Source organism: Planomonospora alba (assembly GCF_039534085.1).
GTDB classification, from domain to species: Bacteria; Actinomycetota; Actinomycetes; order Streptosporangiales; family Streptosporangiaceae; genus Planomonospora_B; species Planomonospora_B alba.
Genome location: NZ_BAAAUT010000017.1, coordinates 55,185 through 110,126 on the forward strand (window position 1 = coordinate 55,185; position 54,942 = coordinate 110,126).

The following is a 54,942-nucleotide window of genomic DNA, read 5'->3' on the forward strand; positions in this document are numbered from 1 at the left end:
GAGGTGAGCCGCAGGCTCGGCCCCGACCCGGCCGCCTGGTCGTGGGGGGCGCTGCAGCGGCTGACGTTCACCCACCCGGCGGGCGGGCAGGTGGGGCCGGTGCCGCGCGGCGGCTCCTGGCACACCGTGGACGCCTCCAGCTACCTTCCCTTCTCCTACCAGCCGTTCTCCGGGCCGTCGTTCAAGATGGTCCTGGACGTGGGCCGCTGGGACCGCTCCCTGGCCGTCAACGCGCCGGGCCAGTCGGGCGACCCCGCCAGCCCGCACTACCGGGACCTGCTGGCGCTGTGGGAGAAGGGGGAGTACTTCCCGCTGCTGTACAGCCGCGCCGCCGTCGAGCGCCACACCGTGCGGCGGATCCTGCTGCTGCCCGCCGCCGGACGCACCCCCTGACGCCCGCCCCGGCCCGGCCCGGGTTCCCGGGCCGGGCCCTCCGGGGTCCTCCTTCCGGGCCTTCGGCTCCGCGGCGGCCCGGCCGGGCCGCCGCGGCCTCCCGCCCCGGGCGGCGGACGGTTTGTCGGCGCCGCCCGGTACGATCCGGGAGACCCGGGAGACCGAGGAAGGGCGTCCCCGAAACCATGCGGCCTGCGCAGCTGAACCGCCTCACCGTGCAGGAGGCGGCCGACCGCTATGTGGAGCTGGTCCGGGCCAGGACCTCGACCGGTGCCCTGTCACCGGCCACCGCGGAGGTCTACGCCCGCGACACCGCGACCTTCGCCCGGCTGGCCGGCCCGGACCGGGTGCTGGACGACCTGACCGGCGAGGACGTCGACGCGGTCCTGCTGGCCTTCGCCCGCAAGCCCGACGAGCGGCGCACCCGCGCCGGAGCCGGGCCGCCCCCGGCGCCCGGCCGGGCCGTGCAGTCGGCCTCCTCGCAGGCGCGCTTCCGCCGGTCGGTCTCGGCGCTGTTCAAGCACGCGGCGCTGGCCGGCTGGGTGCAGATCAACCCGATGACGGCGGCGACGGTGACCGCCCGCGAGCGCGGCGGCCTGCCCCCGCAGCGGCGGGCGCTCACGCGCGAGCAGGCCCAGGGGCTGATCGGCGCGGCCCGCGAGCTCGGCGGGCACGGCGGCAGCGGCACGGCGGGCGCTCCCGCGGGCCCGCAGGGCGCGGGGGAGCGGCAGAGCCCGCCGGCACCGGCGCGCCGCCGCCGCGACCAGCGCACCGAGCTGCGGGACGCGCTGATCGTGCTGCTGCTGACCGCGGTCGGGCCCCGGGTCTCGGAGCTGGTGCGGGCCAACGTGGAGGACTTCTACACCAACGACGGCGTGCGCTACTGGCGGATCTTCGGCAAGGGCGGCCGGACCCGGGACGTGCCGCTCCCGGTGGACGTGGCGCGGGCGCTGGACGCCTACCTGTCCCGGGAGCGGGCCGCCTCGGCGGAGCCCGCGCTGCTGCTGTCGTGGCGCGGGCGGCGGCTGGCCCGCGGGGACGTGCAGGCGGTGATCGACCGGGTGCAGCAGCGGGTGGCGCCCGAGCGGCGGCGCTCGGTGACCCCGCACGGGCTGCGGCACACCACGGCCACGCACCTGCTGGCCGACGCGGTCGACATGGACGCGGTGCGGCGGGTGCTGGGCCACGGCGACCTGGCGACGCTGGGCCGCTACCGCGACGAGCTGCCCGGCGAGCTGGAGGTGGCGATGCGCACCCACCCGCTGCTGCGCCCCGCGGCGCCGGGTCCCGCGGCGCCGGGCCGCCCGGCCGGCGACCGCCGGGAGGCCGCGGGCGGCGAGACGGCGGAGCGGGGATAGCCCGCTTGCGCCCGGCCGCCGCTCAGGCGGCCCGGTCGGCGGCGCTGACCTCGGCCAGCACGTCCAGGGAGACGCCCAGCGCCCGGGCGAGCGCGGCGACGGTGAAGAACGCCGGGGTGGGCACCCTGCCGGTCTCGATCTTGCGGAGGGTCTCGGGTGACAGGCCCGCGGCCGCGGCCACCTCGGCCATGCTCCGCTCACCGCGCGCCTGGCGCAGGATCGTGCCCAGCCGGTGACCGCGCTCGCGGTCCAGTTCGCTCAGCGGAGGTCTCACCATGTCCGCGATCCTAGCAAACCGTGATAACAATACCGGTATAAGTATTGGTTGAACGGAGGACGCCGCATGGTGGAGCTCAAGACCCCGACGGAACTGGACGCCATGGCCGAAGCGGGCCGGATCGTGGCCGACGCGCTGGCCGCCGTCAGCGAACACGCCCGCGCCGGCGTGAGCCTGCTGGAACTCGACGAGATCGCCCGTACGGTGATCGGCGAATCCGGCGCCACCTCGGCCTTCCTCGGCTACAAACCCGCCTTCGCCCCCACCCCGTTCCCCGCCGTGATCTGCACCTCCGTCAACGACGCCATCGTGCACGGCATCCCCGGCCGCTACCGGCTGCGCGACGGCGACCTGCTCAGCGTCGACTGCGGCGTCCACCTCGACGGCTGGGCCGGCGACGCCGCCGTCAGCCTCACCGTCGGCCGTGCCCGCCCCGCCGACCTGGCGCTCATCGACACCACCCGCGCCGCCCTGGAGGCGGCGATCGCCTTGTGCGTGCCCGGCAACCGGCTCGGCGACCTCGGCCACGCCATCTCCGGCGTCGGCCGCGCCGCCGGCTACGGCATCCTCCAGGACTTCGGCGGCCACGGCATCGGCCGCGCCATGCACGAGGACCCGCACCTGCCCAACCACGGCCGCCCCGGCCGCGGCCTGACCCTGCGGCCCGGCCTGGTGCTGGCCATCGAGCCGATGTTCACCGCCGGAGGAGGCGACGCCTACCGCACCGCCGCCGACGGCTGGACCCTGCACAGCGCCGACGGCAGCCGCGCCGCCCACGTCGAGCACACCGTCGCCGTCACCGACGACGGCCCGCGCGTGCTGACCCGCCGCTGAACCCGCCGGCCATGCCGCCCAGCGCCCCGGCCGCCGCGTACAGCGTCCGCACGGGCACGTGCCCCGCGTCGCCGGGCGCACCCGCCCGGCGCGCGCACCGGCCCGTACTCGGCCGGCTCCGGGGCGTCGGCAGCCGCACACCGGTTCACGATCGTCACCCCATGTCCTCCAGCCGGATCATCAGATGCGTCACCAGCCGCTCCGGCGCGGTCACGGCCGGATCGGTCACACACACCTCGCGGACGGGCCCCCGCGCCGTGTGCCCGTGCTCGGCGCACCAGACCAGCAGCGCGTGGTAGGCCAGCGCGACCTGGTCGTAGGGCCCCACGTGCACCACCCGGGCGAAGACCCCGCCCGCCAGCACGCCCGGCTCCGTGCCCGGCGGCGGATCCGCCCGCCCGCCACCGCCCGCACCGGCGGCGCCCTCCCACGCCGCGGCCACCGTCACCGGCACCGGGGGGTCGAGCTCGACGGGGAACACCCCCACCATGGGGCCCGCCGCAGCGCCGCAGGCCGCCAGCCGCGCCGCGCACGACCCGACCGCCCGGCCGATGTCGTCCATGCAGGCCGCCGCATCCCGCGCCAGCAGCACCCGCCGGGCCGGCTCGCTCACCACCTCCACCCGCGGCGCGGGCAGCCCCTCCCCCAGCACCCGCTCCAGCGTCGCCAGAGTCCGGCGCCGCCGCGCCAGCTCCGCCTCCAGCGCGGTACGGACCCGCTCCAGCTCACCCTCCGGATCCGGCCCAGACAGCACCCGGCCGATCACCGCCAGCGGCACGTCCAGCGAGCGCAGCAACCCGATCGACAGCGCCTGCCGCGCCTGCCCGGGCCGGTAGTACCGGTAGCCGCTTGCGGGGTCCACCCACGCCGGCACCAGCAGCCCCAGCTCGTCGTAGTGCCGCAACTGCTTGACACTGAGCCGGCACAACCGCGCGAACCGCCCGATCGGCAGCAGACCGCCTGCGAATTCCTCGTCCACGCCGCCCAGCATGGCCCCTGTCCCCAGGGGAGAGTCCAGAAAAAGGCGTTTGACCCTCACGTACCGTCAGGATCCACCCTGGAACCCGTAAGGACACCGAGAAGGGGGAGACCCGCCATGGGCTACTCGGTCGGGCAGGTCGCACGCCTCGCCGGAGTGACCGTGCGCACCCTGCACCACTACGACGAGATCGGGCTGCTGCCGCCCGGGCAGCGCACCGCCTCCGGCTACCGCCGCTACACCGACGCGGACCTGGAACGGCTCCAGCACGTGCTGTTCTACCGGGAGCTGGGCTTCCCCCTCGAGGAGATCGCCGTCATCCTCGACGACCCCGCCGCGGACGCGCTGACCCACCTGCGCCGCCAGCACGAGCTGCTCAGCCGGCGCATCGGCCGGCTGCAGGAGATGGCCGCCGCGGTCGAGCACGCCATGGAGGCACACACGATGGGCATCACCCTCACCCCGCAGGAACGCTTCGAGCTCTTCGGCGACTTCCGCCCCGAAGACCACGAGGCCGAGGCCGCCGAACGCTGGGGCGGCACCGACGCCTTCGAGCAGTCGCGCCGCCGCATGGCCGCCATGACCAAGGACGACTGGCGGCGCTTCACCGCCGAGGCCGCCGAAACCGTCCAGGCCTTCGCCGAGGCGCTGGCCTCCGGCCTGCCCGCCGACGGCGAGCACGCCATGGACCTGGCCGAACGGCACCGGCAGCACCTCACCCGCTGGTGCTACGACTGCACCTACGACATCCACCGCGGCCTCGGCGACATGTACGCCGACGACCCGCGCTTCGCCGCCAACTACGAACCGCTCGCCCCCGGACTGGCCCGCTACATCCGCGACGCCATCCACGCCAACGCCGCCCGCGCCGGCGCCTGACCCCGCCCGCCGTACGGCCCGCACCACCCCGCCGGCCGCGCACCCGCCCTCGCAGACGGGAGCGCGGCCGGCGCCCCCTAGGCTTGGGGACCGTCATCACGACCCCGTCCGAGGAGGCCCCGCACCGTGCCCGCCACGCCCGCCGCACCCGCAGCCCTGCGCCTGTTCCGCTACGTCGCCGTCGCCGAGGCGTGCTCGTGGGCGGGCCTGCTGGCCGGCATGTACGTCAAGTACATCGCCGCCGCCGGAGAGATCGGCGTGAAGATCTTCGGCCCGATCCACGGCGCGCTGTTCGTGCTGTACATCGCCGCAGCGCTCGCCGCGGGCCGCGCCGCCCGCTGGAGCCCCGGCACGATCCTGCTCGGCCTGGCGTGCGCGGTGCCGCCCTTCACCTCCCTGTGGTTCGAGCGGCGCATGGCCGCCCGCCGGCGCGGCGCCCCCGCCACCGCCTGAGCACGCGCCCCTGCCCCCCGGATGCCCCGGCACCCCGGTCGTCTACCTCAACGGCGCCTACGCCGACCGGTCACACTGGCGGCACGTCATCGCCGGCCTGGGCGGCGACTACCGGCACATCACCTACGACGAGCCGCCCGCGGCGCATCGAAGCGCTCGGCGGACTACTCCTTCGAGGCGTGCCTGCGCGACCTCGGCGCCGTCCTCGAGGCGAGGGACGTCAACCGCCAGATCCTGGTCGGCTGGTCCTACGGCGGGGTGCTGGGATGGCACTGGGCCGACCGCAATCCGGACCGCGTCGCCGGCCTGGCCACGGTCGACGCCTTCCCGGTCGGCCTCACCGGCGAGGACGGCGCGCAACGGATCCGCACGCTGTTCCGCCGCATGCGGCTGCTCTTCCCCATCGCCGCCAGACTGGGCCTGGCCGCGCGGATGAGCGCCGACCAGCACGCCGAGGTCAACATCGAACTCAACGAGATCGCCGCCGCCAGCGTGCCCGTCCTCGAACGCCTGACCTGCCCGGTGCGGTTCGTCCTGGCCACCGGCGACAGCCTCGGCAGCCGGAAAGGGGAGATGGAACAGGGCCGCGCCGTGCTCGACCCCGTCCTCGCCCGCAACCCCGGCATCGCCGTCAGCGCCAAAGCCGCGAGCAACCACAGCAAGATCCTGCGCGACGACTCCCCCGCCGTCGCCCGCGCCGTACGCGAGCTCGCCGCCTCCCACCACGGCCCCACCGCCGGCTGAGCCGCGACGGACGGCCCCACGACCGGCCCAGACGAGACCGCCACCGCACACGACCCGGCCCGATCCCCTCACAGACCCAGCACCGCCCCGGCCGCCGCCCGGCACCCCTGCGGCCGCGTCAGCAGGTCGGCCGAGTCGGCGAACTGGTCCACCGACCCCACCGGCGGCAGCGCCGCCACCACCGGATCGGTGACGGCCGCCCCCAGCGCGTCGGCGAACCGCTGAGCACCGATCACCTGGAAGGGCCGCTCGAAGAACGCCCGGGTGGAGGTCTCCAGCGGCTCGGTCAGCCCCAGCCGGTTGTGCAGCACCGCCACCCGCTCGTAGGCACGGCCCAGATGCCGCTCCCGCTCCCGCCAGTCGCCCGCCGCCACCGCCCCCGCCAGCGCGTCCCCCAGCTCCGCCGCGCCCGACAGGCGGGCGAAGGCACTGCCCAGCCACTTCGAATACGGCGGGTAGCGGCGGCGCATCAGCAGCGCCAGCCGCATCACCTCCCGCGCCAGCCGCGCCGTCAGCACCGCCGACCCCAGACCGTCACCGACCTCGCCGCACCGCCCCGGAAACGACTCCTCCTGCGCCAGGCGCCTCCACTGCGCGGCCAGCACGTACCGCCACAGATCAGCCGGATACCAGCGCAGCGCCGCACGCACCGGCTCCAGCACGCCCAGCCCGTCGTGGAAGACCTCCCCGCTGGTGACCTCCGCCAGCCGCTGCCACGGCGCCGACAACCAGTCCAGCACCCCGGCCCCCTCCCGCGGATCGAACCCGAGCCGCTCACCCAGCCACGCACCCGGATCGGCGACCACGACACCGTGCCCACCGCCGAACACCGTCGGATACCCGCCGAACACCGTCGGCAGCCCCCGCTCCACCGCCTCCCGCACCCGCCCGACGTCCCCCGCCGCGGCGAACAGCACCACCCGCGGCCCCCAGCCGTGGTCGGTCGAGCGCTCGGTGTCGAACGCCAGCACCTCCGACCCCGCGCCGATCAGCGCGGCACTGTGCGGCACGGCTCCGACCAGGGGCCGCACCACCTCGGTGTAGAAATCACGCGACAACTGCAGACCAGGCACGAAACCAGACATCATTTCGCCCACTCTGCCCCGCGCCGCCCGCGCCCGCACCCGGTTTTCCCCCCGGGGGGGCCACCCCCGCATCACACGGCGCCGCCCGCCCCGGCAGTCACGGCGCCAGTCAGGGTGCCGGCCGCGGCGCCGGCCTCACCCCGCGGGCGGCTCCGCCGCCGCCACCGGCCGCAGCCGCATGCCCAGCCGCTCGTAGACGCGGATCGCCCCGGCGTTGTCGCTGTCGACCATCAACGCCACCCGGCCGTGCCCGGCCGCCAGCTCACCGACGACGAACCGGCACACCGCCTCCCCCAGCCCCCGGCCCCGGAACGCCGGCGCGGTCGCCACCCCCGCGACGAACCCGACCTGCGGCGCCGACCAGGCGTCCGCGGCCACCGCCAGCAGCGCGCCGTCGCCCCCGCGCACCCCGGCCCACCGGCGGATGCCCGCCAGCCCCGGCACCGCCCACGCCGACGGCGACGCCACCGCCAGCAGCTCCGCCACCCGCCCGTCGGCCTCCGCGGGCAGCCACCCCACACCCCCGCACAGATCCGCAGCCCCGGCCCCACGGCGCACCCCACCGCCCGCGCCCACCCGCACCGCCGCAGCAGGCGACCCGCCCCCGGCCCCCGGCCCCTCACCCGGCCCGCCGGTCTCCATCCACTCGAACGCCGCCAGCAACCGCGCCCCCGGCAGCCGCTCCACCAGCTCGGCCACCAGCGCCCGCTCCCCCAGCAACCGGTAGGACGGCCCCAACTCCGGCAGCACCCGCCGCACCAGCTCCGCCACCGCCCCCGCAGGCCCGCGCACCGTCAACCGGTCACGGCGGTTCAACTCCGGGCTGGCCACCGCCACCGCCTCACCCCACGCCCACGCCCGCACCCCGCACCGCATCCCCTGCGCGGCCCACACGACCATGGCGTCGCCGGCGCAGGCGCCCACCACCTCCGCCACCGACCGCAACGCCACCGGCACCCCCACGACCGGCCCGCTACAGGATCGCGCCCGGAACGTAGGCGGCCGCCTCCGGATACCGGGCGGTGACCTCCCCCACCCGCCCCACGACCGCCTCCACCTGCTCGGCCGCCGCCCCCGTGAACGACACCCGGTCGGCCAGCAGCGCCGCAAGCTCCGCCGCACCCAGCGGGAACCGCTCATCGGCCGCCAGCAGCGCCAGCAGCTCGTTGCCGACGCCCCGCTCCCGCATCGCCAGCGCCGACGCCACCGCGTGCTCCTTGATCAGCTCATGCGCCGTCTCCCGGCCCACCCCGGCCCGCACCGCCGCCATCAGCATCTTCGTCGTCGCCAGGAACGGCAGATACCGGTCCAGCTCCGCGGCGATCACCGCCGGGAACGCCCCGAACTCGTCCAGCACCGTCAGCATCGTCTCCACCAGCCCGTCGAAGGCGAAGAACGCATCCGGCAGCGCCACCCGGCGCACCACCGAACACGACACATCCCCCTCGTTCCACTGGTCCCCGGCCAGCTCCCCGGCCATCGACGCGTACCCCCGCAGCACCACCGCCAGACCGTTCACCCGCTCACACGAGCGCGTGTTCATCTTGTGCGGCATCGCCGACGAGCCCACCTGCCCCTCGGCGAACCCCTCGGTGACCAGCTCGTGCCCGGCCATCAACCGGATCGTCTTCGCCAGCGACGACGGCGCCGCCGCCAGCTGCACCAGCGCCGTCACCACCTCGTAGTCCAGCGACCGCGGATACACCTGCCCCACACTGGTCAACCGGCGCGCGAACCCCAGATGCGCCGCCACCCGGTCCTCCAGCTCCACCAGCCGCGCCCGGTCACCGCCCAGCAGGTCCAGCATGTCCTGCGCCGTACCGACCGGACCCTTGATCCCCCGCAGCGGATAACGCGCGAGCAGCTCCTCCAACCGCCCGAACGCCACCAGCAGCTCGTCGGCCGCCGACGCGAACCGCTTGCCCAGCGTCGTCGACTGCGCCGCCACGTTGTGCGACCGGCCCGCCATCACCGTGCCCGAATGCTCCGCGGCCAGCGCCGCCAGCCGCCCCAGCAGCGCCACGCACCGGTCCCGCACCAGCACCAGGCTGTCGCGGATCTGCAACTGCTCGACGTTCTCCGTCAGATCCCGCGACGTCATGCCCTTGTGCACGTGCTCGTGCCCGGCCAGCGCGTTGAACTCCTCGATCCGCGCCTTCACGTCATGCCGCGTGACCCGCTCCCGCTCGGCGATCGACGCCAGATCGACCCGCTCGACCACCTTCTCGTAGTCGGCCACGACCCCCGCCGGAACCTCCACCCCCAACTCCGCCTGCGCGGCCAGCACCGCCAGCCACAGCCGCCGCTCGGCGACCACCTTGTACTCGGGAGACCACAGACGGGCCAGCTCCGCGGACGCATAGCGGGCGGCCAGGACATTGGGGATACGCGGCTTGGCAGTCACGTTGCCTCAGCCTATCGGCGCCCCGCCCGCACCCCGCTCCCGGCCCCCGCACAAGCCCCGGCCACGCGCCACGACCGGAAAAGGCCGGCCGCCGCACCCGGAACACCGGGTACGGCGGGCGGCCCCACCGGCCACCACCAGCGGCTACCGGGACGGCGCCAGATCCTCCGCGTCGTCCACCTTCTTCACCTCGGACTCCGCGCCGCCGGCCTTCGGCCCGCGCCGCAACCGCTCCTTGGTCCGCTCCAGCATCACGTACAGCGTCGGCACCAGCACCAGCGTCAGCAGCGTCGACGACAGCAACCCGCCGATCACCACGATCGCCAGCGGCTGCGAGATGAACCCGCCCGACCCCGTCAGCCCCAGCGCCATCGGGACCAGCGCGAAGATCGTCGCCACCGCGGTCATCAGGATCGGCCGCAACCTCCGCCGGCCGCCCTCGATCACCGCCTCCACGACGCCCATCCCCTGCTCCCGGTACTGGTTGATCAGGTCGATCAGCACGATCGCGTTCGTCACCACGATGCCGATCAGCATCAGCATGCCGATCAGCGCCGGCACACCCAGCGGCGTATCCGTCACCAGCAGCAGCCCCACCGCACCCGTCGCCGCGAACGGCACCGACACCAGCAGGATCAGCGGCTGCGCGAAACTCCGGAACGTCGCCACCATGATCATGAAGACGATCGCGATCGCCGCCAGCATCGCCAGCCCCAGCTGACCGAACGCCTCCTCCTGATCGGCGCTCACCCCGCCGATCTCATACGACGCACCCGCCGGAAGCGTCAGCCCGTCCAGCTCCTCCCGCAGCTCCACCGTCACCGCGCCCAGGTCACTGCCCGAGGCCGTACCCGACACCGTCGCGCTGCGCTCACCGTCGATCCGCGTCACCTGCGTCGGCCCGGCGACCTTCTCCACCGACGCCACCTGCGACAGCTTCACCACCCCCGTCGCCGTCGGCAGCTGCAGATCACGCACCTCCTCGACGTCCTCCGGCGCGTCCCCGGCCCGCAGCACCAGATCCTCCGCCCGGCCGTCCAGCGTCACCTGACCCAGCGGCGCACCGCGGAAACGCTGCGCGACCACCTGCCCGATCGCCGCCTCCGTCAGCCCCCGCGCCGCGGCCTTCTCCCGGTCCACCCGGACCTCGATCCGCTCCGCACTCGCCTCCAGGTTCGACGACACGTCCCGCAGCCCGTCCAGACCGCCCATCGCGCCACGCACCGCCTCCGCGGCCGTCTTCAGCGTCTCCAGGTCCGGCGCCTGCACGACCACATCGATCTGGTCGGTCGACCCGCCCATGCCGCCCCCGGCGCCGACGGTGATCTCACCCGCATCCAGCCCCGCCAGCCGCTCACGCAGCGTCTCCTCCAACGCCGGCGTGTCGGTGCCCTCGGCCACCGTCACCGAGTACGAGGCGCGGTCCCCGCCCCCGCCCCCGCCCATCGCGCCCATGAACCCGCCACCCGAGCCCACGTTCACCTGGTAGGACTCCACACCCCGGCTCTTGAGCTCGGCCAGCACCGCCTCGACCTTCTTCGCCGCCGCGTCCGTGGTCGCCAGATCCGTACCGACCGGCATCCGCTGGCTGATGGAGATCGTGTCCTGCCCCGTGGAGTCCAGGAAGTTCGTCTCCAGCCGCCCGGCCAGGCCCATCGTCACCGCGAACACCACGACACCGACCAGCACCGTCACCAGCCGCCGCTGCGTCGCGAACCGCAGCACCGGCAGATAGGCCCGCTGCAGCGGACTGCGCAGCTCCTTGGCCTCGGCCTCCTCCCGCACCGCGCGCGCCTCCTGCGGGCTCAGCACCGGAGCCTTCAGGAACCAGTACGCCAGCACCGGGATCACCGTCAGCGACACCAGCAGCGACGCCAGCAGCGCCACCGTCACCGTGATCGCGAACGGCGCGAACAACTGCCCCACCATGCCGCCGACCACCGCGATCGGCGCGAACACCGCCACCGTCGTCAACGTCGAGGCCGTCACCGCGCCGCTCACCTCGCGCACGCCCGCCAGCACCGCGTCACGCTTGGCCTCGCCGTACCCCAGGTGCCGCTTGATGTTCTCCAGCACCACGATCGAGTCGTCCACCACACGACCCACCGCGATGGTGAGCGCGCCCAGCGTCAGCATGTTCAGCGAGTAGTCACCCAGCCACAGCGCCAGCAGCGCGATCACCACCGACAACGGGATCGACACCGCCGTCACCAGCGTCGAGCGCACCGACAGCAGGAACACCAGGATCACCAGGACCGCGAAGACCAGACCCAGCAGGCCCTCGGTCGTCAGATCCTTGATCGAATCCTCCACGTACGGCGCCTGGTCGAACACCACCGTCACATCCGCCGTGTCACCGAGCGCCCGCACGATCTCCGGCCGCAGCTCCTCCACCGCGTGCGAGATCGCCACCGCGTTGCCGTCCGGCACCATCGTCACCGACACGCCCAGGCTCGGCTCACCGTTGGTGCGCGTCAGCGACGTCGCCGCCGACGGCGTGAGCTCGATCTCGGCCACATCGCCCAGCCGCACCGGCTCGGGCGCCGCCGCGGGCCGCGCCTGCTGCGGCGCCGCCCCGGACGCCTGCCGCGCCTGCGGCGCGGCCGCAGGGGCCGCAGGAGTCAGATACAGATCCTCCAGCTCGCCGATCGAACCGATCCGGTCACCGACCTGCACCGTCAGCGACATGCCGTCCTCGGTCAGGCTGCCCGCCGGGATCGGCTGCCCGTTGGCCCGCAGCGCGTCGGCGATCGCCGTCGGCTGCAGACCGAGCACGGCGAGCTTGCCGAGATCCGGAGTGATCACCACGCTCTCGTCGCGGACACCGGTCACCGCCACGTCCCGCACGCCCTCGACGGCCCGGATCTCCGGAGCCACCACCCGCTCGAGCTTGTCGGCCATCGCCCGCTCGTCACCGCCGGCCTCCACCGCCAGCACCAGCACCGGGATGTCGTCGGTCCCGCCGGCCATCACCTGGGGATCGACCCCCTCGGGCAGCTGGGGCTCGACCCGGTTCACCGCCTGCTGCAGCCTGCCGACCGCGTCCTCGATGTCGGTGCCGTACTCGAAGGCCACCTGCACCTGCGACAGACCCTCCCGGGACGTCGAGGTCACCTCGGTGACCCCCGCGATGCCCTGGAAGCCGTTCTCGATCGGCTCGGTCACCTGCTCCTCGACGATCTCGGGAGAGGCACCGGGATAGGCCGCCACCACGAACGCCCCCGGGAACGAGAGCGACGGCAGCAACTGCTGCTTCAGCGACGGGATCGCGAAGGCGCCGAACGCGCTCAGCACGACCGCGATCATTATGACGAGGCTGCGGTTGGCGAGGCTCAACCTGGCCAAGGCTGTCATAGCAGCGGGCTCCTAGGGGATGTCAGGCAAAGTTGCGCACAGACTAACACTTCGCATGAAGCGAATATTTAACTCTGCCCGAAGATCCTGATAACCTTCTCAGGAAACGAGAGGTGAGCGTGGACGACGAACGCGAGCGGCTGATCGACCGGATCGGCGGCATACAGCGCGACCTGAGCCGGATCTTCGCCCGCAAACACCAGACCTCCCCCCTGTTCGACTCCAACCTCACCATGCGCCAGCTCAAGGTCGTCATGTTCCTGTCCGCCCACGGTCCCGCCTCCGGACAGGACATCGCCCACCACCTCGGCGTCGGCCTCGGCACCGTCACCGGACTCGTCGACCGCCTCATCGGCCACGGACTCGCCACCCGCCGGGAAGACCCCCACGACCGCCGCGTCCGCCGCGTCGCCCTCACCCCCGCCGGCCACACCCTCCTCGAACGCATCTCCAACGCCGGCCTCGACGACTTCCGCCGCCTCCTCGACCGCCTCGACACCCAGACGCTCCACGACCTGTGCTCCGTCATGAACAAGATCCAGGCCGTCGCCGAACAACTCGAAGATCACCCCAACAGAAACGTAGGATGATAGGTTTTCAGGCTATGCCCGGATACCTCGAATCCCTCTTCTCCCTCACCGGCCGCACCGCCCTCATCACCGGCGGAAGCTCCGGCATCGGCCACGCCATCGCCGAAGCCCTCGGCCGCGCAGGCGCCAACGTCATCATCGTCGCCCGCCGCCCCGACCAGCTCGCCACCGCCACCGACGCCCTGCGCGCCCACGGCGTCAACGCCACCGCCATCACCGCCGACCTCGGCGACACCGGCGACATCACCCGCATCTGCCAGCAGGCCGCCACCCACCACGGCGACATCGACATCCTCGTCAACAACGCCGCCAACAACATCCGCCGCCCCATGGCCGACCTCACCACCGACGACTACGAACAGACCATGGCCGTCAACATCACCGCCCCCTACCTCCTCGGACAGCACTACGGCCCCCGGATGGCCGCCCGCGGCTGGGGCCGCATCATCAACATCGGCTCCCAGCAGTCCATCCGCGCCTTCGGCGACAGCGGCGCCTACGGCGTCTCCAAAGCCGCCATCACCGGCCTGACCAGATCCCAGGCCGAAGCCTGGTCCCCCCACGGCGTCACCAGCAACACCATCATCCCCGGCTTCGTCCTGACCCCCCTCACCCGCGCCGCCCAGGACATCCCCGGCCGCGTCGAAGCCCTCGCCGCCCGCACCCTCATCGGCCGCAACGGCCTGCCCGCCGACCTCGCCGGCCTCGCCCTCCTGCTCGCCGGAGACGCCGGCGCCTACATCACCGGCCAGACCATCTGCGCCGACGGAGGCTTCTCCGTCCACTGACCCCACCCGGAACCGACCCACCAGCAGACCGCCCGCACCAGACCCCACCGGCCCGTCCACCCCCACCCACCCGCACCGACCCACGGGGACCCCATGAGCACCGCACCCCTGCAGGCCGTCCGCGCCCGCCGCGCCGTCTCCTTCTTCTTCATCCTCCTCGGCACCGTCTCCGGCGCCTGGGCCGCCCGCATCCCCGCCGTCAAAACCGACCTCGGACTCAGCGACGGCCAGCTCAGCTACGGCCTGCTCGCCATCGCCGTCGGCCTCGTCGTCGGCATGCGCTTCGCCGGACGCCTCACCGACCACTTCGGCAGCGCCCGCGTCATCGTCCCCGCAGGCGTCGCCACCGCCCTCACCGTCATCCCCCCCGGCTACGCCCCCACCCTCCCCACCCTCATCGCCGCCCTCTTCCTCTACGGCGTCGTCAACGCCTCACTCGACGTCTCCATGAACGCCCACGGCGTCGAGGTCGAACGCGCCTACGGCCGCCCCATCATGTCGTCGTTCCACGGCATGTTCAGCATCGGCGGACTCATCGGCGCGGCCCTCGGCGGCCTCGGCGCCCTCCTCGGCCTCGGCGCGGGCCCCACCCTCGCCGCCACCGGCATCCCCCTCGCCCTCATCTCCGTCTACGCCGGCCGCCACCTGCTGCCCGCCACCCGCACCCGCGACACCCGCGACCAGGCCGCCCCCACCCGCGCCTCCTGGACCGGCTGGATCGTCCTCATGGGCGTCGTCGCCTTCGCCGGGCTCGTCGGCGAGGGCGCGGCCGTCGACTGGACCTCCGTCTACCTCTACGAGGACCTGCACGCCTCCGAGACCGTCGCCGCCCTCGGCTTCGCCGTCTTCTCCGTCGCCATGACCGTCGGCCGCTTCGCCGGCGACCATCTGGCCCTCAAGTACGGACCCGTCCTCCTCGTCCGCGTCTCCGGCGTCGTCGCCGCCCTCGGCCTGGGCACCGCCCTGGTCATCGGCAGCGTGCCCGTCGCCATCGCCGGCTTCGCCCTCTTCGGCCTCGGCCTGGCCACCATCGTCCCGCAGGTCTTCTCCGCCGCCGGCAACCACGACCCCGCCCGCGCCGGGCAGGCCATCGCCCAGGTGGCCACCGTCGGCTACACCGGGCTGGTCGCCGGACCCGCCATCATCGGCAGCGTCTCCGAACTCACCGACCTGCCCACCGCACTGGCCATCCCCGCCGTGCTCGCCGCGTTCATGGCCGCCTCGGCCGGCGCCCTCCGCCCCCGCACCCCCTCCGGCCGCGCAGCGGGCCGTACGGGGGCGGAGGGCACGGGGACGGACACCGCCCCGGCGGCACGACCGGACTCCTGACAGACCGGACCGGCGCGGGGCGGCGCCTGGGACCCGTCGCCGTTTTTCTCGGTTACTCGATCTTATGTGCCGACTCTGCGCCTTTACAATGTAGATTCATTACTCATTTCCGGTGCACCTCACGCAGCCCCCGGCCCTCATGCCACATCTGCACGACCAGGTGCTCGCCGTCGGCGTGCACGAACGTGCGGACCACCTCGGAGACGTCGATCCGGAACAGGTGGCCCTCCTGCTCCGGGAGGCCGAACCCCTCCAGCACCTGCGGATCGGTCACCTCCACCGCCCGGCCCGCCAGCTTGGCGTCCCCCGGCCACGCCGCCGGGTCGGCGTCGTCGGGGTCCACCGACGCACTGTGCAGCGCCACCCGCGGATCCCTCCGCAGGTCCATCGCCTTCACCGCGCCCGGCATGGACCCCAGCCACAGTTGCCCGTCCTTGAACTGCGCCTCCGTGCCGCTGATCCGGGGCGAGCCGTCCTTCCGGAGCGTGGCCATCGTCTTGTGCCGGTGCGCGTCCATCAGGGCGCGCACCCGGTCGGCGAACTCCGGCACTTCCTTCTCGATCTCCTGCCACGAAGCCATACCGGCCATCGTGCACCGGGCCACCGACAATCCCGCGGGCCGGAGGCGGAGCGGGGCCACCCCTCCCCCGCGGGCCGCCCGCGGTCTATCCCGCCGGGGGGCCGTCACCCGCCGCGACGAACCGCAGGACGCGCTCGGCGACGAGATCGGGAAGGTCCATCGGCAACGCGTGCCCCGCCCCGGGCACGATCTCGACCTGCGCGCCCGGCAGGACGCCCGCCAGGCGCTCGGCGACCCGCCGGGACCGGTGCAGGGCGCTGCGTCCGGCGAGCAGGAACAAGGAGCGGGTCCGCACGGCGCGCAGGTCGTCATCGCTGAACACCAGGGCGTCGGGCAGGCGGCGGCGGTACCGGGCGGCCGCCGGGATCAGGCGCATGATCTCCGGTTCCAGGATCGTGCCGTTGGCGACCAACCGGGCCAGGCGGGGCCGCATCGCGCGGGGCGCGAGACCCGCAAGGCCTCCCGCGACCGCCCAGGCGTAGAAGCGCGGCCCGGGCAGCGCGAAACCGGCGGGGTCGAGGAGGACGAGGGTGGCGATCCGGCCCGGCCGGTAGATCTCGTGGTTCACCGCCAGCCAGCCGCCGTACGAGCAGCCGACGACATGCGCGCAGGCCACCTCGAGCGCCGCCAGCACCTCGTCGAGCCACAGCGCGCCGTCACGGCCGTCGCGCACCGGGGCCCGCTGGACGCTGGCCCCGGCCTCCCCGATCGTGTCCACGGCGATCAACGGGTGCGACTCGCCGAGAGGGCGGATGTACCGGTGCCACATCAGGGCGTTGCCGCCCGCTCCCGGCAGCAGCACGACGGGGCTCCCCCGCGCACGCCCCGCGCGGTAGACGCGCGTGCGGCCGAACGTGGTCGGCACGTCCACCGCCGCCGGCGGTCCCGGCCACAGCCGCTCGAAGGCGGAGGTGTAGACGTCGAAGAACCTCGCCCTCGCCGCATCGTTCGTAAACTCACCAATTTTCATGATACGTTCGTATCATGAAAGGAGGTGGATGGCCATGCCGCTACGCGTCGACCACGAGGAGCGCCGCAAGCGGATCGCCGAGGCGGTGCTGCGGATCGCCGAGACCCAGGGGCTCCGAGGCGCGACCATGCGAGGCGTCGCGGCCGAGGCCGGGGTCTCACTGCGCCTGGTGCAGTACTACTTCCAGACCAAGGAGGCGCTGCTCGCCGATGCGCTGCAGCGCCTGACCGCGCAGCTCGACGGCCGGATAAGGCAGGCCGTCGCCGCGGCCGGACCCCCGGTGACGGCACGCACCGTGGTGACGGCCGTCCTGACGAACATCCTGCCCGTCGACGCCGAGAGCCGCCGGATCGCCCGCGCGTACGCGGCCTTCTACTCCCTCGTGCTCAGCGAACCGCAGTTCGTCGAGCAGTACGGCACCCCGCAGCCCGATGCGCTCGAAGCCTTCCTGGCCGGGAAGATCCGCGCCGCCCAGCGGGCCGGCGAGATCTCCGCGGACGTGGATCCGGCGACGAGGGCCGCCGGGCTGCTGGCGATGACCAACGGGCTCGTCTCGAGCGTGCTGGGAAGGCAGCGCACGGCCGAAGCGGCACTGGCGATCCTCGACAGCCATCTCGACGAGCTGTGGACCTGACGCCCCCGGCGCGGTCCCCGGCCCCACGGCCGCCGCCAGGACCGCCAGCCCGCCCAGCTCGTCCGCGTGGACCACCCGCGGCCCCGGATCCTGCGGCGTCCCCTCCGCCGCCAGCCGCAGCGCCGTACGGGCGAGCGCCCAGGAGCGGGGCAGATCCAGCACCTCCACCGCCGGGCCCACCCCCGCCCGCACCCCTTCGGGAACCGCCCGGGCGGCGGGCTCGACGCGGGCCGCACCGCCCTCCAGCGCCACGGCCCGCACCGGGACGCCGACGGGCAGGCCCAGCCCGCGGGCTGCCAGGGACCGGGCCGCCGCGGGCGCGCCGGCGTCCAGCAGCAGCTCCACGAGGGCCGGGTCCTCCCCGGGCGGGCGGAGCCGGGCGCGCCCCCGGGTGCGGTCCAGCACGCCGTGCGCCGCCGCCGCGGCCCGCTCCAGCACCATCGCCCTGACCGGCCCCGCCGGCGGCGGACGCTCCAGCCACAGCACGGCCTCCCCTCCGGGCAGGGCGGTACGGAGCCAGGCCGGATCGGGCGCCGCTCCGGCGTCCGCGCGGCGGCCGTCGGGGAGCACCCGCACGTGGACACCGCGCCCGGGATCGGCCAGCCCCGCCGGGCAGCCCGCCAGGACGGCGGCGCCGCGGACGATCGCCTCCAGCCCGGCCCGCGCCTCCACCAGCCGGTCGAAGTAGGCGATGACGCGCACCGCGGCGCCGGCGTCCGGGTCGAGCGCCGACAACCGCCCCAGGAGGTCCTCCATCCCGTCTCCCCCGCCCGCTCACCCGTCCAGGAGGCGGCGCAGCCAGCGCAGGCGCGCGGCACGGGCGTCCTGGGAGATGGCCGCCTGCGGGGCCACGAGGTCGAAGCCGTGGAACCCGCCCGGCCACACGTGCAGCTCTGCGCTGCCCCCGGCCTGCCAGATCCGGCCGGCGTAGGCCACGGCCTCGTCGCGGAAGGTCTCGGCCGAGCCGACGTCGACGAACGCGGGCGGCAGCCCGGACAGGTCCTCGGCACGGGCCGGGGCCGCGTAGGGGGACACGTCCGGGCCGCCGCGGGCGTCGCCGAGCAGGGCGCTCCAGCCGGTCTCGTTCGCCGTGCGGTCCCAGACGCCGAGCCCGGCCATCTGGTGCGACGACGGGGTGTCGTTGCGGTCGTCGAGCATCGGGCACATCAGCAGCTGCCCCGCCAGGGCCGGACCGCCGCGGTCCCGGGCCAGCAGCGCCAGCGCGGCGGCCAGCCCGCCGCCCGCGCTGGCCCCGCCGACGACGACGCGGCCGGGATCGACGCCCAGCTCGCCGGCGTGGGCCGCGGTCCACACCAGGCCCGCGTAGCAGTCCTCGACGGGAGCGGGGTGCGGGTGCTCGGGCGCCAGGCGGTACTCCACCGACACGACCACGAGCCGCAGCTCCTGCGCCAGGTCGAGCACGCCGTCGATCCCGGCGCGGTTGTCACCCAGGACCATCCCGCCGCCGTGGACGTGGTAGACCGCGCCGAGCGGGGCGGCCGCACCCGCCGGACGGCACACGAGCAGGGAGACGTCGGGCGCCCCGGCCGGTCCGGGCACCGCCCGCTCCTCCACGTGGAAGGCCCCGCCGCGCCGGAGCGCCTCCTCCGTCACGGCCGGGGCGTCCGCCTTCCCCCGGCGCAGCAGCGGGATCATGCCGGGGGTCAGCGACGACGGCACGGACCCGCCCAGTACGGCGAGCGCGGCGGCCAGCTCCGGGTCGAAGGGCGGCGGGGTCGCGGCGGCGGGGGAGGTCGTGCTCATGGGACTCCAGGATCGTGAACGTGGCCTACCGTCAAAGGTCCCCCTCACCCTCGCCGCGAACGCGGCGGCGATCCAGCGCCACGCGGCGGCGACCACCCGCCAGTCGGCGGGTGGCGGGACGCCCCCGGCGGGACCGGGCCGTCAGGAGAGGAAGCCGAGGATCAGCCCGGTGATCTCCCCGGGCCGCTCCATGCTCGGCAGGTGACCGGCCCACGGCAGCTCCACCAGCCGCGCCGCGGGCAGCTCCGCCGCCACGCGCCGGGCCGACTCCCGGAAGTACGGCAGGTCGTGCGCGCCGCTCACCACCAGCGCGGGCGCCTCCACCGCGGCCAGGTCGACCTCGCCGGGCAGCTGCGGCGGCGGAGGCCCGGCGGCCAGCTGCACCTCGAAGGCGTGGCGCTGCATCCGGCGCAGCGCCTCCCGCGTCCGCGCGTCCGCCTCCGGACCGAGCCAGGTGCGGACGTTCAGCTCGACGGCCTCCTCGACCAGCCCCGCCTCCAGCAGCCGGTCCTCCTGCGCGCCGAACTCCTCCAGGTCCGCGGTGGCCGCCAGCCCGCAGCCGGGGTTGAGCAGCACCATCCGCGAGACCAGCGCCGGGTGGGCGCCGGCCAGCTCCAGCGCGACCCTGCCGCCGTAGGAGGAGCCGACCAGGGCCGCCTTCTCCAGGCCGAGCGCGCCGAGCAGCTCGGCGACGTCGCCGGAGTCGGAGTAGGGCCGGTCGGCGGCGTACGGCGTGCGGCCGTGCCCCCGGAAGTCGGGCCGCACCACCCGGAAGCGGGCGCTGAGCGCCTCCGCCTGCGGGTCCCACATCCGCGCGTCCGCGGTGGTGGAGTGCAGCAGCACCACCGGATCCCCGCTGCCCGCCTCGCCGTACACCAGCGTCATCGCGCCTCCACCGCCATCCGCACGCCCAGGGCGATCAGCACCGTACCGGAGATCCGCTCCAGGCGGCGGCGCACCGCCGGCCGGGCGAACACCGCCCCGGCCCGCCCCACCAGCCAGATGAACACCCCGTACCAGACCACGTCCACCAGCACCCAGACCACCGCGAGCAGCGCCAGGGTGAGCGGCACGTCCGCCCCGGAGGGGACGAACTGCGGCAGGAAAGACATCGCGAACACCGCGGCCTTGGGATTGGCCAGGCAGGTGCTGAGTCCCAGCAGGTAGGAGCGGCGCCATCCGCGGGCCGCCGCCCGCCCCGGAGGCTCCTCCCCCGGCGGCTCCTCCCCCGCCGTACGGCCGCGCGCCTGCCGGATCGACTGCACACCCAGCACGACCAGGAAGACCGCGCCCGCCAGCCGCATCACGTCATAGGCCACCTGCGAGGCCAGCACCAGCGCCGACAGGCCGAAGACGGCGGCCAGCCCCCACAGCAGGATGCCGGTCTCGTTGCCGAGCGTGGCCGCCATGCCGGGGCCCCGACCGGCCCGCAGGGTCTGGCGGAGGATCACCGCGGTGCTGACCCCGGGGATCATGGCGAGCAGGAAGCAGGAGCCGACGAAGGCGACCAGGAACATGCCGTCATCCTCCTCGGCGGGACCTCCGGGCGGCAATCGGTTAACCCGGGGCCGAGGCGGCCTCCGGCGGGCCGTACAACCGGGTGAGCGCGGCGGCCGCCTCGGCCATCGCGGCGCGCAGCTCGGGCGGCTCCAGCACCTCGACGCCGGCGCCCAGCCGCAGCAGCAGCCACCGGGCGTGCCGGACCGACTCGACCGGCAGGCGCAGGATCCGCCGGCCGCGCTCGTCGGGCGGCCCGGCGCCGGTGAGCGCGGCGGTGGCGGCGTCCTCCCCCACGGTGTGGCGCAGCAGGCCTTCCATTCCGGGTGCCAGCCGGATCACGGCGTGCGCGGTGTACATGCGCTCGCGGAACTCCGCGGTGTAGCGCGTCCAGAACGCCGCCAGGTCGAAGCCGGCCGGCCGCTCGAACCGGCCCTCCAGGAGCGCGGCCGTCATGATCCGCGCCACCTTGTAGGTGCGCGGCTCCCCCCGCCCGACCTGCTCCCCGGTCTCCTGCCCGGACCGCTCCCCCGCCGGCCCTCCGGCCTGCCGCACCCTCCCCTGCTCCGGCCGCTCCCCGGTCCCCCGCACCGCCGCGGCCACCATGTACCAGGACCCGCCCTTCAGCACCAGGCCGTACGGGTGGACCAGGCGCTCGACCTCCTGCGGCCCCCAGCGGCGGTAGGTCATGCGCAGCGGGCGCTGGTCCCACACCGCCTCGGAGACCCGGCCGAGGAACGGCGCCTCCTCGGCCCCGCCGTACCAGCCGGGGACGTCCAGGTGGAAGCGCTCGCGCATCCGGGTCGCGTGCGAGCGCGGCTCCGGCGGCAGCGCCGCCAGCACCTTCAGCTCCGCCGCCGCGGCCAGCTCGCCCAGCCCCAGCTCCGCCGCCGGGCCGGGCAGCGCGGCCAGGAACAGCGAGGAGGCCTCCTCGGCCGTCAACCCGTTGAGACGGGTGCGGTAGCCGTCCAGGAGGCGGTAGCCGCCGACCGGACCGCGGTCGGCGTAGACCGGCACGCCCGCGGCCGACAGCGCCTCCACGTCCCGGTAGACCGTCCGCACCGACACCTCCAGCTCCCGCGCCAGCTCGGCGGCGGTCACCCGCCCCCGGGTCTGCAGGAGCATGAGCAGGGACAGCAGACGGCTCGCGCGCATGCGTCCATTCTCCCCGGCTTGCCGATCGAACATCACATGTGTTCAAATGAACATATGGAAAGTGAAGACCGTGTCCGGGACATCATCGCCGCCCTGCGGACCAGCGACTCCGTCTCCGTGGCCGAGCTGGCCCTCAGGCACGCGGTCTCCGAGATGACCATCCGCCGCGACCTCGACGAGCTCGCCCGGCAGGGCCTGGTCCGGCGGGTGCGCGGCGGCGCGGTCAGCCTCCTGCTGCGCGGCGAGGAGTCGCCCTTCGCGCTGCGCGAGCACGAGGCCACCGAGGCCAAGCGGCGCATCGCCGCCGAGGTCGCCGCCCTGATCACCGACGGCGAGGCCGTCCTGCTCGACTCCGGCACCACCGCGCTGGAGATCGCCCGCACCCTCCGCGACCGCAGGCTGACGGTCCTGCCGCTCTCCCTGCAGGCCGCCCACGAGCTGAGCACCGCACCGCGGATCCGCCTGGTCCTGCCCGGCGGGGAGGTCCGCCCCGGCGAGCTCAACTTCACCGGCCCCCTCACCGAGAACGCCATCAGGTCCCTGCGCTTCGACACCGCCGTCATCGGCTGCTGCGGCCTGTCCGCCGAGCACGGCCTGACCACTCACGACCTGGCCGAGGTCTCGGTCAAGCAGGCCGCGATCGCCTCCGCCCGGCGCGTCGTCGCCGCCGCCGACTCCGGCAAGTTCACCCGCACCGCGTTCGGCGCCGTCTGCCCCCTGGACCGCCTCGACGTCGTCGTCACCGACAACGCGCTCCCCACCGCGGAGCACGAGGCGCTGACCGCCGCCGGCGTGGCCGTCCGCACCGTCTGACGTCCTCCGGCACCGTCCGCGCCGGATCCCCCTCCCCCTCCCGCGCCCTCCCCGCCCGATCCCGCTCCGGGACCGGGACGCCCGCCCGCGGCGCGCACCCGTACCACCCGGAGACCTCCCGTGACCCTCACCCATGACGACCGGACCGCCCTGCGGCACGGCCGGACCGCCGTCTACCTGCTGTTCCTGCTCTCCGGTACGGCGATCGGCACGTGGACGGCCCGCATCCCCGCGATCAAAGCCGGCCTCGGGCTCAGCGACGGCCTGCTCAGCGTCGCGCTCCTCGGCATCGCGGCCGGGGCCATCACCGGGATGCAGGTGGTCGGCCGCCTGGTCGACCGCTTCGGCAGCACCAAGGTCATGCTGCCCATGGCCTTCGCCCAGAGCGCGGTCCTCGTCCCGCCCGCCCTCGCCCCCGACCTCGTCTCCCTCACCCTGGCCCTGTTCGCCTTCGGCGCCGTCCACGGCACCCTCGACGTCGCGATGAACGCCAACGCCGTCGAGGTCGAGCGCGCCACGGGCCGGTCGATCATGTCGTCCTTCCACGCCGCGTTCAGCATCGGCGGGTTCCTCGGCGCGGCCGCCGGCGGGATCCTGGCCGGCGCGGGCCTGTCCCCCGCCGCGACCTTCCTCGCCGTCGCCGCCGCCATCGCGGCCATGGCGCTGCACGCCTCCCGCCGGGCGCTCACCACCGTCCCCGCCGCACCGGATCCGGCCGCCGCGGGGGGCGCCGCGCCGGCGGGGAGCACGGGAAAGGAGAACACGGGGAGCACGGCGGGCGCGGGCCGCGGCGTGCTCCTGCTGGGCGCGCTCGCGTTCTGCTGCATGGTCGGGGAGGGCGCGGCCGCCGACTGGAGCTCGGTCTACCTCCACGACCTGAGCGGCTCCGACACCCTGGCCGCGGCCGCCTACGCCGGCTTCTCCGTCATGATGACCGCCGGCCGGCTGGCCGGAGACCGGCTCACCGCCCGGTTCGGTCCCGCCGCCCTGGTCCGCGGGTGCGGCCTGCTGGCCGCCGCGGGGCTCGGCACCGCCCTGCTGGTGGGCCTGCCCCTCGCCGGGGTGATCGGCTTCGCCTGCTTCGGGGCGGGCCTGTCCTGCATCGTCCCCCAGGTCTTCTCCGCGGCCGGTCGCCGCGATCCCGCACGCGCCGGCCGGGCCCTCGCCCGGGTCGCCGCCCTCGGCTACGCGGGCTTCCTCACCGGTCCGGCGCTGATCGGTGGGGCGGCCGAGGCGGTGGGCCTGCCCCGTGCTCTGGTGATTCCGGTGCTTCTCGCCGGTTTCGTCGCCCTGGCCGCTTCTGCCCTACAAGATCGCTCCTTTACAAAGTAGATCATAATTTCGCCGGGCCGGCGGGCACGGGCGGTGTCCGCCGGCCCGGCGGGCGCCGGAGCGGTCAGGCCGCGGCGAGCCAGTCGCGCCCCAGCTTGGCCACCATCGCGACGACCACGCACAGCAGGACGATCCTGACGAACCTCGTCCCCCTGCGCAGCGCCATCCGGGCGCCGAGCTGGGCACCGGCGATGTTGCAGAGCGCCATCCCGAGACCGAGGACCCACAGGACGTGCCCCTGGAGCCCGAAGACCAGCAGCGCCCCCAGGTTCGTGCAGGAATTGACGATCTTCGAATGGGCCGAGCCGCTCACGAAGTCCATGCCGAGGATCGCCGTGAACGCGATGATCAGGAAAGTCCCCGTTCCCGGGCCGATGATGCCGTCGTAGAAGGAGATGCCGACGCCGGTGACGGTGATCGCCGCCAGGGTCCGGGCCCGGGTGCGCAGCTGGGGGTGGTCCTGGGAGCCGAGGGCCGGGCGGAAGGTCACGAACAGCGCCACCGCCACCAGGGCGGCCATCACCAGCGGGATCAGCGCCTCCTTCGAGATCGCCGTCGCGGCCGAGGCACCGAGCCCCGACAGCAGCACCGCGGCCAGCGCCGAGGGGATCGCCACCGACCTGTCGATCTTCGTGGTGACGGCGTAGGTGACGGCGGCCGAGGCGGTGCCGAAGACCGAGGAGAACTTGTTGGTGGCCAGCGCCTGGACCGGCGGCACCCCGGCCAGGAGCAGCGCGGGCAGCTGCACCAGCCCTCCCCCGCCGACCACCGCGTCGATCCACCCCGCCCCCGCCGCCGCCGCCAGCAGCAGCACGATCTCCACCATGTCCACGCATATCCCCCGAAATCACCCGGCCGCCGGGCAGAGCGTACCGACCGCGCCCCCGGGGCCGGGCAGCGCTCCCCCGCTCGGGCACGGCGCCCGGCGACGGACCGGGCACGAGGAGCGGGGGCCGGGCGGGCCGCGGAGGTCCACGGTCGCCTCCGGCGGGCGGGGCGGTCGTCGCGAGGATTCCGGCCGGAGGCCGCGCGGTGTACCCTTCCCTTCCACTCAGCGGAAGACGGGGAGCGGATCCCGGTGGAGGTGGGATGTCGGGCGGCTCGCGCGATCCCGGACGGTCGGTGACCTCCCGCGTCCTGGCCGTCCTCGGCGCCTTCGACGCCGACCATCCCCGGCTCACCCTCACCGGTATCTCCCGCCGCAGCGGACTGGCCCTGAGCACCGTCCACCGGTTGGTCGGCGAGCTGGAGGCCTGGCAGGCGCTCACCCGCGCCCCGGACGGCCACTTCCACATCGGCCTGCGCCTGTGGGAGCTCGGGCAGCTCGCCCCCGGCCCCCTCCAGCAGGTCGCGCACCCGTGGCTGCAGGAGCTGTTCGGCAGCACCGGGGAGAACGTCCACCTGGCCGTGCGGGACGGCTTCGAGGTCCTGTACGTCGACAAGGTGTACGGCCGGCGGGCCGTGCCGATCGTCTCACGCGCCGGCGGGCGCCTGCCCATGCATCCCACCGGGGTCGGCAAGGCGCTGCTCGCCTTCGAGCCGGACCGGGTGGTCTCCTCCTACCTGTCACGCCCCCTGGAGCGGCCCACCCCGCACACCATCACCGAGCCCGGCCGGCTGGCGCGCGAGCTCCGCCAGGTGCGCGAGCGCGGGTACGCGCTCACCTACGAGGAGATGACGCTCGGCTCGTGCTCGGCGGCCGCGCCCGTCCTCGTGGACGGCCGTCCCGTGGCGGCCGTGGGCGTCGTCGTCTCCTCCCACCGCGCCCGGGAGATGCAGCGGCTGGTCGAGCCGATCCTGGCCGTCGCCGACCGGATCGCCGAGGACTACCGGAGCGCGGCGGCCTCGCCGCACCCGCCGCGCTGACCGGACCCGGCGGTCCGGAGCGCACCGCCCGGCGCGGGCGACCCCCGTCGGCCGGGGAGACGGCGGCGCCCCGGCGGGGGCGTGCGCGGCGCGGCCGCCCGCGACGGGCGCGGCCGGACGCGTGGCGGCCGGGTCACTCGGCATCGGCGGATCTCAGCAGTGCGGCACGCCGGGCCTCGAGCTCACCGATCAGGTTCTCCTGCTCGTCGGCCATGTTGATCATCTGCGCCCGTTCGTTGGCGTCCGTGGCACCGAGGTCGCCCACCTGGTCGCGCATGCCGGCCACCTCCGCGCGCAGCCGTGCCAGCTCCTCGTCGAGCCTGCGGAGTTCTTCCTCGTGCTTCATCCGCTGTCCATACCCCGCGATCTCAATCTCGCCACCATCCCTTTTATCTCGTCATGCCCCCTTTGCTGTGATCCATCCCGCCGGAGCGGGGCGGGTCGTCCGGGGAGACCGCCGGGAGGCGCCGCGCCGCGGCCCCCGGTATCGTGGGAGGACATACCGACCGACCGGTATGCACGTTCGCCGACGCGCGGCCCCGGGACCGCCGGAGCGGGAGCGCGCCAGCGCCCGCCGGAGGCGGCCCGGCCCCGCCGCGCGGGAAGAGGAGCCCGATGCCCCCCAGTCCGACGCTGCTGATCGCCAACCGGGGCGAGGTCGCCGTACGCGTCGCGCGGGCCGCCGCGGACCTGGGCTGGCGCTCGGTCGCGGTCCACTCCCCGGAGGACGCGCGCTCGCTGCACGTGTTCCACGCCGACGAGGCGTACCCGCTGCCCGGCCGGGGCGCCGCCGCGTACCTGGACATGGAGGAGATGCTGCGCGCCGCGGCGGCGGCCGGCGCCACGCACCTGCACCCGGGGTACGGCTTCCTGAGCGAGAGCGCCGTCTTCGCCCGGCGCTGCGCCGAGGCGGGCGTCGTGTTCGTCGGGCCCGCGCCGGAGACGCTGGAGGTCCTCGGCGACAAGGCCGCCGCCCGCGCCCTGGCCCGCGACGCGGGGGTCCCCGTCCTGCCCGGGACCGCGGGGGCCGTCACACCGGAGCAGGCCGAGGCGTTCGCGGCCTCGCTGGACGGCCGCGCCGTGGTGGTCAAGGCGCTGACCGGCGGGGGCGGGCGCGGCATGCGGGTCGTCCGGGACCGGGCCGGCCTGGCCGCCGCCCACGCCGCTGCCTCCGCCGAGGCCCGCGCCTCCTCCGGCGAGGGCGGCGTGTACGTCGAGGCGCTCGCCGAGGACGCCCGGCACATCGAGGTGCAGATCGTCGGCGACGGCCGGCAGGTGGCCCACCTGTGGGAGCGCGAGTGCACCCTCCAGCGCCGCCACCAGAAACTCGTGGAGCTCGCCCCCGCCCCGGACCTGCCCCCCGCCCTGCGGACGCGGATGGTCGAGGCCGCCCTCCGGCTGGCCGGCGCCGTCCGCTACGGCGGGCTGGGCACCGTCGAGTTCCTCCTCACCCCCGGCGGCGAGTTCTTCTTCATCGAGGCCAATCCCCGCCTCCAGGTCGAGCACACCGTCACCGAGGAGCTGACCGGCCTGGACCTGGTGACCGCCCAGCTCCGGCTCGCCCAGGGCGCCACCCTGCCCGAGCTGGGGCTCGGCGACCGGCTCGACCCGGCACTGCCGCCGCCGCCCCGCTGCGCCGTGCAGCTCCGCGTCACCATGGAGGACGTCGCTCCGGACGGGCGGGTGCGCGCCTCGGGCGGCACGCTGCGCGCCTTCGACCCGCCCACCGGCCCCGGCCTGCGCGTCGACACCTTCGCCTACGCCGGCCTCTCCCCGCACCCGGGCTTCGACCCCCTGCTCGCCAAGCTGGTCGTCTCCCGCGCCGGGCACGACCTGCCGGCGCTGCTGCGCCGGGCGGCCCGGGCGCTGGCCGAGTTCCGCGTCGACGGGGTGGCGACGAACATCCCGCTGCTGCGCGCGCTGCTCGACCGGCCCGAGGTCCGCCACGCCCGGGTGACGACGGGCTGGCTGGAGGAGCACCTGCCCGAGCTGGCGGCCGCCGCCCGGGCCCTGCCGCCCGGCCGCTTCCCCTCCGGTGGTCCGGACGGCTCCGGCGTCCCCGGCGGCGGGGCCGGTGCTCCGGCCGCCGGGAGCACGGCGGGCGCGGCGGGCGCGGCCGGCACGGCGGGCGGTGCCCCGCGGGCCGCCGCACCGGCCGGGACCGTGGCCGTCACCGCGCCCACCACGGGCGTCGTCGTCGCCGTCGAGGCCGAGCCGGGCGCACCGGTCCGGGCGGGCCGGCCCCTGGCGGTCGTGGAGGCGATGAAGATGCACTTCCCGGTCGAGGCGCCGGTGAGCGGGCGCGTCCACGCGATCGCCGTCCGCGCCGGAGAGGCGGTCGCCGAGGGCAGCCCCCTGCTCTTCCTGGAACCGCTCTGCGGGCAGCCGGACGACGGCGACGGCGACGCCCGGCTCCCGCGGGACCTCGACGCCGCCCGCCCCGACCTGCTGGAGGTCCGGCGGCGCTGGGCCCTGACCCGCGACGAGGCCCGGCCGGAGGCGGTGGCCGCCCGCCACGCGCGCGGCCACCGCACCGCCCGCGAGAACGTCGCCGCCCTGCTGGACGACGGCAGCCTCAACGAGTACGGCGCCTTCGCCGTCGCCGCCCAGCGCCGTCGCCGCGGCGAGGAGGAACTGCTCCGGCGAACCCCGGCCGACGGCCTGGTCACCGGCGTCGGCACGGTCAACGCCGACCTGTTCGGCGCGGCGGCGACCTGCGCCGTGGCCGCCTACGACTACACCGTCCTCGCCGGCACGCAGGGATACAACAACCACCGCAAGCTGGACCGGCTCATCGACCTGGCCGCCCGCCGGAGGTGGCCGCTGGTGCTGCTGGCCGAGGGCGGCGGAGGGCGCCCCGGCGACGCCGACGCCCCCTGGGTCTCGGCGCTGGACACCCCCACGTTCGCCCGGTTCGCGGCGCTCAGCGGCCGGGTGCCGCTCGTCGGCGTCGTCAACGGCCGCTGCTTCGCCGGGAACGCGGCGCTGCTGGGGTGCTGCGACGTCATCATCGCCACCCGCGACACCACGCTCGGCATGGGCGGCCCCGCCATGATCGAGGGCGGCGGGCTGGGCGTCCACCGGCCCGAGGAGATCGGCCCGGTGAGCGTGCAGGCGCCCAACGGCGTCGTCGACCTCGTCGTCGACGACGAGGAGCAGGCGGTCGCGGCCGCCCGGCGCTACCTGTCCTACTTCCAGGGCGACCTCGCCGAGTGGTCCTGCGCCGACCAGCGCGAGCTGCGCTTCCTGCTGCCCGAGGACCGCAAGCGCGTCTACGACGTCCGCCGGGTGCTCGGCGCGCTCGCCGACACCGGCTCCGTGCTCGAACTGCGCTCCGCCTTCGCCCCCGGCATGGTCACCGCGCTGGCGCGCTTCGAGGGCCGGCCGTTCGGCGTCCTGGCCAACGACCCCGCCGTGCTGGGCGGCGCGATCACCGCCGAGGGCGCCGACAAGGCCGCCCGCTTCCTCAACCTGTGCGAGGCCCACCGCCTGCCGGTGCTCTCCCTGGTGGACACGCCCGGCTTCATGGTCGGGCCCGAGTCCGAGCGGGGCGCCGCCGTCCGGCACGTCTCCCGGATGTTCCTGCGCGCGGCCAAGCTGACGGTCCCGCTGTTCGCCGTGACGCTGCGCAAGGGCTACGGGCTGGGCGCCCAGGCCATGACCGGCGGCGGCTTCCACTCCCCGGAGCTGAACGTCTCCTGGCCCACCGGCGAGTTCGGCGGCATGGGCCTGGAGGGCGCGGTCCGGCTGGCGATGCGCCGCGAGCTGGAGGCGACCGCCGATCCCGCCGAGCGGGAGAAGCTGTTCCGGGACATGGTCGCGCTCGCCTACGAGCAGGGCCGGGCCGTCAACGTCGCGGCGCACCTGGAGATCGACGCGGTCATCGACCCCGCGGAGACCCGCGCCTGGCTGGGCCGGGCCCTGCGCGCCGCCCCCGTGCCGCCCGACCGGCCCGACGGCCTGTTCGTCGACGCCTGGTGACGGCCGGCGGTCCCGGCCGGGACCGCCGGGGCCGTGACGCCCCGGCCGGCCGCGGGCCCGGTGCGTCCCGGGCCCGCGGGGCGCCTGCCCGGGACCGTCACCGGTACCCGGCCGAGCGCAGGATCCGCTCCCCCGGCAGCACGGTGCTCTGCGCCACCGTCAGCCCGGAGGCGGCCAGGTGGGCGTCGACGATGCGCAGGCCCACGCCGTACCCCGCCATGTCCGGGATGCCGATCGGTTCCTGCCCGAACCTGCGCGCGGCCGCGTCCCCCAGCACGTAGAGCGTGGTGCGGCCCATCCCCGGCAGGTCGGCGTCGGCGACGATCCGCTCGTGCGCGCGCTCCAGCGCCTCGCCCGTGACCATCGCCGACCACGGCCCCATCGCCTCCGGCCCGGACAGCTCCCGCACGAACGCCTCGGCCAGCCCCTCGGCCACCACGTGCTCGCCGACCGTCACCGCCGCCGGGTCCCACACCACGTTGTGGTAGCGCACCTGGTGATGGAACTCGTGCACCGCGCAGTGCGCGATCCGGCCGACGACCTCGTCGGAGGGCCAGGCCAGCAGGTACAGCCAGCCGGGCGTGCCGCCCATGCCGTAGTAGCCGCCGGCGGTCCGCATCAGGTACGCGTCGTCCGGATCGCCCAGCATGAGGACGACCTGCAGGCTCTCCGGCCCCTTGATGTCCGGGACCGCGCCGGTGAGCCGGTCCCAGGCGGTCGCCAGCGCGTGCCCGATCTGCCCCCGGACGTCCTCCTCGACGAGGCGCCGCAGCGCGGGCGCGTAGCGGTCGTCCTCACGGTCCACCCGGAAACCGCCGCTCTGGTGGTGGAGGTCGATGATGTCCCCGGGCACCGGCACGGCCTCGTACATCGGCGCGAGCAGGTCGCGCAGCGCCTCGGCGCGCCGCCCGAGCGGGAGCCCCACCAGCTCCAGCATGGCCTTCGGTGTGTCGTGAATGATGATCTCCATGCCGACGACGCTAAAGCCTCACCCTGCGGGAGGCTCAAGCCCGCTCCCGGCCCCGTGGCCTCCGGAACCGCCGGCGACCTCGCCGGGACCGCCGCCGTCAGATGTCCTCGCCCGGCGCGCCCGTCCCCTCGTCCCGCGGCTCGCCCGTCCCGCTCCCGGAGGGCGACGGGGCCGGGGACGGCCTGCCCGGATCCGGTGTCTCCGGGACCGGAGGCGCGGTCGGCACGAACACCGTCGGCGGCAGCGGCGACGGGAACTGCTCGGCCTCCTCGTCCGGCCCCAGCAGGAGCCAGAGCATCACGGCCAGCAGCACCAGCAGCACGGCCAGCGCCGCCGCGGCCGCGACCACCGACCGGCGGGTCGCGACGGGCGGCAGGGCGGGCGCGGCGGGCCCGGGCAGCGCGGGCCGCCGGTCGCCCACCCAGTACGGAGCGAAGTCCGGGCCGTGCCGCTCCCCGATCAGCGTGCCGCCCACCAGCACCGGCTCCAGGAACCGCTCGGCCCCCACCCGGTCCGGCTCGTACGGCGTGGCGACCCAGGGCGCGGTCCCGTCCTCCATGGCGAGCACCTGCGGGGCGGGCCCGGCCGGAGCCGGCCGGGCCCGCGCGGCCCGCGCCACCCAGCCCCGCACCCCCCGGCTCGCCGCCGCCTCGCGGACCGCCGTGACGAAACGGTCCCGAGCCGCCGGGTCCTGCGCCGCGCCCCGGGTCAGCACCGCCACCGAGACCGCCCGGCCGTTCGCGGCCTGCCCGAGGTAGACCAGCCCGGCCGGTCCCACCCGCAGGCGGGCCTGCAGGACGTAGGGCCCGAGCCGGGGCGGGTCACCGTACTGGAGCGGACTGGCCACGTCTGCCATGAAAGCACACGTCCGCACGCGCGACGGCGATCACAGCCTGCGCATGTGGGTATCAATCGGGGATGTTGACCATGTCAGCCACGCGAGAGCACCGTCCGTTTGGTGGAATGACGCCATGACCGTCGCCGAAGAACTGCCCAGCGAGACCGACGCCGGACTGCTGCGCGAGGCACTGAGCGAGGTCCGGCGTGTCATCGTGGGCCAGGACCACATGGTGGAGCGGCTGCTCGTGGCCCTGCTCGCGCGCGGCCACTGCCTGCTGGAGGGCGTGCCCGGCGTCGCCAAGACCCTGGCGGCCTCCACCCTGGCCACCGTGGTGGGCGGCAGCTTCGCCCGCATCCAGTTCACCCCCGACCTGGTGCCCAGCGACATCGTGGGCACCCGGGTCTACCACCCCTCACGCGAGTCCTTCGACGTCGAACTCGGCCCCGTGTTCGTCAACTTCCTGCTCGCCGACGAGGTCAACCGCGCCCCGGCCAAGGTGCAGTCGGCCCTGCTGGAGGTCATGGCCGAGCGGCAGGTCTCCCTGGCCGGGCGCACCCACCCGCTGCCGAAGCCGTTCGTCGTGCTCGCCACCCAGAACCCGATCGAGTCCGAGGGCGTCTACCCGCTCCCGGAGGTCCAGCGCGACCGGTTCCTCTTCCGGGTCCGGGTCGGCCACCCCAGCGCCCACGAGGAGCTGGAGATCCTGCACCGGATGAGCGTCACCCCGCCCGAGCCCCGCACCGTCCTCGACCCGCCGCGGCTGCTGGCCCTGCAGAGGCTCGCCGAGCAGGTCTCGGTGCACCACCTCGTCGCCGACTACGTCGTCCGGCTGGTCATGGCCACCCGCTCCCCCGCCGAGTACGGCCTGGCCGAGCTGGAGGAGAACATCGAGATCGGCGTCAGCCCGCGCGCCACGCTCGGCCTGGTCGCCGCCGGGCGGGCCCTGGCCCTGCTGCGCGGTCGCGACTACCTGCTCCCCGACGACGTCCGGGACGTGGCCGTGGACGTGATGTCCCACCGCCTGATGCTCACCTTCGACGCTCTCGCCGACGGGATCGACCCCGACGACGTGGTCCGGCAGATCCTCGCCGCCGTGCCGCCGCCGCTGGTGGTCTGGAACCAGGGCCCGCGGTGAGCACCGGCGGACCGGCGGAGCCGCGGACCGGCGGGCGGCGGGGCGCGGCCCCGGCCACCGCCTCCCGGGCCGCCGCGGGCGGCGTCGCCCTGAGCGCGGCCGAGCAGGCGCTCCGCCGGCTCGAGCTGACCGTCGTGCGGCGGCTGGACGGGCTGCTGCACGGCATGCACCAGGGCCTGCTGCCGGGGCCGGGCAGCGAGGCCGGCGACAGCCGGGTCTACGTCCCCGGCGAGGACGACGTGCGCCGCATGGACTGGGCGGTGACCGCCCGCACCTCCGTGCCGCACGTCAGGGACCTCATCGCCGACCGGGAGCTGGAGACCTGGGCGCTGGCCGACCTGTCGCCCAGCATGGACTTCGGCACCGCCGGCATGGAGAAGCGCGACCTGGTCCTGGCCGCGGTGGCCGCGATCGGCTTCCTGTCCGGGCGGATCGGCGACCGGTTCGGCGCCTACGTCCTGCACGACGAGTACGTCCACCGCATCCCCGCCCGCGGCGGCCGCCCCGCCCTGTACGGCCTGCTGCACGCGCTGGCGAGCGCGCCCCGCGGCCGCCGGACGGCCGACGCCCCCGACCTGGCCGAGGCCATCGAGGTGCTGGCCTCCGCCCGGCGGCGGCGCGGCCTGCGGGTGGTCGTCTCCGACTTCCTCGACCCCGACCCCACCCTCGACCCCGACCTGGAGCTGCCCTGGGAGCGGCCGATCCGCCGCCTGGCCGCCCGCCACCAGGTGCTGGCCGTCGAGATCATCGACCCGCGCGAGCTGGAGCTCCCCGCGGTGGGGCTGGTCAGCCTCGCCGACCCCGAGTCCGGGCGCAGCCGCCAGGTCCGGCTCACCCCGAAGGTGCGGGCGGCCTACGCCCGGGCGGCCGCGGCCCAGCGGGCCGTCACCCGGATGGCGCTGCGCCGCTGCGGCGTGGCGCACCTGGTGCTGCGCACCGACCGCGACTGGGTGCTCGACATCGCACAGTTCGTCCTGCGGCAGCGGCGCACGGCGCACCTGACGCACCGGCATCCGACGGCGGGAGCGGCCCGGTGACCTTCCTGTCCCCTGCATGGCTCTGGCTGTTCGCCGCGCTCGCGGCGCTCGCGGCGGCCTACGTGGCCGCGCAGTTCGCCCGCCGCCGCCACGCGCTGCGCTTCACCAACCTGCCGCTGCTCGACCTGGTGACGCCCTCCGGGCCGGACTGGCGCCGGCACGTCGCCCCCACCCTGTTCCTGGTGATGATGGGCCTGCTGGTGCTGGCGGCGGCCCGCCCGGCCGACGCGGTGCGGGTGCCCCGGGACCGGGCGACCATCATCATCGCGCTGGACGTCTCACTGTCGATGGACGCCGACGACGTCCCGCCCAACCGGCTGACCGCGGCCAAGGACGCGGCCCAGAAGTTCGTGCGCGACCTGCCGGAGCGCTTCAACGTCGGCCTGGTCGCCTTCGCGCGCTCCGCCGCCGTGGTCGTCTCCCCCACCATCGACCACCAGGCCGTGGTGACCTCCCTGGCCAACCTGAACACCCGGGCGGGCACCGCCATCGGCGAGGCGGTGTTCAGCTCCCTCGACTCCATCCGCTCCTTCGACCAGCAGGCCGTCACCGACCCGCCGCCGGCCGCGATCGTCCTGCTGTCCGACGGCGACAACACCTCGGGCCGGTCGGTGGCCGAGGCGATCGAGTCGGCGGTCAACGCCCGCGTGCCCGTCTCCACGATCGCCTACGGCACCCAGGAGGGCACCGTCTCCATCGACGGCCGGGAGGTGAACGTGCCGGTGAACAAGAACACCCTGCAGTCCCTGTCGCAGGGCACCGGCGGGCGCGCCTACGAGGCCGAGTCCGGCAGCGAGCTGCGGACGGTCTACGAGCAGATCGGCACCTCGCTCGGCTACCGGACGGTCAACCAGGAGATCAGCCACCGGTTCGTCGTGGCGGCGGCGCTGGCCGGACTGCTGTTCGCCGTCTCCGCCCTGCTGCTGGGCACCCGCCTGCCCTGACCCGGCGCCGGGGCTCCCCGACGGCCGCGCCGGGTGAGCGCGCCGCCCCCGGGGCCCGGCGCCGCGGGCGACCCGGCGCTCCGGCGGCCCTCAGTCCTCGTCGGGCTCGGCGGCCGAGCGGAGCGCGGCGACGGGCTTCCCGGCGGGGCAGGTCAGGCTGATCACGGCCGTGCGGTCGTCGGACTCGAAGACCACCGAGGCGGTGGCGGCGGGACCGCGTTCGACCTCCTCGACCCCGTATCCGGGGGCCGGGGTCCAGGACAGCAGCAGCGCCCGGCCCTCCTCGCAGGCGGCCGTCACCGCCCCCTCCGCGTAGGAGAAGGCCCCGGTGACCGCCTGCGGCCCGGTCGCGGCGGGAGGGGCGGCCGGCGGAGCCGCGGAGGAGGTGGCCAGGACCCGCTCGACCTCGTCCAGGGGCATGATGCGCACCGCCTGGCCCGCCATGTCGGTGCCGATCAGCGACACCGCCCAGATGCAGGCGAGCGTGGTGAGCACGGCGGCCGCGAGCCACCCGCCCGCGCCCAGCAGCGCACGCCGCCGCATCGGTCCCTCCTTCCCGGTGTCCTCCCCGCTTGCGGGGGAAGCTTCCCTCCCTGCCGGTGTCATCACCCCGTCCGAGAAAGGCCGACACATCACCGTGGCTCATCTGCTTCTCGTCGAGGACGACGCCCGGGTGCGGTCCGCGCTGACCCGCGCGCTGGCCGGTCACGGCCACGCCGTGGTCTCGGCTGCCGCCGGCATGCCCGGGCTCACCCGCGCCCTGGAGGACCGGCCCGATCTGGTCGTGCTCGACCTGGGCCTGCCCGACCTCGACGGCTGCGAGATCCTGCGCATGCTCCGCGCGGTCAGCGCCGTCCCCGTCATCGTGGCGACCGCGCGCGACGCCGAGCCGGAGATCGTCCGGGCGCTGGACGCCGGCGCCGACGACTACGTCGTCAAGCCCTTCAGCGCCGCTCAGCTGGACGCGCGGATCCGGGCCGTGCTGCGCCGCGGCCGCGGCAGCGGCGCCGGGACGGCGCAGGTGCGGGTCGGCGGCCTGCGCATCGACCCGGCGGGCCGGGAGGCGTTCCTCGACGGGGCCCGCCTCGACCTGACGCCCAAGGAGTTCGATCTGCTGCACTACCTCGCGCTCCGCCCCGGCCAGGTCGTCTCCAAGCGGGAGCTGCTGACCGAGGTGTGGCGGATGGCGTACGGCGGCGCGGACAAGACCGTCGACGTCCACCTGTCGTGGCTGCGCCGCAAACTGGGCGAGAGCGCCCACCGTCCCCGCTACCTGCAGACCGTCCACGGGGTCGGCGTGAAGATCGTCGACCCCGGGGCGTGAGGGACCCCGGATGAGGCGCCGACTGGCTCTGCTGGCGGTGGCGACCGCCTCGCTGGTCCTGATCGCCTTCCTCGTGCCGCTCGCCGTGCTGGTGCGCGCGCTGGCCGCCGAGCGGGCCACCGCCACCGCCACCACCTGGGCGCAGTCCGTCGCCACCGCGGCAGCCCTGGGCGACCGGGACACCCTGGAGGCCACCGTACGGCAGGCCGGCGGCTCCAGCGGCATGCCGATCACGGTCTTCCTGCCCGGCAACGCGTTCATCGGCACCCCGGCCCCCCGCGGTCCCGGCGTCGAGCTGGCCTCGCGCGGCCGCAGCGTCACCGTCGAGACACCGGCGGGCCGGGAGGTGCTGGTGGCCGTCCAGGGAGGGACCGGCGGCACCGTGGTCGTGCGCGCCTTCGTCTCCGCCGAGCGGCTGCGGCAGGGCGTCGGATGGGCCTGGCTGGTGCTCGGCCTGATCGGTCTGGCGCTGCTGGCCGTCGGCATCGCGGTCGCCGACCGGCTCGCCCGCTCGCTGACGCGGCCGGTCATGCAGGTCGCGAAGACCGCCCGGCGGCTGGCCGGCGGTGACCTGGACGCACGGGTCGAGCCCGCGGGTCCCGCCGAGATCCGCGAGGTCGGCACCGCCCTCAACCGGCTGGCGGCCCGCATCCGCGAGCTGCTCGCCCGCGAGCGCGAGGCCGTCGCCGATCTCTCGCACCGGCTGCGCACACCGGTCACGGTGCTCCGGCTGGAGGTCGACACCATGCGCGACGAGGACGAGGCGGCCCGGGTGGGGCAGGCCGTCGACAGCGTCGAGCGCATGGTCGACCAGGTCATCCGCGAGGCGCGCCGATCCGAGCGGGACGGGGCGTCGCGGTGCGACGCCACCGGCGTGGTCGGCGACCGGGTCGCCTTCTGGTCGGCGCTGGCCGAGGACCAGGACCGGACCGTGCGGCTCGTCCTCCCGGACGGGCCGGTCACCGTGGGGGTGAGCGGTCCGGAGCTGGCGGCCTGCGTCGACCTGCTGCTGGAGAACGTGTTCGCCCACACGCCCGACGGCACCCCGTTCCGCGTCGAGCTGACCGCGCGGGCGCAGGGCGGGGCCCGGCTGGTGATCGCCGACCAGGGGCCCGGATTCGCCCACCCGGAGCCGGTCGCCCGCGGGGCGAGCGGCGGTTCCTCCACCGGCCTCGGCCTCGACATCGCGCGCCGCACCGCCGAGGGCTCCGGCGGCCGCCTGCGGGCCCGCTCGCTGCCCGAGGGCGGGGCCGAGGTCGTTCTCGAACTCGGCCCGGCCTAGATGAGTAAGTCCTAAAGCTGAGAGGGCGGTTCGCGGGTCGACGTCCCCTTCGCCGCTGGGATCGGGCAAGGCGAGCTGCTCGGAGGCTCGTCGCCGGACTACGGGCGCGGCTGAGTGAACAAGCCCGGCTCGGTCTCGACGAGGATGCCGCGGCCGACCAGGCGCTTGAGCGTGGAACAGATCCGTGGCCAGGTCGCGTTTGCGTCCCGGGACCTTTGTGGCCGCGTCTTTTGCGGTCGTGGCGGCGGTGCCGCCGGCGCGCCATGTGGCGAAGTAGTAGTACGTCGCGCTCTTGGGCGGCAGGTCGTGGGGCAGGGGTTCCCCTTGGACGCCGGTCCGGCCCTGATACGGGATCGCGCCCGCGGTCTCGCGCATCGCGCAGGTGCCCTCGTGGCCGCTGACCGACGGGTGCGCGGCCTTCCACGCCGTGAGCACCGGCTCGATCAGCGCCCACTGCTCGTCGGACACGTCGCTGGGGTACGGCTTGCGCTCGCCCACCCGGTCATCCCGGCACATGCGGGCCCGTCGACCAGCAGTAATGCTGAATATCCACCTGATCGCACGGTGACGTCGCAGGCATCGACTCCGGATCAACTCATCACTGCTGATCTTCGGGAACGACCGCAGCTGCTCCAACTGCTCCTCGGAGAACATCTTCTCTGACAACGCACCACTCCACGTGCCGTACCGGAAGAAACCGGAACGAACGTATCTTCATGATCGTCTGCCATTCGGCGGCCCGGGACATGCCGTCGAAGGCGTCCAGGGCATGGCCGACCTCGTGCAGGACGAGGCTGGCGGAGACGTGGTCACCGGTGCCGATCGCGATGAGGCGGCCGGTGCACAGGCCGGGGACCTGGTCCCACCGCACGGGGCTGCCGGGCCGGACGGGCTGCCCGCGCAGCGCTCCGAGGCCGTCCAGATCGGGGACGGTGCCGGCGCCCAGCCAGATCTCGTCGAGCTCCTCGGCCAGCCGCCCGGCGGGCGCTGTCGGTGGCATGGTGCAGCATCGGAGCGCCGGGCCGCCCACAGGACGAGGAGATCGCGATGGCACCGACGAACCAGCAGATCACTGATCATGCCTTCCTCAGGGGCATGTACGACGACGGCTACTTCCCCGACCACGTCGTCGACAGGGGCAGGGCGATCCTGCTGAGGCTGTGCGAGCGGATCGAGGCCGAGCAGCCGGGGGACCTGGCGGCGCTGTACGCGCTCACGCAGGCCGCGACGGAGGAGTTCAACGCGCTGGAGGCGGAGTTCGAGGCCGTCGGCAGCGGGATCGAGACCGTCGCCCGCGAGGTGATCGCCGAGGACTTCTGGTTCGTGGCCTCGGCCTACGGGTTCGCGGAGGCGAACGTGGAGGAACTGGTCGCCACCCGGGAGTGGTGACGCGGCGCTCTCCGGCGCCCCGCCGTACCGCCTCTCCTCCGTGGACGTCCCGCTACCGGCCGGGTGCCCCGCGGGCGAGGTCGGCCCTCCGCTCCCGAACGTGTCCCCAGCACCGAAGCGGGTCCTGCTCCAGAACGGGCGGCATGGTCGAGCCGCGTCAGATGGGGCTCGTGGGCAGGCCGCCGGACGGGATGGCGTTCCTGGCGGCCGTCGATGAGGACGCGGGGGCGTACATGACCGTGCCGGGCGGGAGCGCGCGGGCGGTCCACGAGCCGGAGCCCGGCGGCGGCGTCGGCCGGGGTTCCATAGATCCGGCCGCGGCTGAGGCCGGACGGAGCGCGGGCGGGCCGGGCCGGGACCGGCCGCCGGGGCCGCACGCCCGGCCCGGGCCCGGCGAGCGCGACGGACGCACCGCGGGCGCGGCCTCTTGATCTCTACAGGAACACGTCGGCAACCGGCACCGAGAGCGTCGTCTCGGCTGAAGGTCGATGCTCCTGACCAGGACGGAGGACCGCATAGCCTCACGGCATGAGCCGGGACGATCGCTCCTGCGGAAACGCAGTCTGCGAAGCGACCTTCACGTCCCGTCCCGAAGGTGGCAGGTTCCGGAGGCGGTCGCAGGTGCGCGTCAGTCCGGGACAGGGCCGGAGAACACGAGGTAGGGATGCTCCGCATCGAGCCATCCACGGTCCAACCGCACTCCCGTGGCCGGTTCGACGGCGGTCAGGAGACCCGCCTTCCAGTCCCAGTCGTCGTCCCTGCCCAGGAAGTCGATGTCCTCGTAGTCGAGGAAGAAGCCGCTGACCGCCGTCAGCTCGGGCCACCGCATCAGGTTCGGGTGGTCCTCAGGGCGTCCCGGGAAGAGCCCGTCGATCATCAGGAGGACCTCGCCGTCGATGGCGAGGGACAGGCGGTTCACGGAGTTGACGTTCCACCAGGCGCTGTAGACGCGGGCGTTCGGGCTCAGGCGCCGGAGCACGCCGGGAAGGGACGGCTCGCCGAGCCCGTACACGGCGATCGCCGCGCCGAATCGGTCCACGACCGCGCACGGCCCGGGGCGGGGAAGGGGAAGGTCGACGATGAGAGGGCGCGCCGTCCCTTGAAGGCTGTGGCTCGTCCCTCCGCCCAGCCGCGTGCTCACCTGAACCGGGAGAACAACACGCCTGCAGGCGGCTCGGGCACGCCGGGGCCGTGGTCGCGCACGCAGATCGCGACCATGCCGCCGACCGGCTCGGCGCCGATGATGATCGGAGGTTTGCCGTGGCGGGCGGCGTTGGTGGCCAGGTTGACCAGGATCTGCTCCAGCCGCTCAGGGTCGGCGTACACGGTCGAGCCGTCGTCCATCTCGATCGCCACCGGGCAGGTCAGGTAACCGAGGGCTTCGCGGGCGGTCCGCCAGCGCTCGGCCCGCTGGGTCTCCCCATGAGAGCGCCGCAGGGCCTCGTGGGTACGGCGCTCACGCTCGACCTGCCGGGCGATCATCACGCCCACCCCTGCCATGACGCACAGGAACAGCGCCCCGTGGACCAGCCGCGGCGGCAGCGGGCCACCGGCCAGGCGCGGCGGCAGGTAGACCAGCGCGGCCGCCGGCACCAGCGGCGTCCGCGCGTCGAACCGGTGCCACGGAATGCACCAGGCGATCGGCGCCAGGACGGCTCCCGTCAGCAGGACCGCGGCCAGATAAGGATGCCGCTGGGGTGGCGCCCACTGCAGCGCCACCGCGCTCAAGACCGCCAGGAAGACGAAGAACATCGCCATCTGCCGAGCAGCGACCTGGGGGCCTTCGCCGAGTAGCGACCAGTGCCGGGCCATCGGCGCACCTCCTGCCAGGTGGGCAGAGTAAACACCCAAAAAGGATGGAATGCCCCTTATCTGATGTTCTGCACTGATGACAGGGTGAGGATCGGCACGCCGCCAGGCCGGCACACGAGCGAGTGTCGGGCGGACCCGCCCGCGGGTGCCGCGCGGCACCTGGCCCCGCTCCCAGCAGGGCGAGCAGGAAGGACAGGGTTATGACCGGCATCGTCATACCGGCCGACGAGACCGAGCGCCTGGCCGAACTCGACGAGCTCGGCGCCTTCGACGTGCTGGCCGAGCCGGTCCACCAGGCCATCGCCGAGCTGGCCGCACACGTCTGCCGCACCCCGATCGCGCTGGTCAACCTGATAGGCCGCGACCGGCAGTACTTCAAAGGCCACACCGGCACCAGCGCGGCGCACATGGACCGGCGGGTGGCCTTCTGCCCCCACACCCTCGACGTGCGCGCGCTCGTCGAGGTCCCCGACGCGCTGGCCGATGCGGCCTTCCGCGACGACCCGGCCGTGACCGGCGAGCCGTACGTACGCTTCTACGCCGGCGCCCCCATGATCAGCAGCCGCGGCCGGGCCCTGGGCGTGGTGTGCGTCTTCGACCACCGCCCCCGACGCCTCGCACCCGACCAGCACAGGGCGCTGACCACCCTGGCCGCCTGCGCCACCGCGGTGCTGGAACTCGGCTACCGGCTGCGCCAGGCCGATCAGGTCATCCACCGCCTGCACGACGCCCAAGAGCTCAAGCACCAGTTTCTGCGCAGCGTCAACCACGAACTGCGCACCCCCCTGGCCTCGATCCGCTCCTCCCTGCAGCTCATCCAGGACGGCGGCCTGGACGCAGCCGCCGAACGCCACTTCCTGGACATGATCGAACGCAACAGCGACCGGCTGCTGGCCCTGCTGGACGAGCTGCTGCTGATGGCCAGCCTGAACGCCGGCACCGCCGTCTTCCGCCCGCAGGCTTGCGACCTGACCGCCCTGGCGCACGAGCTGGCCGACGCCGCCGCGCCCCGGCTGCGCGAGGGCCGCCATACCCTGGCCGTGCGCGCCTCCGGCCCGGTGATGGCCTGGGCCGAGGCCGCGCGGATACGGCACGCGCTGCGCCATCTGCTCGACAACGCGATCAAGTTCACCCCGGCCGGCGGCCGCATCACCCTCACCGTCACCGCCGCTCCGGCTCCGGCCGTCGAGGTCGCCGACACCGGCGTCGGCATCGCCCCAGGCGATCTGGCGCACGTCTTCGACGACTTCTTCCGTGCCGCGCACGCCGAGGCCCAGGCGATCGGCGGCACCGGTGTCGGCCTGCCCATCGTCAAGAAGATCATGGACATGCACGGCGGGAACGTGCGCATCGACAGCCACCCCGGTCGCGGTACCCGGGTGCTCCTGACGCTGCCCGCCGTCCCGTCCGCCACCGGCGGGCAGGCGCAGCCGGGCACGGCCGGGGCGAATCCGTGACGGACCACGGCGGCACACCCGCACCTCGTGCGCGTACTCGCCGCCCGCAGGGGAGCAGCTCCGGCTGACATCACTCCCGGGGCGTGTCGTCAAAGTGGCTGGAGCGGGGCAACATAAAGGCGGAGCACGCCGCTACGAACCAACCAATACCGCATGGCAGGCGCTCTGGCACGCCGCCCGGCGGCTCCCCCGGGCGCTGCCGTCTCGCGGCCGAGGCGGCCCGGCGGCTGCTTGAGCGCTCCCGAGCACGGTCCCAGGCGCGTGATGCCCCGGCACGGCTCCTGTCACGCGACGCGTGATGTCCAGTCACTCAAGGTGGTCGAACCGTGGAGGCGTTCTCGGGGAGAGAATCCCCATGGCCAGCACACTGAATGTGATCAAAGCGCAGAAGTGCATCTCGGGGGTCGACTATCCGGCCCGCCGCGACGACCTGGTGTGAGGGCCCGCGAGCAGGGTGCCGACGAAGAGGTGACCAAGGTACTACCGCCACGGCGCATGAGCCGGTTGCCCACGCGCCCGGCAGGCGGCGTCGCCTGTCGGCGCCGAGCCCAGCCTGATCCCGAAGCGATCGGCCGGGAATGCTCACATCCGGCCGCACGGGGCCGATGGGACGTTCCGACGACTCATCGGCACGCTGCACGCGAAGGAGGACAAGGTGAGCCGGCTTTCGTCTGCGGCACTCGGCTCCGCCTGCATCCGTCGTCCTCGCAGTTGGCTGGTCTACCTGCTGGCCGGGACCATGCTGGCCGCTGCCGTGCCGTGGCTGGCCGGCCTGTCACCGGTCCTGAAGGTCGGTCCGTGGATCCTGCTGCAGGGCCTGTCCGCGCTGGCCGTGCTGGGCATGACCCGCCGGCACGGCCTGGCGGTCCTGTGGCCGTGGCGGCTGATCCGCGCCAGCGTCCTGCTCGCTTGGCTGTCGACCACGCTGGGCTGGGGCGTCGGCTGGATCTGGCTGGAGATCCCCGCTCTGCTGAGCGCCTACAACGCGGGAACGCTGATCGCCTACGGCCTCTCGCTGACCGCGCTGATCGGCTTGAGCCTGCAGGCCCCCGGAGCGCGAGGCGCGGTGCTGCTGGACGCCGGCATCATCACCGTCGGCGTCGCCATGCCGATGTGGAGCTTCTTCATCGAACCGGCCATCGACCGCAGCACGCACACGGGCGCCGATCTCGTCTTCGCGTTGATCATGCCCGTCATCGATCTGTTCCTCGTCGGGCTCGTGCTGCGCCTGGCCCTCGACAACGGCCGGGCGCCGTGGTTGACGCTGCTGAGCGGCTCCTACCTCGTCATGTTCCTGGCCGACGGTCTGCATCTGCTCGACCAGGCGGCGGGCCGTTCCTACGGGCCCGTCTCCACGGTCGGCTGGCTGAGCTGGGCGGTGCTGGTGGGCAGCGCGGCACTGCACCCGTCCATGGCGGATGCGTCGCAGCTGAGGACTCCTCCCCTCGCCAGCCGGTCCCGGGTGACGTTCTTCCTGGTGCTGGCGCTGGTCAGCCCGGTAGCCTGCATCGTCGGCCAAAGAGTCCTGGACCTCGACACGGTGGCCCAGCCCCACGACGAGATCATGTTCACCGGGCTGACCGTACTGCTGGCCGTGCTGCTGGTCATGCGGTTGAGCACCGTCGCCCGCGTGGCCGAGGACCGTGCCGGTGAGCTGAGCACGGCCCTGCTCCGCCAGGAGGCGCTGCAGCGCAGCCTGTCGCACAGCGCCCTGCACGACCCGCTGACCGGACTGGCCAACCGCACCCTGCTGAGCCAGGCGCTGCACCAGGCCCTGTCTCGCGCCGCCGCCTCCGAGACGGCGCCGCCCGCGCTGCTCCTGCTGGACCTGGACGCCTTCAAGGACGTCAACGACACCTTCGGCCACCCGGTCGGCGACGAACTGCTCACCCACACCGCCGCACGGCTGCAGACCCTGACGACCGACGGCCAGACGCTCGCCCGTCTCGGCGGAGACGAGTTCGCGCTCGTGCTGCCGAGCGCCACCGTCCACGACGCGATCGCCACGGCGCAGGACCTACTGGCCGCGCTGCGGGAGCCGTACCGCCTGGAGGGGCGTGAGCTGTATCTGACCACCAGCATCGGCGTCCTGGCCGGCATGACCGTGGCCTCCCCCTCGGAGGCGCTGCGCGATGCGGACCTGGCCCTGTACGCGGCCAAGAACGCCGGCAAGAACCAGCTCGTGCTGTTCACCTCCGACCTGCGCGAGGCGCGCATGGAGCGCACCCGCCTGACGGCCGCCCTGCGCCAGGCCGTCAGGCGCGGTGAGCTCACCCTCAACTACCAGCCGGTCGTCGACCTGGTGACCGGCGACATCCGCAAGGCGGAGGCGCTGCTGCGCTGGAGTCCGCCCGGAGAGCGGCCGATACCGCCAGATGTGTTCATTCCGATCGCCGAGGAGAGCGGAATGATCGTTCCCATCGGCCGGTGGGTCCTGGAGCGGGCGTGCGCTGATGCGGCCCGCTGGTACGCCCGCCACGGTATCGCCGTCACGGTCAACGTCTCCGGCCGTCAGCTGCGCGAAGAGGACTTCAGCGACATGGTGCTGGAGATCCTGGCCCGTCACGGGCTGCCGGAACGGGCACTGATCCTGGAGATCACCGAGAGCATGCTGCTGGCCACGACACCGGCCGAGGTCCGGCGGATCACTGCATGCCTGGACCGGCTGCGCAGGCACGGGGTGCGCATCGCCCTGGACGACTTCGGCACCGGGTACTCGTCGCTGTCGTACCTGCGGAGCCTTCCGGTCGACATCATCAAGATCGACAAGTCCTTCACCCCCGCACCCGGTCACGCCGAGCACGACACGATGCGCGCGTTCACCAAGGCGATCGTGGAGCTGTCGGCCAGTCTCGGCCTGGAGACCATCGCCGAAGGCATCGAAACCCCCGAGCAGGCGGCCGTGCTGCAGCAACTGGGCTGCCCGCTGGCGCAGGGATATCTGTTCTCACCACCGGCCACCGCCCAGCAGCTCGACGGCCTGCTGCGCAGCGTCCCGTGGCGGCAGGCGGCCTGACGGCGAATCCGAACCGTCCCCGGACGCGGTCACCCCGGCCGACAGCAAGCATCCGCCTGCGCCAGGGCGATCGCGTCGATCGGTTCCGAGGGTGGAGCGAGCCGAGACCGCTGCCTCCATACGGTCGTGCCGGAAACCATCGCCGCTATCCGTAACCGCAGCATTTTGTTTCCCATAGACAACATAGAGTTACCAAAGGGGTGGTTATCTCCCCCAGATACGTGACGGCCGGAAGGCAAGGGGGCGACGTGCCGGGCCGGGAACAGGAACGGGAAGCGACGCTGCTGGCGCTGCTGGACGGCGTCACCGCGGCGCTCAGCGCCACCGACGATCTGGAATCGGCGGCACGGGCGACCCTGCGCGCGATACGCAAGGCGACGGGCTGGGTGCTGGGCCACATCTGGATACCGGAAGGCAACAGCGGCCACCTGGTCTCCTCAGGCGCCTGGACGGGCGCGGTCAAGGAGTTCCCGCTGCTGTACCGGGCGACGACCGTCACCCGGCTCGCACCGGGCACGGACATCGCCGGCCGGGCCGCGAGCACCGGCAAACCGGTGTGGTCGCGTGACATCACCCGTGATCCCGTGTTCGTGCGCGCCCGGCAGGGCGTGGACGCAGGGCTCGCAGCGGCGTTCGCCTTCCCGGTGATGACCGCCGACGGGGTGGCCGCGGTGCTGGAGTTCTTCTGCCATCAGGAGACCGAACCGGACGAGACCCTGCTGCGGGTGATGGCCGGCCTGGGCGACCAGATGGGCCGGGTGATCGACCGCCACCGCGCCCGGCAGGAGGCCGAGACCGCCCGCGCCCGGCTGGAGAAGGTCATCGAGACCTCGGTGGAGGCCTTCGTGTCCGTCGACGCCGACGGGCGCATCATCGGCTGGAACACCGCGGCCGAGCGCATGTTCGGGCTCTCCCGCGGGCAGGCCATCGGCACGGTCATGTATGAGACGATCATGCCGGTCCGCTACCGGGAGGCCTACCTGGCCGACCGGGCCCGATTCCTGGCCACCGGCCAGTCCCGGCTGATGGGGCAGCGGCTGGAGCTGGCCGCGTTGCGCCGCGACGGCAGCGAGTTCCCGGCCGAGATGGTGTTCTGGGCCACCCGCCAGGCCGATACGTGGATCTTCAACGCCTTCGTCCACGACATCACCGACCGCCGCCGTGCAGAGCAGGCGCTGCGCGAGGCCTACGCCCAGCAGCAGGCCGTCGTGACACGCCTTGAGGAGCTGGACCGGGCCAAGAACGAGTTCATCGACGCCGTCGGCCACGAGCTGCGCACCCCGCTGGTGAGCATCCTCGGCTACCTGGAGATCCTCGCCTCCGGCGACGACCTGCCCGCCGGCCGGCGCCTGCGCATGCTGGGCGCCATGACCCACAACGCCACGCGACTGCAGCGGCTGGTCGAGGACCTGCTGGCGGTCACCACCGGCGGCGAGCTGGGCATCACCCCCGCCCCGGTGGCGGTGGGCGAGATCGTCACCGAGGCGGTGCAGGCGATGCCCGCCCGGACACGCTCCGCCGACCACCCCGTCCAGGTGCGCCTCGACGCCGCGCTGCCGGCCGTCCACGCCGACCGGGCCCTGCTGGTGCGGGCACTTGGCGCCCTGCTGTCGAACGCGGCCAAGTTCTCCCCGGCGGGCAGCCCGATCACCGTGTCGGCCTCGACCGCCGCTGACGCCGTGTCGATCGCCGTCAGCGACACCGGCGTCGGCATCGACGCCGACGACCTGCCGCACGTGTTCGACCGCTTCTACCGCACCCGCTCCAGCATCGAGGCCGCCGCCCAGGGCATCGGGCTCGGGTTGACCATCGCCAAAGCCATCGCCGAGGCCCACGGCGGCGCCATCACCGCCACCAGTACTCCGGGTGAGGGCTCTACCTTCACCCTCACCCTTCCCCGCCCGCAACGGGATCCCTGACAAGGCATTGCCGACCGGCACCGTTCAGGGCCTGGACGAACCACCAGGCGTAAGCCTGGCGGGGCCGCCTATGCGTCGGCGGCCTGGACCGCATCGGTTCCACCGCGCGGGCGGCCGGGATCAAGGGCACCGTGTCGGTCCCGGCTGAAGACCGGCTCTGGCACGAATTCCGTGAGCCGACCCTCCTCAGTCGGCCAGCAGGACGCGTTGTAGCCCCCGCCACCCGCGGAAGGATTGACGACCATGACCGACGCCAGACTGCCAGGCGACGACGAGGCCGCGTTCATCGCGGCGGCCCGCTCGAATGACGCAGCACAGCTCGCGCTCATCACGGAGCGCTACCGGCGTGAGCTGCAGGTGCACTGCTACCGGATGCTCGCCAACTACGAGGACGCCCAGGACATGACGCAGGAGACGTTCCTGCGGGTGTGGAACAAGCGGGAGCCGTTCAAGGGCCACGCCGCGCTGCGGACCTGCCTGTACCGGATCGCGACGAACGCCTGCCTCGACTTCCTGGACAAGCGCAACGGTGGACTCTTCCAGCGCGGCCACGACGACTGGCGCTGCATCGCCACGACGGTCAACCGCATGCCTGCCGCCGCGCTGTACCTCCGCGCCCCCGACCAGCTGAACACCAACGCGGCAACGCGAGCACCACCGCCCCGCCGACGTTGCCGGCGGGGCATCTCCATGCCCCGAGAACGTCGTCACGGTCAACGACGCCGTCGCCTTCATCTCCACTGCTCGCTTGGAACGCGAGGAAGAGCCCGGGAAAGGGTTCCCTCATCGCCGGGGGTCACGGTGAGCACGCCGGGAAGGAACTCGGCCTGGCCTTACGAGCCGGGCATTCGGCCCGTGCTCATCGCCTCGTCTCGTATCGGGTCAGCACCACGCCGCCGGGAAACGTCCGCGTCTCGACCAGGTTCAGGTTCACCCAGCGGTCCAGCGCGGTGAAGAACGGCGTGCCGCCGCCCGCCAGGACCGGCACGGTGACCAGCGCGTACTCGTCGATCAGCCCGGCCCGCATGGCCGCTCCGGCGAGCGTCGCGCCGCCGATGTCCATCGGGCCGCCGTCCACGGTCTTGAGCCGGGCGATCTCGGCGACCGCGTCGCCGGTGACCAGGCGGGTGTTCCAGCCGACCTTGCCGATCGTCGACGAGAACACCGCCTTCGGCATGTCCCGCCAGCGGCGCGCGAACTCGGTCTCCGCCGGTGTGGCGCCCGGCTGCGTGTCGGCGGTCGGCCAGTGGGAGCTCATCGCCTCCCACAGCTTGCGCCCGTACAGCGCCAGGCCCGTCGCGTCCACCCGGTCGGACCACCACTGGAACAGCTCGGCACTCGGCGACGAGTCCGGTCCCTCCCCGCCACTCCAGCCGAGGTCGTCACCGGGCGCGGCGATGTAGCCGTCCAGGGTCACGTTCATCGCGAAGATCAGCTTTCGCATCGTGCCGGCCTCCCGTGAGTCGATCTCACTCGTACAGACGGGCGCGGCGCGGAAACCTAATCGGTGCGCGATACGCGTCCGCAGGTGGTCCTCGCGTTCCGGACTCAGCACAGCGTACTCGGCGGGCTCGGGCACCACCGGCCGGATCTCGATCTCACCCATACGCCGACGGCCCCGCCAGGAGATGCCGCCTGGCGGGGCCGCTGACATATACGCGTCCGGTGCGTGGGGTCGCCTCTCGGCGAAAGGCACAACGCGGCTCCAGCCGAACGGTCGTCCGCGAAGGCGAATTAGGTGAGGCCCGGGGACACCGAGCGCACCGGCCACGAAAGGACACAACCACCGACTGGCGGCGGATGTTCCCGCTGCCGCATCCGAACCGGTCGCGGTTCTCGATGGAGACTCGCCTCCCCGCCGCCCGCGTCCTCCCCGGCCTCGGTCCGGCCTGGTGACGGGGACGGAGGCGTCCGCTCTCCGGCGGGGACTGCGGACGATGCCGCGGCGTCGAGGGCGGCTGGGCGGCGGCCCGCGCGCGGCATCCGGGCCCCGGCGCACCGTGGCCAGGTCCTGCGGCCGACGGTCGGGAGCGACAGTGCCGCGACCCGCATGCGGTTCGTGGCTTCGGTACCCCTACCCGGCGGAGGCTCGCACCTGCGGACCTGCGGTGGCGAGATCGGCTGAGTCCGGGAATCCTCCTGGCGTCGGGACCTCACCGGCCGACTACCCCATCCGTGGCGGCTCGGGCATCCGCGACTACATCCACGTCTGGGACCTGGCCGCCGCGCACGTCGCCGCGCTGCGCGCCTTCGACGAGGTCCTGTCCGGGCAGCGGCGGCGCCATGTGATCAACCTGGGCACCGGCACGGGCACCACCGTGACCGAGCCGGCCGGCGCCTTCAACGCGGTGGTCGACCCTCCGGTCGCGGTCGCCGAGGCGCCGCGCCGCCCCGACGACGTGGTCGGTGCCTGCGCCCGCAGCGACCGCGCCGTCCGGCTGCTCGGGCGGAAGGCGCGGTACTCGATCACCGACTGGGCGGGCGCTCCGCGACTCCGCCGGTAGGCCCGCTAGCCGTGTGATCAGAGGAGGAGCCCTCCGCGGCGCGCGTGCGATCAGGCCGGAGACGGGCACCGGGCGGGTCATCCCCTGGGGAGGGCGCGGCGGCGCAGCCGCAGGCCGGCGACCGCGGCGAGGGTCACCAGCAGACCGGTCGACACGAGCACCCGGCCGTCGGGACCGGCGTCACCGCCGCCGCCGGTCGCGGCTCCTCCCGCCGGGGTCACGATCACCTTGGTGCCGCCGCCGGCGGAGGAGCCGGCCGCACTCGTGGTGAGGTCGCGGGCCGGCTGCGACGTGGCCGGTGCGGAAGCGCTCGCCTGGGCGGTGACGGTCGCGGTGACCGTATGGGTCGGCCGGGCGCTCGCCGTCGCGGTCGCGGTGGTGCTCGGGCTCGGCGTCACCGGGGCCGGGTCGGCCGGAGTGCCGTCGGCGGAGGCGATGGTGAGGGGGTAGGTCGTCAGCGCGTCGGCGTTTCGCACCTCGCACTGGATCGACGGCTCCGTGGGCCGGGTCCCGACATTGATGGCGGCCGGCCGTACCGTCGCGGTGCCCGCCGCAGAAGAGGTGGTCTTCAAAGGGACCACGGCCGTCGGCAGGGGGATGACCTGGCCGGGGCCGAGGGCGGCGAGTTCGCTCACTCCGGTGGCGGAGGTCAGGCCGGGCAGGCCGCTGATGGCCGCGTACGCGTACCACTTGGTGCCGCCGGCCAGTCCCGCGGCGGGGACTTTCAACGCGGTGGCGTCGCTGACGTAGGTGCCGCGCCAGCCGATGGTCATCTGCTCGCCCGCCGTGGCGTCGGCCGGCATCGTCAGCTCGATCTTGACCTTGACGTCCTGGTCCCCGGCCGCGCCGGTCGTGCTGCACCGGTACTCGACGATGTCGGTGATGACGACCGTCTTCTGCCGCGCGTCGGAGACGGTGGCGTGTGCCGGTGGGCAGAGCAGGGCCAGGGCGCCGGTCACGGCGAGGACCGGGGGGATCGGGCGGGTGCGCAAGACGACTCCTGATGCGACAGACGGGGCACAGGAGAGACGAGGAGCACCGGCGTCCGGTTGACACCATTGGCCCCTTTCTTCCACTGGAGGCAGGACGGCCGATCCACCCGGAGCCCCTGTCAGGCGCACATCCAGCAGTAGAGCAACTGGTCGCGCTCCTTCGCGCGGCGCGCCAGTCCGACGAGATCCTCGGCGACGGACCTCAGATACTCCATGTCGACCGAGCCGAAGCGCGAGAATTCCTCGGTCTTCGCCCAGCGCTCCACCAGCGTCGGCAGCCGTGCGTCATCGGCGCCGGCGAGCAGGTCACGCACGTTCACCGACAGCTCTTCGATGCCCACGCCGCTCAGGTAGGGCGCGTCCTCCGCAGGGCGCCCCACTCCTCGTCGCTCTGCGGGGCCGGGGAGGGATAGGGATATGAGGGATACACGGTCGTCGTGGTGACCAGCTCTGTGGAGGGGTCGGCATCGGCGATGAGCGCCGCTTCGCGATCGGCGGCGCGGTAGTACTCGAAGAAGAGACCCATGGGAACGATCCCGTTCAGGTAGCGGGGGACGAAACCGACGTCAGGACTGACGGACAAGCTGGAGGAGGGGACTGACATCCGGCACCGGTCCCATCGGCCGGCAAGGCCATCCGCACACTGGACGACCGATACAGGCGGCTCCACCTGTGAGGAGCCGGTACAGACGTGCCCGCCCACCCCGTGCCCACGACCGGCTCTCGCAGCCAGCACAGCGGTTTTCAAAAGAGCTGCGTTCCGGGTGGCGACATGCCCTTCCACCAAGGCGGAAGCACCACCCTCACGCTCCCGCAATGAAGATCACCCCGCGTGTATCCCGCACCGGCCGGCCTTCATGATGACCGGGAGATCAAGAAGGTGACGCCATGGAGGACCACCAACGCGCGCTCGTCGGTCAAATGGCCGAGCGCATCAACCTATACGACTCGGGTGAGATCTCCCTGCACGAACTGGTCGAAGACCTCCACGGCTTGTTCGAGGCGGCTGACCCCCGCAGGCTGAGCGCCAGGGATTCGTTCATGGAGCTCTGGGCCGAACTCGATGCCGGGAGCGAACTCAGGACCTCACCGTGGATGCCTGCCGGACTCGCCGACGATGCTCGCCTACGTGAGATCCTCAGCCAGCTGCGTTCTTGGATCGAGTGGCACGGGTCTGCGCCTCCTGATCCGTAGGTCCCCGAACGGTCTCCAGGATCGTTCAGAGTCGTTCGCCCTGCTGCTCGCTGGGACTCCGGCCGTTCAGATCCGTCCAGATCGGTTCGTGATCGTCCGTAACCATCCGTCGAAGGACTGGATCTGCGTTGATCATCGAATCTGCCAGGCCCGTTACCCCCAGCGCTGCCGAAACAGGCCACTCACCCGGCCCCGCGACCGATGCGGTATTCGCTCCCGGACACCTGGGCGAGTTGACCACCTTCGCGCCCTTCGAACTCGTCGATGCCATCCTTGACGAGACGCGCACCGTGCAGCGGCGCCTGCGCGAGCTGCCCTCGCGTGTCGGGGTCTACTTCCTGCTGGCGATGTGCCTGTTCCCCGAGGTCGGCTACCGGTTGGTCTGGCGGAAGACGACCTCGGGACCGACCGGCCCCGCGGTGGCGATGCCCACCGCCCAAGCCCTGCGCGACCTGCGCCGCAGGGCCGGCACCGCGCCGATGCGCCGCCTGTTCGGGGTACTGCGCGCACCCGCTGGCCCAACCCAGGACCCCTGGAGTGAGGTTCGGGCCCTACCGCACGGTCTCCTTCGACGGCTGCAGCTCCCTGACAGCTCCCGACACCGGCCGCGACCGGGCCTGGCTCGGTTCCGCCGGCCACGGTGGCTACCCCCTTGGTGGAGCTGATGACGCTGGTGGAGGCCGGGACCCGCGCCCTGGTCGGTGCGATCTTCGGTCCCACCAGCCAGGGCGAGACCGGTTACGCCCGGCGCCTGCCGCACCTGCGCGACGGCAGCTACCTGACGATGATCGGCACGGTCAAAGTGCGGATCATCGACGTGCAGATCGCTGTGACCTGCGCCGACGGAACCGTCTTCACCGGCTCCTACCGGCTGGCCACCACCCTGACCGACGCCCGCCGCTACCCGGCCGCCACCCTGACCGGCCTCTACCACCAGCGGTGGGAGCACGGATCGGCGCACCTACGCGTTGCGCCACACCCTCATGAACGGGCGCATCCTGCGCTCCGGCGACCCCGCCGGACTCGAGCAGGAGATGCGGTCGGTGCTCACGCTCTACCAACTCCGCAGGAGGACACCATGTAGATGGTCACGCTCCGGGCCGCCGCCGTACGCGATGCATGAGGCGGGACCTCCACGGACGGCCACCGGGCCCCGGAGATCCCCGCGGCGCGGATCCGCCCCGCGAGGTTGAAGACGGGCGGCCCGCTGCCGGGCCGGCCGCTTAACGATTCGTTAGGGACCTCGCAGCGTCCCGCTATCGCCTCGGCGGGCAGCCTCGGAAGGGTCATCGCGAATCCCGGTGATCGCGAACCTCACGGACACGGAGGAACCCCGATGCGCAAGCCAGTGATCATCCTTTCCGGACTCGCCCTCGGCGCGCTGACCGCCGCCGGCGGTGTCGCCTTCGCCGAGCACGGCGGGAGCGCCCAGAGCTCCCCGTCCCCCGCCACCACGGCCACCGCCGCCCCCCGGGACACCGGGGACACCCGCGACGCGGACGACGCCGGCCTCACCGCTCGGCCCGCCGTCCTGGCGGAGCAGGCGCAGCGCACCGCGCTCTCGCAGGTGAACGGCGGATGGATCGTCTCCTCCGAACTGGAGAGCGAGGGCGGCACCGCCGTGTGGGAGATCGGCGTCGCCGACGGCAAGGGCGCCGAGCGGGAGATCGCCGTCGACGCGGCCACCGGCAAGCTCGTCCCGGCGACGGCCGATGCCGCCGATGAGGACGACGGCCAGGACGACGACTGACCGGGTGCCCACCGGGCCGGGCCCGGTGGCCGCGGCGCCGCCGATGCGTGCGGGCCTGACCGCCCCCGCCGGTGCCGAGTCCCCGGTACGGAGGACCCGGCGCAGAGGCCCCGGCGCGGAGGATCCGCCCCGGCGGGCCTCAGGCCAGCGGCACCAGACCGGCGTAGCCGGGGCTCCACAGGTCCTCGGTCCCGCCGGGGAGCAGCAGCACCCGGTCGGGCCGGAGCGCCTCGACCGCGCCCTCGTCGTGGGTGACCATCACGACCGCCCCCCGGTAGGCGCGGACCGCCTCGAGGGTCTCCCGGCGGGAGGCCGGGTCGAGGTTGTTGGTCGGCTCGTCGAGCAGCAGCACGTTGGCCCCGGAGCAGACCACGGTCGCCAGCGCCAGCCGGGTCTTCTCGCCGCCGGACAGCACGCCGGCGGGCTTGTCGGCGTCGTCGCCGGAGAACAGGAACGACCCCAGGATCCGCCGGACCTCGCGGTCGGTCAGCCCCGGCGCGGCGGCCGCCAGGTTCTCCCGGACCGTGCGCCCGTCGTCGAGCGTCTCGTGCTCCTGGGCGTAGTAGGCGAGCCGGAGGCCGTGGCCGGGGCGGACCAGTCCGGCGTCCGGCCGCTCCCGGCCGGCGAGGACGCGCAGCAGCGTCGTCTTGCCCGCGCCGTTGAGGCCGAGCACCACGACCCTGCTGCCCCGGTCCACCGCCAGGTCGACTCCGGCGAAGACCTCCAGCGAGCCGTACGACTTGGCCAGGCCCACCGCGGTGAGCGGCGTCCTGCCGCACGGGGCCGGTTCGGGCAGCCGGATCCTGGCGACCTTCTCCGCGCGCCGTTCCGGCTCGGTGGCGGCGAGCATGCGGTGCGCCCGGCGGGCCATGTTCCTGGCCGCGACCGCCGTGTTCACGTTGGCGCGCATCCGGCCGGCCTGGGCGAGCAGCGCGTCCGCCTTGCGCTCGGCCGCGGCCCGCTCCCGCCTGCGCCGGCGCTCGTCGGTCTCCCGCTGGGCGAGGTAGGCCCGCCAGCCGACGTTGTGGACGTCCACGCACGCCCGGTCGGCGTCCAGGTGGAAGATCCGGTTGGCGGCCGCCTCCAGCAGCCCGGTGTCGTGGCTGATCAGGACCACCCCGCCCCGGTAGGCGCTGAGGAAGCCGCGCAGCCAGCCGGCCGCGTCGGCGTCCAGGTGGTTGGTGGGCTCGTCGAGCAGCAGCGTGTCGTACCCCGCGAACAGGACGCGGGCCAGCTCGACCCGGCGGCGCTGCCCGCCCGACAGGGTGCGCAGCGGCCGGGCCAGCACCTGGTCGGGCAGGCCCAGCCCGGCGGCCA

Annotated in this window: 54 protein-coding genes and 2 pseudogenes (2 of these 56 running past the window's edge); 30 read left to right on the forward strand and 26 right to left on the reverse strand. The window is 74.0% G+C overall.

Going from position 1 to position 54,942, the window contains the following annotated elements; all coding sequences use genetic code 11:
- Together ABD823_RS12625 and ABD823_RS12630 are read left to right on the forward strand one after the other, a co-directional pair.
- Nucleotides 1-393 carry the final stretch of a penicillin acylase family protein gene (locus ABD823_RS12625; protein WP_344859040.1) on the forward strand. Its footprint begins 2,016 nt before the window's first position, so the window shows 393 of its 2,409 coding nt (coding positions 2,017-2,409); the start codon falls outside the window, past its left edge; its stop codon occupies nt 391-393.
- Nucleotides 394-578: 185 nt separating this feature from the next.
- Entirely contained in the window at nt 579-1,751 is a 1,173-nt protein-coding gene (locus ABD823_RS12630) for a tyrosine-type recombinase/integrase (protein WP_344859042.1), read from the forward strand.
- Nucleotides 1,752-1,773: 22 nt separating this feature from the next.
- Here the strand turns inward: ABD823_RS12630 and ABD823_RS12635 are convergent, their stop codons facing one another.
- Complete coding sequence (locus ABD823_RS12635) at nt 1,774-2,028, reverse strand: helix-turn-helix domain-containing protein (protein WP_344859043.1); 255 nt, start codon at nt 2,026-2,028, stop codon at nt 1,774-1,776.
- A gap of 66 nt (nt 2,029-2,094) precedes the next feature.
- Between ABD823_RS12635 and map the strand changes: the two genes are divergently transcribed.
- Nucleotides 2,095-2,862 carry a type I methionyl aminopeptidase gene (map, locus tag ABD823_RS12640; protein ID WP_344859045.1) on the forward strand — a complete coding sequence of 256 codons (768 nt, stop codon included), beginning with the start codon at nt 2,095-2,097 and terminating at the stop codon, nt 2,860-2,862.
- A 154-nt stretch (nt 2,863-3,016) separates the two neighbouring features.
- Here map and ABD823_RS12645 read toward each other — a convergent pair whose 3' ends face one another.
- Entirely contained in the window at nt 3,017-3,841 is an 825-nt protein-coding gene (locus ABD823_RS12645; RefSeq protein WP_344859046.1) for a MerR family transcriptional regulator, read from the reverse strand.
- Nucleotides 3,842-3,958: 117 nt separating this feature from the next.
- On the opposite strand from ABD823_RS12645, the gene ABD823_RS12650 reads away from it, so the two are divergent.
- The 3 genes from ABD823_RS12650 to ABD823_RS12660 all read left to right on the forward strand — a co-directional run bounded on the left by ABD823_RS12650 (nt 3,959) and on the right by ABD823_RS12660 (nt 5,917).
- Nucleotides 3,959-4,720: a MerR family transcriptional regulator gene (locus ABD823_RS12650; RefSeq protein WP_344859048.1), complete on the forward strand. Its 762-nt coding sequence runs from the start codon at nt 3,959-3,961 to the stop codon at nt 4,718-4,720.
- A gap of 126 nt (nt 4,721-4,846) precedes the next feature.
- The gene (locus ABD823_RS12655) at nt 4,847-5,173 is read left to right on the forward strand and encodes a DUF3817 domain-containing protein (protein WP_344859049.1); all 327 of its coding nucleotides are present in this window, start codon (nt 4,847-4,849) and stop codon (nt 5,171-5,173) included.
- Nucleotides 5,174-5,194: 21 nt separating this feature from the next.
- The gene (locus tag ABD823_RS12660) at nt 5,195-5,917 is read left to right on the forward strand and encodes an alpha/beta fold hydrolase (protein ID WP_344859051.1); all 723 of its coding nucleotides are present in this window, start codon (nt 5,195-5,197) and stop codon (nt 5,915-5,917) included.
- Nucleotides 5,918-5,985: 68 nt separating this feature from the next.
- Here the strand turns inward: ABD823_RS12660 and ABD823_RS12665 are convergent, their stop codons facing one another.
- The 4 genes from ABD823_RS12665 to ABD823_RS12680 form a co-directional block, all read right to left on the reverse strand.
- Nucleotides 5,986-7,005, reverse strand: a complete 1,020-nt coding sequence (locus ABD823_RS12665) for a DUF4037 domain-containing protein (protein ID WP_344859053.1) — start codon at nt 7,003-7,005, stop codon at nt 5,986-5,988.
- 132 nt (nt 7,006-7,137) lie between these two features.
- On the reverse strand, nt 7,138-7,965 hold the full coding sequence (locus ABD823_RS12670) for a GNAT family N-acetyltransferase (RefSeq protein WP_344859055.1): 828 nt from the start codon (nt 7,963-7,965) through the stop codon (nt 7,138-7,140).
- A 10-nt stretch (nt 7,966-7,975) separates the two neighbouring features.
- A complete protein-coding gene (gene purB, locus ABD823_RS12675) occupies nt 7,976-9,406 on the reverse strand; it encodes an adenylosuccinate lyase (RefSeq protein WP_344859056.1) in 1,431 nt (476 codons plus the stop codon).
- Nucleotides 9,407-9,550: 144 nt separating this feature from the next.
- Complete coding sequence (locus ABD823_RS12680) at nt 9,551-12,760, reverse strand: efflux RND transporter permease subunit (protein ID WP_344859058.1); 3,210 nt, start codon at nt 12,758-12,760, stop codon at nt 9,551-9,553.
- Nucleotides 12,761-12,873: 113 nt separating this feature from the next.
- Between ABD823_RS12680 and ABD823_RS12685 the strand changes: the two genes are divergently transcribed.
- The 3 genes from ABD823_RS12685 (at nt 12,874) to ABD823_RS12695 (ending at nt 15,467) form a co-directional block, all read left to right on the forward strand.
- A complete protein-coding gene (locus ABD823_RS12685) occupies nt 12,874-13,350 on the forward strand; it encodes a MarR family winged helix-turn-helix transcriptional regulator (protein WP_344859060.1) in 477 nt (158 codons plus the stop codon).
- Nucleotides 13,351-13,364: 14 nt separating this feature from the next.
- Nucleotides 13,365-14,138, forward strand: a complete 774-nt coding sequence (locus ABD823_RS12690; RefSeq protein WP_344859062.1) for an SDR family NAD(P)-dependent oxidoreductase — start codon at nt 13,365-13,367, stop codon at nt 14,136-14,138.
- Between the two features lie 93 nt (nt 14,139-14,231).
- A complete protein-coding gene (locus tag ABD823_RS12695) occupies nt 14,232-15,467 on the forward strand; it encodes an MFS transporter (RefSeq protein ID WP_344859064.1) in 1,236 nt (411 codons plus the stop codon).
- A gap of 103 nt (nt 15,468-15,570) precedes the next feature.
- Here the strand turns inward: ABD823_RS12695 and ABD823_RS12700 are convergent, their stop codons facing one another.
- Together ABD823_RS12700 and ABD823_RS12705 are read right to left on the reverse strand one after the other, a co-directional pair.
- Nucleotides 15,571-16,047, reverse strand: coding sequence for a pyridoxamine 5'-phosphate oxidase family protein (locus ABD823_RS12700; protein ID WP_344859066.1), 477 nt, complete (start codon nt 16,045-16,047; stop codon nt 15,571-15,573).
- 85 nt (nt 16,048-16,132) lie between these two features.
- Nucleotides 16,133-17,017, reverse strand: a complete 885-nt coding sequence (locus ABD823_RS12705) for an alpha/beta fold hydrolase (RefSeq protein WP_344859068.1) — start codon at nt 17,015-17,017, stop codon at nt 16,133-16,135.
- A gap of 28 nt (nt 17,018-17,045) precedes the next feature.
- On the opposite strand from ABD823_RS12705, the gene ABD823_RS12710 reads away from it, so the two are divergent.
- Nucleotides 17,046-17,651, forward strand: a complete 606-nt coding sequence (locus tag ABD823_RS12710) for a TetR/AcrR family transcriptional regulator (RefSeq protein WP_344859070.1) — start codon at nt 17,046-17,048, stop codon at nt 17,649-17,651.
- Between the two features lie 774 nt (nt 17,652-18,425).
- On the opposite strand, the gene ABD823_RS12715 is transcribed toward ABD823_RS12710, so the two are convergent.
- The 4 genes from ABD823_RS12715 to ABD823_RS12730 form a co-directional block, all read right to left on the reverse strand.
- Nucleotides 18,426-19,415: an alpha/beta hydrolase gene (locus ABD823_RS12715; protein ID WP_344859072.1), complete on the reverse strand. Its 990-nt coding sequence runs from the start codon at nt 19,413-19,415 to the stop codon at nt 18,426-18,428.
- Nucleotides 19,416-19,556: 141 nt separating this feature from the next.
- Entirely contained in the window at nt 19,557-20,300 is a 744-nt protein-coding gene (locus ABD823_RS12720) for an alpha/beta fold hydrolase (RefSeq protein WP_344859074.1), read from the reverse strand.
- Entirely contained in the window at nt 20,297-20,932 is a 636-nt protein-coding gene (locus tag ABD823_RS12725; RefSeq protein WP_344859076.1) for a LysE family translocator, read from the reverse strand. The genes ABD823_RS12720 and ABD823_RS12725 overlap by 4 nt, the downstream gene beginning before the upstream one ends.
- Nucleotides 20,933-20,972: 40 nt before the next feature.
- Nucleotides 20,973-22,067 (reverse strand): helix-turn-helix transcriptional regulator, encoded by a 1,095-nt coding sequence (locus tag ABD823_RS12730; protein ID WP_344859078.1) that lies wholly within the window; start codon nt 22,065-22,067, stop codon nt 20,973-20,975.
- A gap of 54 nt (nt 22,068-22,121) precedes the next feature.
- Here ABD823_RS12730 and ABD823_RS12735 point away from each other — a divergent pair, with 54 nt between their 5' ends.
- Both ABD823_RS12735 and ABD823_RS12740 read left to right on the forward strand, forming a co-directional pair.
- Entirely contained in the window at nt 22,122-22,880 is a 759-nt protein-coding gene (locus tag ABD823_RS12735) for a DeoR/GlpR family DNA-binding transcription regulator (protein ID WP_344859080.1), read from the forward strand.
- Nucleotides 22,881-22,970: 90 nt separating this feature from the next.
- Nucleotides 22,971-24,212: pseudogene (locus ABD823_RS12740) on the forward strand (MFS transporter); the annotation flags it as partial.
- Nucleotides 24,213-24,276: 64 nt separating this feature from the next.
- Here ABD823_RS12740 and ABD823_RS12745 read toward each other — a convergent pair.
- Nucleotides 24,277-25,038 (reverse strand): TSUP family transporter, encoded by a 762-nt coding sequence (locus ABD823_RS12745; RefSeq protein ID WP_425566603.1) that lies wholly within the window; start codon nt 25,036-25,038, stop codon nt 24,277-24,279.
- Nucleotides 25,039-25,334: 296 nt separating this feature from the next.
- Here ABD823_RS12745 and ABD823_RS12750 point away from each other — a divergent pair, with 296 nt between their 5' ends.
- On the forward strand, nt 25,335-26,078 hold the full coding sequence (locus tag ABD823_RS12750; RefSeq protein WP_344859083.1) for an IclR family transcriptional regulator: 744 nt from the start codon (nt 25,335-25,337) through the stop codon (nt 26,076-26,078).
- A gap of 133 nt (nt 26,079-26,211) precedes the next feature.
- Here the strand turns inward: ABD823_RS12750 and ABD823_RS12755 are convergent, their stop codons facing one another.
- Nucleotides 26,212-26,424: a hypothetical protein gene (locus ABD823_RS12755; protein ID WP_344859085.1), complete on the reverse strand. Its 213-nt coding sequence runs from the start codon at nt 26,422-26,424 to the stop codon at nt 26,212-26,214.
- Between the two features lie 269 nt (nt 26,425-26,693).
- Here ABD823_RS12755 and ABD823_RS12760 point away from each other — a divergent pair, with 269 nt between their 5' ends.
- A complete protein-coding gene (locus tag ABD823_RS12760) occupies nt 26,694-30,059 on the forward strand; it encodes an acetyl-CoA carboxylase family protein (RefSeq protein ID WP_344859087.1) in 3,366 nt (1,121 codons plus the stop codon).
- A 97-nt stretch (nt 30,060-30,156) separates the two neighbouring features.
- Here ABD823_RS12760 and ABD823_RS12765 read toward each other — a convergent pair whose 3' ends face one another.
- Nucleotides 30,157-31,029: a DUF2268 domain-containing putative Zn-dependent protease gene (locus ABD823_RS12765; protein ID WP_344859089.1), complete on the reverse strand. Its 873-nt coding sequence runs from the start codon at nt 31,027-31,029 to the stop codon at nt 30,157-30,159.
- Between the two features lie 97 nt (nt 31,030-31,126).
- Nucleotides 31,127-31,885, reverse strand: coding sequence for a hypothetical protein (locus ABD823_RS12770; protein WP_344859091.1), 759 nt, complete (start codon nt 31,883-31,885; stop codon nt 31,127-31,129).
- A gap of 115 nt (nt 31,886-32,000) precedes the next feature.
- Between ABD823_RS12770 and ABD823_RS12775 the strand changes: the two genes are divergently transcribed.
- From ABD823_RS12775 to ABD823_RS12785, 3 genes are all read left to right on the forward strand, one after another.
- The gene (locus tag ABD823_RS12775; RefSeq protein WP_344859092.1) at nt 32,001-33,005 is read left to right on the forward strand and encodes an AAA family ATPase; all 1,005 of its coding nucleotides are present in this window, start codon (nt 32,001-32,003) and stop codon (nt 33,003-33,005) included.
- An 89-nt stretch (nt 33,006-33,094) separates the two neighbouring features.
- Nucleotides 33,095-34,042 carry a DUF58 domain-containing protein gene (locus ABD823_RS12780; RefSeq protein WP_344859159.1) on the forward strand — a complete coding sequence of 316 codons (948 nt, stop codon included), beginning with the start codon at nt 33,095-33,097 and terminating at the stop codon, nt 34,040-34,042.
- Entirely contained in the window at nt 34,039-34,986 is a 948-nt protein-coding gene (locus tag ABD823_RS12785) for a VWA domain-containing protein (protein ID WP_344859094.1), read from the forward strand. The genes ABD823_RS12780 and ABD823_RS12785 overlap by 4 nt, the downstream gene beginning before the upstream one ends.
- 90 nt (nt 34,987-35,076) lie before the next feature.
- On the opposite strand, the gene ABD823_RS12790 is transcribed toward ABD823_RS12785, so the two are convergent.
- On the reverse strand, nt 35,077-35,529 hold the full coding sequence (locus tag ABD823_RS12790) for a hypothetical protein (protein ID WP_344859095.1): 453 nt from the start codon (nt 35,527-35,529) through the stop codon (nt 35,077-35,079).
- Nucleotides 35,530-35,623: 94 nt separating this feature from the next.
- On the opposite strand from ABD823_RS12790, the gene ABD823_RS12795 reads away from it, so the two are divergent.
- Together ABD823_RS12795 and ABD823_RS12800 are read left to right on the forward strand one after the other, a co-directional pair.
- A complete protein-coding gene (locus ABD823_RS12795; protein ID WP_344859097.1) occupies nt 35,624-36,310 on the forward strand; it encodes a response regulator transcription factor in 687 nt (228 codons plus the stop codon).
- A 10-nt stretch (nt 36,311-36,320) separates the two neighbouring features.
- Complete coding sequence (locus ABD823_RS12800; protein ID WP_344859099.1) at nt 36,321-37,592, forward strand: sensor histidine kinase; 1,272 nt, start codon at nt 36,321-36,323, stop codon at nt 37,590-37,592.
- A 255-nt stretch (nt 37,593-37,847) separates the two neighbouring features.
- On the opposite strand, the pseudogene ABD823_RS34625 reads toward ABD823_RS12800, so the two are convergent.
- A pseudogene (locus tag ABD823_RS34625) lies at nt 37,848-38,246 on the reverse strand (transposase); the annotation flags it as partial.
- Complete coding sequence (locus ABD823_RS12805) at nt 38,191-38,592, reverse strand: hypothetical protein (RefSeq protein ID WP_344859101.1); 402 nt, start codon at nt 38,590-38,592, stop codon at nt 38,191-38,193. The pseudogene ABD823_RS34625 and the gene ABD823_RS12805, both read right to left, overlap by 56 nt.
- 47 nt (nt 38,593-38,639) lie before the next feature.
- Here ABD823_RS12805 and ABD823_RS12810 point away from each other — a divergent pair, with 47 nt between their 5' ends.
- Both ABD823_RS12810 and ABD823_RS12815 read left to right on the forward strand, forming a co-directional pair.
- The gene (locus tag ABD823_RS12810) at nt 38,640-38,981 is read left to right on the forward strand and encodes a DUF5713 family protein (RefSeq protein WP_344859103.1); all 342 of its coding nucleotides are present in this window, start codon (nt 38,640-38,642) and stop codon (nt 38,979-38,981) included.
- Nucleotides 38,982-39,124: 143 nt separating this feature from the next.
- Nucleotides 39,125-39,412 carry a hypothetical protein gene (locus tag ABD823_RS12815; protein ID WP_344859104.1) on the forward strand — a complete coding sequence of 96 codons (288 nt, stop codon included), beginning with the start codon at nt 39,125-39,127 and terminating at the stop codon, nt 39,410-39,412.
- 197 nt (nt 39,413-39,609) lie between these two features.
- On the opposite strand, the gene ABD823_RS12820 is transcribed toward ABD823_RS12815, so the two are convergent.
- Nucleotides 39,610-40,020 (reverse strand): hypothetical protein, encoded by a 411-nt coding sequence (locus ABD823_RS12820; protein ID WP_344859106.1) that lies wholly within the window; start codon nt 40,018-40,020, stop codon nt 39,610-39,612.
- Nucleotides 40,021-40,118: 98 nt separating this feature from the next.
- Nucleotides 40,119-40,793, reverse strand: a complete 675-nt coding sequence (locus ABD823_RS12825; RefSeq protein WP_344859107.1) for a sensor histidine kinase — start codon at nt 40,791-40,793, stop codon at nt 40,119-40,121.
- Between the two features lie 200 nt (nt 40,794-40,993).
- On the opposite strand from ABD823_RS12825, the gene ABD823_RS12830 reads away from it, so the two are divergent.
- From ABD823_RS12830 to ABD823_RS12845, 4 genes are all read left to right on the forward strand, one after another.
- Nucleotides 40,994-42,250 carry an ATP-binding protein gene (locus ABD823_RS12830; protein WP_344859109.1) on the forward strand — a complete coding sequence of 419 codons (1,257 nt, stop codon included), beginning with the start codon at nt 40,994-40,996 and terminating at the stop codon, nt 42,248-42,250.
- A 655-nt stretch (nt 42,251-42,905) separates the two neighbouring features.
- On the forward strand, nt 42,906-45,266 hold the full coding sequence (locus ABD823_RS12835) for a putative bifunctional diguanylate cyclase/phosphodiesterase (RefSeq protein ID WP_344859111.1): 2,361 nt from the start codon (nt 42,906-42,908) through the stop codon (nt 45,264-45,266).
- A 248-nt stretch (nt 45,267-45,514) separates the two neighbouring features.
- Nucleotides 45,515-47,185 (forward strand): sensor histidine kinase, encoded by a 1,671-nt coding sequence (locus ABD823_RS12840; RefSeq protein WP_344859112.1) that lies wholly within the window; start codon nt 45,515-45,517, stop codon nt 47,183-47,185.
- A gap of 243 nt (nt 47,186-47,428) precedes the next feature.
- Nucleotides 47,429-48,139, forward strand: coding sequence for a sigma factor (locus tag ABD823_RS12845; RefSeq protein ID WP_344859114.1), 711 nt, complete (start codon nt 47,429-47,431; stop codon nt 48,137-48,139).
- Here the strand turns inward: ABD823_RS12845 and ABD823_RS12850 are convergent.
- Nucleotides 48,045-48,629 carry a dihydrofolate reductase family protein gene (locus tag ABD823_RS12850; protein WP_344859115.1) on the reverse strand — a complete coding sequence of 195 codons (585 nt, stop codon included), beginning with the start codon at nt 48,627-48,629 and terminating at the stop codon, nt 48,045-48,047. The two genes, ABD823_RS12845 and ABD823_RS12850, sit on opposite strands and share 95 nt — an antisense overlap.
- 664 nt (nt 48,630-49,293) lie before the next feature.
- Between ABD823_RS12850 and ABD823_RS12855 the strand changes: the two genes are divergently transcribed.
- On the forward strand, nt 49,294-49,689 hold the full coding sequence (locus ABD823_RS12855; protein ID WP_344859117.1) for a hypothetical protein: 396 nt from the start codon (nt 49,294-49,296) through the stop codon (nt 49,687-49,689).
- A 77-nt stretch (nt 49,690-49,766) separates the two neighbouring features.
- Here the strand turns inward: ABD823_RS12855 and ABD823_RS12860 are convergent, their stop codons facing one another.
- The 3 genes from ABD823_RS12860 to ABD823_RS12870 all read right to left on the reverse strand — a co-directional run bounded on the left by ABD823_RS12860 (nt 49,767) and on the right by ABD823_RS12870 (nt 51,264).
- On the reverse strand, nt 49,767-50,681 hold the full coding sequence (locus tag ABD823_RS12860; RefSeq protein WP_344859119.1) for a hypothetical protein: 915 nt from the start codon (nt 50,679-50,681) through the stop codon (nt 49,767-49,769).
- Between the two features lie 119 nt (nt 50,682-50,800).
- Nucleotides 50,801-51,022, reverse strand: a complete 222-nt coding sequence (locus tag ABD823_RS12865) for a hypothetical protein (protein ID WP_344859121.1) — start codon at nt 51,020-51,022, stop codon at nt 50,801-50,803.
- A gap of 5 nt (nt 51,023-51,027) precedes the next feature.
- Nucleotides 51,028-51,264: a hypothetical protein gene (locus ABD823_RS12870; RefSeq protein WP_344859122.1), complete on the reverse strand. Its 237-nt coding sequence runs from the start codon at nt 51,262-51,264 to the stop codon at nt 51,028-51,030.
- Nucleotides 51,265-51,569: 305 nt separating this feature from the next.
- Between ABD823_RS12870 and ABD823_RS12875 the strand changes: the two genes are divergently transcribed.
- From ABD823_RS12875 to ABD823_RS12890, 4 genes are all read left to right on the forward strand, one after another.
- A complete protein-coding gene (locus ABD823_RS12875) occupies nt 51,570-51,875 on the forward strand; it encodes a hypothetical protein (protein ID WP_344859123.1) in 306 nt (101 codons plus the stop codon).
- A 128-nt stretch (nt 51,876-52,003) separates the two neighbouring features.
- Nucleotides 52,004-52,540 carry a transposase domain-containing protein gene (locus tag ABD823_RS12880; RefSeq protein WP_344859125.1) on the forward strand — a complete coding sequence of 179 codons (537 nt, stop codon included), beginning with the start codon at nt 52,004-52,006 and terminating at the stop codon, nt 52,538-52,540.
- A complete protein-coding gene (locus ABD823_RS12885; protein WP_344859126.1) occupies nt 52,516-52,959 on the forward strand; it encodes a hypothetical protein in 444 nt (147 codons plus the stop codon). The genes ABD823_RS12880 and ABD823_RS12885 overlap by 25 nt, the downstream gene beginning before the upstream one ends.
- 252 nt (nt 52,960-53,211) lie before the next feature.
- Nucleotides 53,212-53,625, forward strand: coding sequence for a PepSY domain-containing protein (locus ABD823_RS12890; protein ID WP_344859129.1), 414 nt, complete (start codon nt 53,212-53,214; stop codon nt 53,623-53,625).
- A gap of 139 nt (nt 53,626-53,764) precedes the next feature.
- Here ABD823_RS12890 and ABD823_RS12895 read toward each other — a convergent pair whose 3' ends face one another.
- Nucleotides 53,765-54,942, reverse strand: partial view of an ABC-F family ATP-binding cassette domain-containing protein gene (locus ABD823_RS12895; RefSeq protein ID WP_344859130.1) — the 3' portion only. The gene runs 406 nt beyond the window's last position; 1,178 of the gene's 1,584 nt are visible here — the last part of the coding sequence; the start codon falls outside the window, past its right edge; it ends in the stop codon at nt 53,765-53,767.

What these genes read in the sequence shown, in the direction of transcription:
- ABD823_RS12630 (WP_344859042.1), top strand. Translation starts at nt 579, where the DNA reads ATGCGGCCTGCGCAGCTGAACCGCCTCACCGTGCAGGAGGCGGCCGAC.
- ABD823_RS12635 (WP_344859043.1), bottom strand. Translation starts at nt 2,028, where the DNA reads ATGGTGAGACCTCCGCTGAGCGAACTGGACCGCGAGCGCGGTCACCGG.
- map (WP_344859045.1), top strand. Translation starts at nt 2,095, where the DNA reads ATGGTGGAGCTCAAGACCCCGACGGAACTGGACGCCATGGCCGAAGCG.
- ABD823_RS12650 (WP_344859048.1), top strand. Translation starts at nt 3,959, where the DNA reads ATGGGCTACTCGGTCGGGCAGGTCGCACGCCTCGCCGGAGTGACCGTG.
- ABD823_RS12660 (WP_344859051.1), top strand. Translation starts at nt 5,195, where the DNA reads ATGCCCCGGCACCCCGGTCGTCTACCTCAACGGCGCCTACGCCGACCG.
- ABD823_RS12665 (WP_344859053.1), bottom strand. Translation starts at nt 7,005, where the DNA reads ATGATGTCTGGTTTCGTGCCTGGTCTGCAGTTGTCGCGTGATTTCTAC.
- ABD823_RS12680 (WP_344859058.1), bottom strand. Translation starts at nt 12,760, where the DNA reads ATGACAGCCTTGGCCAGGTTGAGCCTCGCCAACCGCAGCCTCGTCATA.
- ABD823_RS12690 (WP_344859062.1), top strand. Translation starts at nt 13,365, where the DNA reads ATGCCCGGATACCTCGAATCCCTCTTCTCCCTCACCGGCCGCACCGCC.
- ABD823_RS12695 (WP_344859064.1), top strand. Translation starts at nt 14,232, where the DNA reads ATGAGCACCGCACCCCTGCAGGCCGTCCGCGCCCGCCGCGCCGTCTCC.
- ABD823_RS12700 (WP_344859066.1), bottom strand. Translation starts at nt 16,047, where the DNA reads ATGGCTTCGTGGCAGGAGATCGAGAAGGAAGTGCCGGAGTTCGCCGAC.
- ABD823_RS12705 (WP_344859068.1), bottom strand. Translation starts at nt 17,017, where the DNA reads ATGAAAATTGGTGAGTTTACGAACGATGCGGCGAGGGCGAGGTTCTTC.
- ABD823_RS12710 (WP_344859070.1), top strand. Translation starts at nt 17,046, where the DNA reads ATGGCCATGCCGCTACGCGTCGACCACGAGGAGCGCCGCAAGCGGATC.
- ABD823_RS12715 (WP_344859072.1), bottom strand. Translation starts at nt 19,415, where the DNA reads ATGAGCACGACCTCCCCCGCCGCCGCGACCCCGCCGCCCTTCGACCCG.
- ABD823_RS12720 (WP_344859074.1), bottom strand. Translation starts at nt 20,300, where the DNA reads ATGACGCTGGTGTACGGCGAGGCGGGCAGCGGGGATCCGGTGGTGCTG.
- ABD823_RS12725 (WP_344859076.1), bottom strand. Translation starts at nt 20,932, where the DNA reads ATGTTCCTGGTCGCCTTCGTCGGCTCCTGCTTCCTGCTCGCCATGATC.
- ABD823_RS12730 (WP_344859078.1), bottom strand. Translation starts at nt 22,067, where the DNA reads ATGCGCGCGAGCCGTCTGCTGTCCCTGCTCATGCTCCTGCAGACCCGG.
- ABD823_RS12735 (WP_344859080.1), top strand. Translation starts at nt 22,122, where the DNA reads ATGGAAAGTGAAGACCGTGTCCGGGACATCATCGCCGCCCTGCGGACC.
- ABD823_RS12745 (WP_425566603.1), bottom strand. Translation starts at nt 25,038, where the DNA reads ATGGTGGAGATCGTGCTGCTGCTGGCGGCGGCGGCGGGGGCGGGGTGG.
- ABD823_RS12755 (WP_344859085.1), bottom strand. Translation starts at nt 26,424, where the DNA reads ATGAAGCACGAGGAAGAACTCCGCAGGCTCGACGAGGAGCTGGCACGG.
- ABD823_RS12760 (WP_344859087.1), top strand. Translation starts at nt 26,694, where the DNA reads ATGCCCCCCAGTCCGACGCTGCTGATCGCCAACCGGGGCGAGGTCGCC.
- ABD823_RS12765 (WP_344859089.1), bottom strand. Translation starts at nt 31,029, where the DNA reads ATGGAGATCATCATTCACGACACACCGAAGGCCATGCTGGAGCTGGTG.
- ABD823_RS12770 (WP_344859091.1), bottom strand. Translation starts at nt 31,885, where the DNA reads ATGGCAGACGTGGCCAGTCCGCTCCAGTACGGTGACCCGCCCCGGCTC.
- ABD823_RS12775 (WP_344859092.1), top strand. Translation starts at nt 32,001, where the DNA reads ATGACCGTCGCCGAAGAACTGCCCAGCGAGACCGACGCCGGACTGCTG.
- ABD823_RS12790 (WP_344859095.1), bottom strand. Translation starts at nt 35,529, where the DNA reads ATGCGGCGGCGTGCGCTGCTGGGCGCGGGCGGGTGGCTCGCGGCCGCC.
- ABD823_RS12800 (WP_344859099.1), top strand. Translation starts at nt 36,321, where the DNA reads ATGAGGCGCCGACTGGCTCTGCTGGCGGTGGCGACCGCCTCGCTGGTC.
- ABD823_RS12805 (WP_344859101.1), bottom strand. Translation starts at nt 38,592, where the DNA reads ATGCCACCGACAGCGCCCGCCGGGCGGCTGGCCGAGGAGCTCGACGAG.
- ABD823_RS12810 (WP_344859103.1), top strand. Translation starts at nt 38,640, where the DNA reads ATGGCACCGACGAACCAGCAGATCACTGATCATGCCTTCCTCAGGGGC.
- ABD823_RS12815 (WP_344859104.1), top strand. Translation starts at nt 39,125, where the DNA reads ATGGTCGAGCCGCGTCAGATGGGGCTCGTGGGCAGGCCGCCGGACGGG.
- ABD823_RS12825 (WP_344859107.1), bottom strand. Translation starts at nt 40,793, where the DNA reads ATGGCCCGGCACTGGTCGCTACTCGGCGAAGGCCCCCAGGTCGCTGCT.
- ABD823_RS12830 (WP_344859109.1), top strand. Translation starts at nt 40,994, where the DNA reads ATGACCGGCATCGTCATACCGGCCGACGAGACCGAGCGCCTGGCCGAA.
- ABD823_RS12845 (WP_344859114.1), top strand. Translation starts at nt 47,429, where the DNA reads ATGACCGACGCCAGACTGCCAGGCGACGACGAGGCCGCGTTCATCGCG.
- ABD823_RS12850 (WP_344859115.1), bottom strand. Translation starts at nt 48,629, where the DNA reads ATGCGAAAGCTGATCTTCGCGATGAACGTGACCCTGGACGGCTACATC.
- ABD823_RS12875 (WP_344859123.1), top strand. Translation starts at nt 51,570, where the DNA reads ATGGAGGACCACCAACGCGCGCTCGTCGGTCAAATGGCCGAGCGCATC.
- ABD823_RS12890 (WP_344859129.1), top strand. Translation starts at nt 53,212, where the DNA reads ATGCGCAAGCCAGTGATCATCCTTTCCGGACTCGCCCTCGGCGCGCTG.